At 42.4% G+C, this 57,671-nt stretch carries 50 protein-coding genes (2 of these 50 cut by a window edge); 26 read left to right on the top strand and 24 right to left on the bottom strand.

The genetic code is table 11. The annotated features are described in order from the left end of the window. Positions 1-641: the 5' portion of a uracil-DNA glycosylase gene (ung, locus tag ABWP91_RS11660; protein ID WP_353243434.1), read on the bottom strand. It extends 40 nt beyond the left edge of the window; only the first 641 of its 681 coding nucleotides appear in the window; its start codon is at positions 639-641; its stop codon lies off the left edge, out of view. 383 nt (positions 642-1,024) lie between these two features. Between ung and grcA the strand changes: the two genes are divergently transcribed. Then, positions 1,025-1,408, top strand: coding sequence for an autonomous glycyl radical cofactor GrcA (gene grcA / locus ABWP91_RS11655; protein ID WP_042844740.1), 384 nt, complete (start codon positions 1,025-1,027; stop codon positions 1,406-1,408). Between the two features lie 158 nt (positions 1,409-1,566). Next, positions 1,567-3,012, top strand: coding sequence for a Tle-like phospholipase domain-containing protein (locus ABWP91_RS11650; RefSeq protein ID WP_353243433.1), 1,446 nt, complete (start codon positions 1,567-1,569; stop codon positions 3,010-3,012). A gap of 31 nt (positions 3,013-3,043) precedes the next feature. Here the strand turns inward: ABWP91_RS11650 and srmB are convergent, their stop codons facing one another. From srmB to ABWP91_RS11630, 4 genes are all read right to left on the bottom strand, one after another. Next, positions 3,044-4,384, bottom strand: a complete 1,341-nt coding sequence (gene srmB / locus ABWP91_RS11645; RefSeq protein WP_353243432.1) for an ATP-dependent RNA helicase SrmB — start codon at positions 4,382-4,384, stop codon at positions 3,044-3,046. A gap of 179 nt (positions 4,385-4,563) precedes the next feature. Continuing rightward, complete coding sequence (gene gltS, locus ABWP91_RS11640) at positions 4,564-5,769, bottom strand: sodium/glutamate symporter (protein ID WP_353243431.1); 1,206 nt, start codon at positions 5,767-5,769, stop codon at positions 4,564-4,566. Between the two features lie 302 nt (positions 5,770-6,071). Further along, a complete protein-coding gene (hutG, locus tag ABWP91_RS11635; RefSeq protein ID WP_353243430.1) occupies positions 6,072-6,989 on the bottom strand; it encodes a formimidoylglutamase in 918 nt (305 codons plus the stop codon). 2 nt (positions 6,990-6,991) lie between these two features. Continuing rightward, positions 6,992-7,723, bottom strand: coding sequence for an IclR family transcriptional regulator (locus ABWP91_RS11630; protein WP_353243429.1), 732 nt, complete (start codon positions 7,721-7,723; stop codon positions 6,992-6,994). 155 nt (positions 7,724-7,878) lie between these two features. Here ABWP91_RS11630 and trmN point away from each other — a divergent pair, with 155 nt between their 5' ends. After that, positions 7,879-8,613, top strand: a complete 735-nt coding sequence (gene trmN / locus ABWP91_RS11625; RefSeq protein WP_353243428.1) for a tRNA(1)(Val) (adenine(37)-N(6))-methyltransferase TrmN — start codon at positions 7,879-7,881, stop codon at positions 8,611-8,613. Positions 8,614-8,649: 36 nt separating this feature from the next. Here trmN and nadB read toward each other — a convergent pair whose 3' ends face one another. After that, complete coding sequence (gene nadB / locus ABWP91_RS11620) at positions 8,650-10,245, bottom strand: L-aspartate oxidase (protein ID WP_353243427.1); 1,596 nt, start codon at positions 10,243-10,245, stop codon at positions 8,650-8,652. A gap of 393 nt (positions 10,246-10,638) precedes the next feature. Between nadB and rpoE the strand changes: the two genes are divergently transcribed. The 11 genes from rpoE to acpS all read left to right on the top strand — a co-directional run bounded on the left by rpoE (position 10,639) and on the right by acpS (position 20,538). Continuing rightward, a complete protein-coding gene (rpoE, locus tag ABWP91_RS11615) occupies positions 10,639-11,217 on the top strand; it encodes an RNA polymerase sigma factor RpoE (RefSeq protein ID WP_219246909.1) in 579 nt (192 codons plus the stop codon). A gap of 59 nt (positions 11,218-11,276) precedes the next feature. Continuing rightward, a complete protein-coding gene (rseA, locus tag ABWP91_RS11610; RefSeq protein WP_353243426.1) occupies positions 11,277-11,900 on the top strand; it encodes an anti-sigma-E factor RseA in 624 nt (207 codons plus the stop codon). Beyond that, on the top strand, positions 11,900-12,850 hold the full coding sequence (rseB, locus tag ABWP91_RS11605; RefSeq protein ID WP_353243425.1) for a sigma-E factor regulatory protein RseB: 951 nt from the start codon (positions 11,900-11,902) through the stop codon (positions 12,848-12,850). Before rseA ends, rseB begins: the two co-directional genes overlap by 1 nt. A gap of 3 nt (positions 12,851-12,853) precedes the next feature. Continuing rightward, positions 12,854-13,318 carry a SoxR-reducing system protein RseC gene (gene rseC, locus ABWP91_RS11600; protein ID WP_353243424.1) on the top strand — a complete coding sequence of 155 codons (465 nt, stop codon included), beginning with the start codon at positions 12,854-12,856 and terminating at the stop codon, positions 13,316-13,318. Positions 13,319-13,698: 380 nt separating this feature from the next. Next, positions 13,699-15,495 (top strand): translation elongation factor 4, encoded by a 1,797-nt coding sequence (lepA, locus tag ABWP91_RS11595; protein ID WP_353243444.1) that lies wholly within the window; start codon positions 13,699-13,701, stop codon positions 15,493-15,495. Between the two features lie 17 nt (positions 15,496-15,512). Next, positions 15,513-16,478, top strand: coding sequence for a signal peptidase I (gene lepB / locus ABWP91_RS11590; protein ID WP_353243423.1), 966 nt, complete (start codon positions 15,513-15,515; stop codon positions 16,476-16,478). 303 nt (positions 16,479-16,781) lie between these two features. Further along, complete coding sequence (gene rnc, locus ABWP91_RS11585) at positions 16,782-17,462, top strand: ribonuclease III (RefSeq protein WP_206082511.1); 681 nt, start codon at positions 16,782-16,784, stop codon at positions 17,460-17,462. Continuing rightward, on the top strand, positions 17,459-18,367 hold the full coding sequence (gene era, locus ABWP91_RS11580; protein WP_273803573.1) for a GTPase Era: 909 nt from the start codon (positions 17,459-17,461) through the stop codon (positions 18,365-18,367). The genes rnc and era overlap by 4 nt, the downstream gene beginning before the upstream one ends. An 11-nt stretch (positions 18,368-18,378) precedes the next feature. Beyond that, on the top strand, positions 18,379-19,107 hold the full coding sequence (gene recO / locus ABWP91_RS11575) for a DNA repair protein RecO (protein WP_353243422.1): 729 nt from the start codon (positions 18,379-18,381) through the stop codon (positions 19,105-19,107). Positions 19,108-19,417: 310 nt separating this feature from the next. Further along, positions 19,418-20,149 carry a pyridoxine 5'-phosphate synthase gene (gene pdxJ, locus ABWP91_RS11570; protein ID WP_353243421.1) on the top strand — a complete coding sequence of 244 codons (732 nt, stop codon included), beginning with the start codon at positions 19,418-19,420 and terminating at the stop codon, positions 20,147-20,149. Further along, entirely contained in the window at positions 20,149-20,538 is a 390-nt protein-coding gene (gene acpS, locus ABWP91_RS11565) for a holo-ACP synthase (RefSeq protein WP_353243420.1), read from the top strand. Before pdxJ ends, acpS begins: the two co-directional genes overlap by 1 nt. Before the next feature lie 90 nt (positions 20,539-20,628). Here acpS and ABWP91_RS11560 read toward each other — a convergent pair whose 3' ends face one another. After that, entirely contained in the window at positions 20,629-20,889 is a 261-nt protein-coding gene (locus ABWP91_RS11560; protein ID WP_353243419.1) for a YfhL family 4Fe-4S dicluster ferredoxin, read from the bottom strand. A gap of 532 nt (positions 20,890-21,421) precedes the next feature. Between ABWP91_RS11560 and leuE the strand changes: the two genes are divergently transcribed. Both leuE and tadA read left to right on the top strand, forming a co-directional pair. Further along, positions 21,422-22,066 (top strand): leucine efflux protein LeuE, encoded by a 645-nt coding sequence (gene leuE, locus ABWP91_RS11555; RefSeq protein ID WP_353243418.1) that lies wholly within the window; start codon positions 21,422-21,424, stop codon positions 22,064-22,066. An 86-nt stretch (positions 22,067-22,152) separates the two neighbouring features. Then, a complete protein-coding gene (gene tadA, locus ABWP91_RS11550; protein WP_353243417.1) occupies positions 22,153-22,644 on the top strand; it encodes a tRNA adenosine(34) deaminase TadA in 492 nt (163 codons plus the stop codon). 29 nt (positions 22,645-22,673) lie between these two features. Here tadA and mltF read toward each other — a convergent pair whose 3' ends face one another. Next, the gene (mltF, locus tag ABWP91_RS11545) at positions 22,674-24,341 is read right to left on the bottom strand and encodes a membrane-bound lytic murein transglycosylase MltF (protein ID WP_353243416.1); all 1,668 of its coding nucleotides are present in this window, start codon (positions 24,339-24,341) and stop codon (positions 22,674-22,676) included. Positions 24,342-24,614: 273 nt separating this feature from the next. Here mltF and purL point away from each other — a divergent pair, with 273 nt between their 5' ends. Continuing rightward, on the top strand, positions 24,615-28,502 hold the full coding sequence (gene purL / locus ABWP91_RS11540) for a phosphoribosylformylglycinamidine synthase (RefSeq protein ID WP_353243415.1): 3,888 nt from the start codon (positions 24,615-24,617) through the stop codon (positions 28,500-28,502). Positions 28,503-28,583: 81 nt separating this feature from the next. On the opposite strand, the gene ABWP91_RS11535 is transcribed toward purL, so the two are convergent. The 5 genes from ABWP91_RS11535 to ABWP91_RS11515 form a co-directional block, all read right to left on the bottom strand. Beyond that, a complete protein-coding gene (locus ABWP91_RS11535) occupies positions 28,584-29,000 on the bottom strand; it encodes a hypothetical protein (RefSeq protein WP_353243414.1) in 417 nt (138 codons plus the stop codon). A 151-nt stretch (positions 29,001-29,151) separates the two neighbouring features. Continuing rightward, a complete protein-coding gene (locus ABWP91_RS11530; protein ID WP_353243413.1) occupies positions 29,152-29,799 on the bottom strand; it encodes a 3-keto-L-gulonate-6-phosphate decarboxylase UlaD in 648 nt (215 codons plus the stop codon). A 4-nt stretch (positions 29,800-29,803) separates the two neighbouring features. Beyond that, positions 29,804-30,625, bottom strand: coding sequence for a Cof-type HAD-IIB family hydrolase (locus ABWP91_RS11525; protein ID WP_353243412.1), 822 nt, complete (start codon positions 30,623-30,625; stop codon positions 29,804-29,806). Positions 30,626-30,640: 15 nt separating this feature from the next. Continuing rightward, positions 30,641-31,117: a PTS sugar transporter subunit IIA gene (locus ABWP91_RS11520; RefSeq protein WP_353243411.1), complete on the bottom strand. Its 477-nt coding sequence runs from the start codon at positions 31,115-31,117 to the stop codon at positions 30,641-30,643. A 68-nt stretch (positions 31,118-31,185) separates the two neighbouring features. Continuing rightward, the gene (locus ABWP91_RS11515; protein ID WP_353243410.1) at positions 31,186-32,937 is read right to left on the bottom strand and encodes a PTS ascorbate-specific subunit IIBC; all 1,752 of its coding nucleotides are present in this window, start codon (positions 32,935-32,937) and stop codon (positions 31,186-31,188) included. Positions 32,938-33,339: 402 nt separating this feature from the next. On the opposite strand from ABWP91_RS11515, the gene ulaR reads away from it, so the two are divergent. After that, the gene (ulaR, locus tag ABWP91_RS11510; protein ID WP_353243409.1) at positions 33,340-34,095 is read left to right on the top strand and encodes an HTH-type transcriptional regulator UlaR; all 756 of its coding nucleotides are present in this window, start codon (positions 33,340-33,342) and stop codon (positions 34,093-34,095) included. Positions 34,096-34,209: 114 nt separating this feature from the next. Then, entirely contained in the window at positions 34,210-35,277 is a 1,068-nt protein-coding gene (gene ulaG, locus ABWP91_RS11505) for an L-ascorbate 6-phosphate lactonase (RefSeq protein WP_353243408.1), read from the top strand. A gap of 113 nt (positions 35,278-35,390) precedes the next feature. On the opposite strand, the gene fbpC is transcribed toward ulaG, so the two are convergent. From fbpC to ABWP91_RS11470, 7 genes are all read right to left on the bottom strand, one after another. Next, positions 35,391-36,431: a ferric ABC transporter ATP-binding protein gene (gene fbpC, locus ABWP91_RS11500; protein ID WP_353243407.1), complete on the bottom strand. Its 1,041-nt coding sequence runs from the start codon at positions 36,429-36,431 to the stop codon at positions 35,391-35,393. A gap of 16 nt (positions 36,432-36,447) precedes the next feature. Next, positions 36,448-38,526, bottom strand: coding sequence for an ABC transporter permease (locus ABWP91_RS11495; protein ID WP_353243406.1), 2,079 nt, complete (start codon positions 38,524-38,526; stop codon positions 36,448-36,450). Between the two features lie 180 nt (positions 38,527-38,706). Next, complete coding sequence (locus ABWP91_RS11490; RefSeq protein WP_206082490.1) at positions 38,707-39,738, bottom strand: ABC transporter substrate-binding protein; 1,032 nt, start codon at positions 39,736-39,738, stop codon at positions 38,707-38,709. A 20-nt stretch (positions 39,739-39,758) separates the two neighbouring features. Continuing rightward, a complete protein-coding gene (uhpC, locus tag ABWP91_RS11485) occupies positions 39,759-41,078 on the bottom strand; it encodes an MFS transporter family glucose-6-phosphate receptor UhpC (protein ID WP_353243405.1) in 1,320 nt (439 codons plus the stop codon). Positions 41,079-41,184: 106 nt separating this feature from the next. Continuing rightward, the gene (locus ABWP91_RS11480; protein ID WP_353243404.1) at positions 41,185-42,711 is read right to left on the bottom strand and encodes an MASE1 domain-containing sensor histidine kinase; all 1,527 of its coding nucleotides are present in this window, start codon (positions 42,709-42,711) and stop codon (positions 41,185-41,187) included. A 4-nt stretch (positions 42,712-42,715) separates the two neighbouring features. Next, positions 42,716-43,345, bottom strand: a complete 630-nt coding sequence (locus ABWP91_RS11475; protein WP_353243403.1) for a response regulator — start codon at positions 43,343-43,345, stop codon at positions 42,716-42,718. A gap of 214 nt (positions 43,346-43,559) precedes the next feature. Continuing rightward, a complete protein-coding gene (locus ABWP91_RS11470) occupies positions 43,560-44,594 on the bottom strand; it encodes a methyltransferase (protein ID WP_353243402.1) in 1,035 nt (344 codons plus the stop codon). 980 nt (positions 44,595-45,574) lie between these two features. Between ABWP91_RS11470 and ABWP91_RS11465 the strand changes: the two genes are divergently transcribed. From ABWP91_RS11465 to glnB, 5 genes are all read left to right on the top strand, one after another. Beyond that, positions 45,575-47,014, top strand: coding sequence for a sensor histidine kinase (locus tag ABWP91_RS11465; RefSeq protein ID WP_353243401.1), 1,440 nt, complete (start codon positions 45,575-45,577; stop codon positions 47,012-47,014). Next, positions 47,014-47,832, top strand: a complete 819-nt coding sequence (gene qseG, locus ABWP91_RS11460) for a two-component system QseEF-associated lipoprotein QseG (RefSeq protein ID WP_353243400.1) — start codon at positions 47,014-47,016, stop codon at positions 47,830-47,832. Before ABWP91_RS11465 ends, qseG begins: the two co-directional genes overlap by 1 nt. Next, entirely contained in the window at positions 47,832-49,172 is a 1,341-nt protein-coding gene (gene glrR, locus ABWP91_RS11455; RefSeq protein ID WP_353243399.1) for a two-component system response regulator GlrR, read from the top strand. The genes qseG and glrR overlap by 1 nt, the downstream gene beginning before the upstream one ends. Positions 49,173-49,246: 74 nt before the next feature. Then, positions 49,247-50,869: an NAD+ synthase gene (locus tag ABWP91_RS11450; protein WP_353243398.1), complete on the top strand. Its 1,623-nt coding sequence runs from the start codon at positions 49,247-49,249 to the stop codon at positions 50,867-50,869. A 12-nt stretch (positions 50,870-50,881) separates the two neighbouring features. Then, complete coding sequence (gene glnB / locus ABWP91_RS11445; RefSeq protein ID WP_004912721.1) at positions 50,882-51,220, top strand: nitrogen regulatory protein P-II; 339 nt, start codon at positions 50,882-50,884, stop codon at positions 51,218-51,220. A gap of 186 nt (positions 51,221-51,406) precedes the next feature. Here the strand turns inward: glnB and hmpA are convergent, their stop codons facing one another. Beyond that, on the bottom strand, positions 51,407-52,606 hold the full coding sequence (hmpA, locus tag ABWP91_RS11440; protein WP_353243397.1) for an NO-inducible flavohemoprotein: 1,200 nt from the start codon (positions 52,604-52,606) through the stop codon (positions 51,407-51,409). A 464-nt stretch (positions 52,607-53,070) separates the two neighbouring features. Between hmpA and glyA the strand changes: the two genes are divergently transcribed. Then, positions 53,071-54,324 (top strand): serine hydroxymethyltransferase, encoded by a 1,254-nt coding sequence (glyA, locus tag ABWP91_RS11435; RefSeq protein ID WP_353243396.1) that lies wholly within the window; start codon positions 53,071-53,073, stop codon positions 54,322-54,324. 80 nt (positions 54,325-54,404) lie between these two features. After that, positions 54,405-55,556, top strand: a complete 1,152-nt coding sequence (locus ABWP91_RS11430) for a 3-phenylpropionate MFS transporter (protein ID WP_353243395.1) — start codon at positions 54,405-54,407, stop codon at positions 55,554-55,556. 42 nt (positions 55,557-55,598) lie between these two features. Here the strand turns inward: ABWP91_RS11430 and ABWP91_RS11425 are convergent, their stop codons facing one another. The 3 genes in view from ABWP91_RS11425 to ABWP91_RS11415 are tightly spaced (at most 12 nt apart) and all read right to left on the bottom strand, a layout consistent with a single transcriptional unit that may run on beyond the window. Then, complete coding sequence (locus tag ABWP91_RS11425; RefSeq protein WP_353243394.1) at positions 55,599-56,294, bottom strand: fimbrial biogenesis chaperone; 696 nt, start codon at positions 56,292-56,294, stop codon at positions 55,599-55,601. 12 nt (positions 56,295-56,306) lie between these two features. Continuing rightward, entirely contained in the window at positions 56,307-57,386 is a 1,080-nt protein-coding gene (locus ABWP91_RS11420) for a fimbrial protein (RefSeq protein WP_353243393.1), read from the bottom strand. A gap of 11 nt (positions 57,387-57,397) precedes the next feature. Then, positions 57,398-57,671: the final stretch of a fimbria/pilus outer membrane usher protein gene (locus ABWP91_RS11415; RefSeq protein ID WP_353243392.1), read on the bottom strand. 2,237 nt of this gene lie beyond the right edge of the window; only the last 274 of its 2,511 coding nucleotides appear in the window; its start codon lies beyond the right edge, outside the window — the gene reads right to left on this strand; it ends in the stop codon at positions 57,398-57,400.

The raw sequence follows: 57,671 nt of genomic DNA, 5'->3' as shown, positions 1-57,671 counted from the left end.
CCTTGCTGAGCTAAAATTTCATTAGTTTGTGAAAAATGACCACAACCTAAAAAGCCACGATGTGCAGAAAGTGGAGAAGGGTGAGGCGCTTTTAAAACATGATGTCGTTTAGTATCAATGATTTTGCCTTTTTTCTGAGCATGGGAGCCCCAAAGTAAAAAAATCACGCCTTCCGTGTTTTCATTAATCGCTTCAATCACTTTATCTGTAAATGTTTCCCATCCTAAATGGGCATGAGAATGTGCATTACCTTGCTCAACAGTGAGCACTGTATTGAGTAGTAATACACCTTGCTGTGCCCAGCTGAGGAGGTAGCCATGTGGTGGCCGTGTAAACCCCGGAATGTCTTTTTCAAGTTCTTTATACATGTTTACAAGGGATGGTGGTGGCTTAATACCAGGTAAAACTGAAAAAGACAGCCCATGTGCTTGGCCTGGACCATGGTAAGGGTCTTGGCCTAAAATGACCACTTTAATATCAGCAAGTTCGGTATAACGAAATGCATTAAAAACATCATCTTGTGGAGGGTAGATTACTTTGCCTGCTTGGCGTTGCTGCGCGACATAGGCTAACGTTTCTTTAAAATACGGTTTTAATTTTTCAGGGCCAATGACGTCGTGCCATGTAATGGTATTTGACATGAAATGTTCCATAACAATGAATGTTGGCTGGCGCAATTTATAACTGAACCAAATGATGCTAATAAGCTTACTGGTTCGTTGGACAGAGATAAAGCCCTGATCTTTATAATTTACTTCAAATTAATTTTAAAACTTATAAAAATAATTAAAATATCAGCGTGATGAATATTGATTTAAATCATAAAGTTGAATGGATTTGATTAATTGCTATACGGAATAATTGATAAATATCAAAGAAAATGACCTATTGAGCTGGTATAAAATACCTATAGACATTGGTTAGACCAAATATCCAATTACAAATTTACATAAGATTGATGGTTAATGCAGCTTTGATTGATACAAAAAATCAAGCGCAATCAAGTTCGAACGTGGAGGTCGACATGATTACAGGTATTCAAATTACTAAAACTGATAATGCAGCATTACTGAATTCTTTCTGGTTACTGGATAACGAGAAAAATGAAGCTCGCTGTGTTTGTGCTAAAGCTGATTATAATGAAGGCCAAATCGTTGCTAAAGACGAATTAGGGGCTTTTGAGTACCGCGAAGTGCCACTGGAAATGAAACCTACTGTGCGTGTAGAAGGTGGCCAGCACTTAAACGTTAACGTATTGAGCCGTGAAACGTTAGAAGATGCAGTGAAAAACCCAGAAAAATATCCACAATTAACTATCCGTGTTTCTGGTTATGCCGTTCGTTTTAACTCGTTAACCCCTGAACAACAACGTGATGTTATTACCCGTACTTTCACTGAAAGCCTGTAATAAAGTTTAAACACTATTACATCTAGTACAGTATAATAAATTCTAAAGCCATTGATATCAATGGCTTTTTATTTGTCTCTAATAAAGTAGATTATTTCTCTTCAACGCTATTTAGCTTCCAATACTCTTCCAACATACGCATTTGTTAGGGAGAATTTATGCCTTTTTCAATACAACCAACACTAAATTCAGTGGATGACCTTTCGCTTGCTAGGGAAGGCTTAGATATTTATTTGCAAAATCACAGTTTAGATATTTCATTATGTGAAAGAGAACGCTGGTCAAAAAATACGTTAAAAGAACATTTTTTTGGCCATGATGCACAAAAAAAAGACTTTATTTTAGCCATGTTATCACATGGGGCTTACCACACTGATTGGCAACAGATATTGGGTGTAGAGAGACTAAATAATGTACAACTTAATGCATTAGGTATCGATGCCGAGTTACTTGGTGATGGAGCTTCGGGATTTCAAGCGAATATCTGTCGATTTAATAATTTATATATCCTGTGTTTTGCAGGCACAAACGATATTGTGGATTTTTATGCCAGTATCCGTCAGGGCTTGGGACAGTATGAACCTCAGTACTATCAAGCCGTTGGCTTAACGAATATTTTATTTAATGCAGTAAAAGGAAATCTGATTTGTACAGGTCATTCATTAGGCGGTGGACTTGCGTCAATCGCCGCATTGGCGAGTCATAGCCCTGCCGTTGTGTTTAGCCCCGCAGGGCTGGCAAAAAATACTGTAAACAAGATTGGACTTGATTACGATGTTGCGGAACGAACGGCGAATGAAGGGCTGATACGGTTTTACACTGTGCAATATGACTGGCTTGATTCATTACAAAATACTTTACCTATCCCTTCAGCGCTGGGAACGCGTATTAAAATGGCTTATAGCGAACAGAGTTCTTGGAAAAATTGGTTACCACACCGGTTATTAACAAGAAGTTTTATTGCTCATACGATGGTGAAAATTATTAAGGTGATGTGTAAACATAAACCGTGGAATAATTGGAATGCGATTACAGGGGAATACGATAAAGCGGTAGAGCTTCCGCTCAAAGTATTCCCAATCATCGAAGAGCAACAAAAAATTAATTGGCAAGAAAGTTGTAAAAGTGCCATCAAAAAAGGCAATATTGTTGAGTTTTCAAACCTTTTAGAATGTCACAATAAAACATGTGACCTCGATTTTTTAGCGAACCAATCAGCGCGAGCTATGAATGGGCAGTTTATGCAAATTCTGATCGATTCACCGTATGGGCAAACGATTAAAAATACACAATTAACCCAGCAAAAAAGTATTCTACATTTAGCGGCTCAAAGTGGCCGAGTGATGCAGTCTAAAATATTGTTAGACAATGGGTTAATGGTTGATATAAAAGATAATTTAGGGAATACACCACTCCATGATGCTTTAAATAGCCATGCTTTAGATGTGGCTGAATTATTGTTGGTAAGTGGTGCTGATTGGCGGACAAAAAACAACCAGGGTTTTGACTGCAAAGATATCATTAATAATCATATTATTAAGTATGATGCATTAACGCAGGAAGGGAAAAAAATGCGAGAAAAAATTATTCATATGATGAACTAAATAAAAAACGGGCCGAAACCCGTTTGATTGATTATTGTGTTTTATCGCTAGTCGCTGATGCTGCTGGACTAACTGGAGTACGACGTTTCCCAATATTTTTCTTATCGCGATGGCGTACTTTTTCTTTTTTCTTAACTTGTTCTTCTTTCTTTTTCTCTTTGCGTTTCGCAAGCACTTTCTTTGATGGTTTTGGCTTGTTTAGCATGGCTTCAGATGGCGCTTTTGTTGTTGGGCGCAAAGCATCGATAACACGCACTTTGATTGGGTCTTCAATGTAGCGTGTAATTTTACCCAACAATGGGAAGTCATGGGCTTCAACTAAAGAGATTGCAGTACCTTTGCGACCTGCGCGGCCAGTACGGCCTATGCGATGCAGGTAAACATCAGCGGTTCTTGGTAAGTCGAAGTTAAAAACATGACTGACATTATCGATGTCTAAACCGCGTGATGCGACGTCAGTCGCAACAAGGACTTTCACTTGGCCATCAACAAGGCGGCGAACCGCTTCGTTACGTTTCGCTTGAGGCATTTCACCTTCTAGATAACAAGGTTCGATTCCCGCTTCACGTAGCCATTGAACAAGCTCGCGTAAGCGTTCACGTTTGCGTACAAACACAATCGCTTTTGTTACGTCTTCTTGTTTTAGTAAGTGGCAAAGCAGTGCCGTTTTGTGTTCGACAGTATCTGCACGGTAATGAAATTGCTGAATTTTCTTGCGTTCACGACGAGAAGGGTCAGCATCAATTTCAATTGGGTTTTCCAGCAAACGTTCAGCAAAGTCACGGATGGCTTCGCCTTCAAGGGTGGCTGAAAATAGCATGGTTTGTTTGCGCCAGCGTGTTTCGCCTGCAATGGTTTCGATATCGTTCGCAAAACCCATGTCTAACATACGGTCAGCTTCATCAAGGATCAAAATTTCAACAGCACGGCAGTCAAAGTTTTCTTCTTTAATGTACTGTAATAAGCGGCCTGTTGTGGCGACTACGATATCTTGGTTTTCGCTGAAAATTTCAGCGTGATTCATATAAGCAACACCGCCGGTGATTGTCGCAATGTCTAGGTGATTATGTGCACATAATTCTTTTGCTTGGTCAGCAACCTGCATAGCTAATTCACGGGTAGGCGTAACGATCAGAACGCGTGGTGGCCCTGATTTTTTTCTTGGGAAATCAAGTAAATGTTGAATTGCTGGCAGTAAGAACGCCGCAGTTTTACCTGTTCCTGTTGGGGCTGAACCTAAAACATCACGACCATCCATTGCCGCTGGAATAGCAGCGGCTTGGATAGCCGTGGGGCGTTGATAGCCTTTGTCTGACAGCGCGTCAATTAGGCTTTCATCGAGATCAAGTTCAGAAAATGTGGATGCAGTCATGATATACCTCTATTTGGGGCGCTGATTATAAACAGGTTAGCAAAATTGTTCACCTGAAAAAATCCGCTTTTCACAAGTGTAACTGTTTTCAGACCAGACAGGGAGTGATAACTCGAGGAAAAATCAGTGAAATGACAAAAGAAATAAGGAGAGCCGAAACTCTCCTTTTTATATATTTATTAGCTAAGCATATTAATCAACCAAGTATGGTATGGGATACCGACTAAATCGATGAGTACCGCGCCACTTAATGGCACAATCATAAAGGCTTTCATGGAAACATGCTTATAGCGCTCACACACGGATGACATATTCGCCATTGCATTTGGTGTCGCACCTAAACCATGACCCATTAGGCCTGCACACATGACTGCCGCATCGTAGTTTTTCCCTAACAATCTAAAGATCACAAAGACGACGAGTAGAATTAAAACGATAACTTGTGCCAACAAAATGGTGAAGAGTGGAAGTGCCACCGCTTTTAATTCCCAAATCTTCAGTGACATCATGGCCATGGTTAAGAAAAGGCCCAGCGAGACCTCTGAAATCAGGTCGATAGATTTTTGGTTGATACGGAATAATTCGACCTGGTCATTGATATTACGAATGACAATCGCAATGATCATCGCACCAACATAGCTAGGTAATGAAAAACCAGTGGCTTTGGTAAACTGTGCAGAAGCAAATTGGCCAATCACCATGATCCCTAAGATCAAGGCGAGCATTTTCAAGAAAGCATGTGCATCAATAGATTCAATTTTCCCTGCGATAGTTTCAGGGACTTGAATTTTTTCGACTTTCTCATCTGCTTGAATGCGGACATTGAATTTTTTAATCAAATAGGTGGCGATAGGGCCGCCTAATAAGCTGCCTGTAATTAAACCAAAGGTGGCTGCTGCAATGGCCGCAACTGTTGCCGATTGTACACCAAGCCCTTCAGCCATTCCGCCAAAGGCAGCTGCTCCACCATGGCCACCTGTAAGTGACACACCCCCCGCCATAATCCCAATGACGGGTTCGATACCTAATAAATGTGCTAACCCTGCGCCAAAGGTATCTTGAAATATCACCACAAACCAGCAAATAAACAGGTACATAAATAATAAACGCCCACCCGTTTTGAGAATACGGAAGCTGCCATCAATACCTATTGTGGTGAAGAATGCGACCATCAGGAAGGTTTGTAAGCTGGTGTCGAAATTTATTTCAGCGAGGTTGAATGATTTCAATCCCCAAATGATTAAACTCACTAAAAATCCACCAATTACAGGAGATGGGATACAAAACCGTTGTAACCACTCAATGCGTTTTTTTAAGTGAATGCCCATGAGGAGGCAGATTACGGTGAGGAATAAGGTGGATAGTGCGTCTAGGTGTAGAATCATAAGTTTCCCTTTGTGTTATACCTTTATCTTTCTAGCTACAGCGTTGTTGGCTTCTCTGGCTCACCCTAGTCACATACTCCAGTATGCTCCTAGGGATAATCCAGCTTGCCGCCTAGCTGTAACTTGAAATCTAAAGGCATAAAAAGACTTTGAAATCAAAGTTCAGCATTTCTGTGTAAACTAGTGATGACATATAAATTTCATGTCATCTACAACTCATCAATGTATTATTTTTATGGCATTGTTACTGAGTTGCTATAAAGGTAATTTTTATTTATCAGTCGAATTGTTGTGTTGTTTTATTAGAATAAATATTGGTAAATCAAATAAGCCGCGAGCTTGGCGGTGTGGTTGTCAATATCAAATTCAGGGTTGCACTCGGCGATATCGAAGAGTGCGATTTTTTTGCTGTTTTTAATCACAGCAAAAAGTTCATCAAACGCTTCAGTAGAGATGCCTTTAGGTGCAGGGGCACTGACACCGGGGGCAATCGAGGCAGAGAACACATCTAAATCCACCGTGACATATAAATAATCAACACCATCAATAAATGCTTGGAGTTGTTTTATGGCCTGTGGAAGCTGCGAAAAACTCAGTTGTTTATCACGAAGGTATTGGCAACCTAATCGGTCTGCGGTATCAAATAGTACCTTGGTGTTGCCATGATCAGCGATGCCCAAACACAGGTAGTGGAACGGGCGTTGATGTTTTTCACATAATTGTGCAGATTGCAAAAAAGGCGTACCAGAGGTTGCTTCAGGTGCTTCACGTAAATCAAAATGGGCATCAAAATTGATAATACCAATGGTTTTGCCCGGTTGATTTTGTTCGACATAATCAAATAGCCCTTGAAAGCTGGCAAAGGCGACTTCATGACCACCGCCTAAGACAATTGGGTGCTCATTTGCGGTTAAACTTTCAATAATTTTATCGGATAAATGACGTTGTGCGGATTCAAGGTCGCCATCATCACAACTTACGGTTCCCATATCTTTAATCGCCAGTGGCTGGTGGATAGGTAACCCAGCGAGTTGGCGGCGAATGGCATCAGGGCCTGCTTTTGCCCCTTGACGGCCTTTATTGCGTCTAACACCTTCATCAGAGGCAAAGCCTATCAACGTAAATTGTGTGGGTGAGATTTTGTTAATCACTTGATGAATACGCAAATGTTCTTGTGTTTCACCATCCGTGCGCCCTTGCCATTGGAAAGGTTGTGTCATAGTTACTCCAAATTAATCAATTTAGTGATGTTATCCGCCGCTTGACGTGTATGTATAATTAACTCGTCAACACGGTGAGTTGAACGAAATTCAGGGGCCATAACAGAAACAACTGCCAGAACATCATTTCCTTTAAAAATTGGGGCGGAAACACCAAATACACCCTCATCAATCTCACTGGTTGACGTGCCGTAGCCTTGTTTGCGGATTTGCTGCAAGTCTTGTTGTAACCTCTGTCTATCTATGTCAGAAGTAAGTTGTTTTGCATGTATTTCAAATACTTGTTCTTGGTATTGTGTTTGGTGAAAAGCCAACAATGTTTTGGCACTGGCGCCTTTGATAAGGGTATTACCACGCCCGATGATAAATGAGCAGCGCAAGGCTTGTTCACTTTCAATCATGTCTACACAAATTGTTTCTCGCAGATTTGAGGTAATAATTGCTGCGGTTTCGCGTGTTTTTTTTGCTAATGATTGAAGCTCTGATTTAGTGGCTTCCATCAATAAACTGTGGTGATAGTATTTTTCGTGATTTTTGATACTCTGCGAGCCGACACAATAAGTACCATACTGCTTTGCATGAGAGACAAATTCCCAATCTATGAGAATTGTTAGCAAGCGATAAACCGTTGATAATGGAATATCCAGTGCGGTTGAGATAACTTGTGGAGTCACTGGGGATGCACAACTTGTGATGTAGGACAAGACATCTAAGGTTCTATTAATGCTGTTCATCGCATCTCCTTTTTTTCGAACTTAGCAGTAAAATTTTCACGTCTCAAATATAATTCTCATATTATAAGAATTATATTGTAGCAAATAGGTTAAATGATGACTTTTATTTGCTCAATATGAGAAAATAGCAGGGCTTAGATAAACAGAGTGTGTGGATGAGCGAGCAGAAAAAAAGCTACCGCAAGGGCGGGTTTACATTTAAACAATTTTTTGTGGCCCATGACCAATGTGCTATGAAAGTGGGCACCGATGGCGTTTTGTTAGGGGCGTGGGGGCCTGTTGATGATGTTCAATCTGCATTGGATATTGGCAGTGGAAGTGGGTTAGTTGCGTTAATGTTAGCGCAGCGCCACCAAAATGCACATATTGATGCGGTTGAATTGGATGTACAGGCCGCACATCAAGCTGAAGCCAATTTTGCCGAATCACCGTGGGCGAAGCGGTTAAAAATTATTAATCAGGATATTATCCACTATAGTCAGCATTCACTTACTCAATATGATTTGATCGTAAGTAACCCGCCTTATTTTGAACCTGCGGTGGCGTGCCGAGATGAACAACGTGACCAAGCACGCTACACAGGTGCATTAACTCATGACGTATTATTGAAATGTGCGCAGTGTTGTTTAAAGAAAAATGGATTATTCTGCTTAGTGTTACCGTATGAAGTCGGTGAAAAAGTGCAAGCCATGGCCGAAGAAAGTGGGTGGTTTACAGCGTTTAGAGTCAATGTGAGTGATAAACCAGCAACATCATTTCACCGTATGTTATTAGGCTTGCGATTGGTGAATTCACACGCTCAAGTGAGCAATTTAGCGCTAAAAGAGCAACACGGTGAATATACTGAGGATTTTCGTGCATTGATCCAGCCATTTTACCTTAAATATTAAAACCAACGGAACGGTGATCCCGTTGGTTTTGTGGTTTTATTCAGGCTTTAAGACTGTTGGCCCTGAATTTTCTAACATATCGGGGTAGTCTAATGTGTAATGCAGTCCGCGGCTTTCTTTACGTTCCAACGCACATCGCACCATTAATTCTGCGACTTGCACCAGATTTCGTAGCTCCAGTAAATTATTAGAAATACGAAAGTTAGCATAATAGTCGTGAATTTCTTGCTGCAATAAATGAATGCGACGAAGTGCACGTTCGAGACGTTTAGTTGTTCTCACAATCCCCATGTAGTCCCACATAAATAAGCGTAACTCATGCCAGTTATGTTGGATGACAACTTGTTCATCGGAGTTATGTACTCGGCTTTCATCCCACTCAGGTAAGTGCGGTACTTCACCAATATTTTGCAGTGTTGATTTGATATTTTCTGCGGCTGACCAGCCATACACAAGGCACTCCAACAATGAATTAGACGCCATACGGTTCGCACCGTGTAGGCCAGTATAACTGACCTCGCCAATAGCATATAAGTTAGCGATATCGGTCATGCCTGTTTGGTCAACAATCACGCCTCCGCAGGTATAATGCGCTGCAGGTACGATAGGAATAGGCTCTTTGGTGATATCTAATCCTAGCGTCATAAGTTTGGCATAAATGGTTGGGAAATGATGCTGCACAAAATCGGTTGGCTTATGGCTGATATCAAGGTACATGCAGTCTGCACCAAGGCGTTTCATTTCATGGTCAATCGCTCGGGCAACAATATCACGAGGTGCGAGTTCTTCGCGTTCGTCATAATCAGGCATAAAACGGCTACCATCAGGGCGTTTTAGATAGGCACCTTCACCGCGTAATGCTTCGGTAAGTAAAAAGTTTCGTGCCTGTGGATGGAATAGGCAGGTAGGGTGAAATTGGTTGAATTCTAAGTTAGCAACGCGGCAACCTGCCCGCCATGCCATGGCGATACCATCCCCTGACGAAATGTCTGGGTTAGTGGTGTATTGATAGACTTTTGCTGCGCCACCTGTGGCTAAAATAACGGTTTTGGCGCGGATCGTTTCAACTTGCTCTTGCCTTCGATTCCAAACATAAGCACCTAAAATACGTGAAGGTGCGTTGTCTTCGGATAGAATTAAGTCAACGGCGTTATAGCGTTCTTTTATATGGATATTTGGATGAGCAAAAGCAAGGTCAACAAGGGTGGTTTCGACTTCTTTTCCTGTCGCATCGGCATGGTGAAGTATGCGACGATGGCTGTGGCCGCCTTCTCGCGTTAAGTGGTACTGAGTTTCACCCTTTTCTGTGATTTCTGTATCGAATAGGACTCCTTGCTCGATAAGCCACTGTACGCAATCTTTTGCGTTTGAAGCGATAAATTCAACGGCTTCTTTATGGCAAATACCCGCACCCGCAATGAGCGTGTCTTCAACATGGGATTCGATACTGTCGGTATCATCAAATACGGCGGCAATACCGCCTTGGGCGTAATAAGAAGCACCTTCGCTCAAGCGGCTTTTACTCAAAATAGTCACTTGGTGAAAAGGGGCTAGGCGTAAGGCGGCGGATAGTCCTGCGACACCACTGCCAATGATTAAAATATCAGTGTAATGCTGTGTGGATCCGTTCATGTGTGTTTGCTGTATATAATAGTATGTAGTGTGTTTTTTTATGTTAGCCTATCAGATTGTCGATTACTATTGCTGGGTAGATGTTTACAGTCACTATCTTGACTTAGGTCTATTTACTTATTCATGTTGTATTAATGTGATAGCTATAGCATTCATTTGCAAAATCCGTATGCTGTATTCTTAGCCTTAAGTAATTTGTACACAATTGTTTTAATGAGGATCTTTGGGATCTTCGAAAATGAAAAAACAGCACTTTTGTAAGTTTTTGACTATTTTTTTAGATTAAATTGAACTTCAATGATTTCTATAACTCAAAGTAGTGCTTGCTTTAGGATGGGAGAACATGAACAAGTCAACATATTATCAGCCTGAATTCGGGAGATGCTTTCCGAAATGAGCGAGCAATTAACAGACCAATTATTGGTTGAAAAGGTACAAAAAGGCGATCAACAAGCTTTCAACTTACTGGTAATTAAATACCAGCACAAAGTTGCCAGTTTAGTATCCCGTTATGTGCCGCAAGCGGATGTGCCTGATGTGGCACAAGAATCATTTATAAAAGCGTATCGTGCTATCGGCTCGTTTCGTGGTGACAGCGCATTTTATACTTGGCTTTATCGTATTGCGGTGAATACGGCTAAAAATTATTTAGTCGCACAAGACAGGCGCCCTCCCGCGTCAGATCTTGAAGCGAGTGATGCTGAAAACTTTGAGAGCGCCGGTGCTTTAAAAGAAATTTCGAACCCAGAGAACTTAATGTTGTCTGAAGAATTAAAGAAAGTTGTTTTTAAAACCATCGAATCGTTACCTGAAGATTTACGCATGGCAATCACGCTCCGTGAACTTGATGGTTTAAGCTATGAAGAAATCGCGGAAATTATGGATTGCCCGGTAGGTACTGTACGTTCGCGTATTTTTAGGGCAAGGGAAGCGATTGATAATAAAGTACAACCTCTGATTCAACAGCACTAATGCTATTAAATCAGCAGATTAATTATAATTGTGATGCAATTAACTGAAGGTAATTGGGCATGCAAAGAGAGAAACTTTCCGCAATGATGGATGGCGAAGCTCTAGATTTAGAGCTTGTGAATGCCATTTCATGTGATTCAACGTTAAAGCAACGTTGGGAGAGCTATCATCTTATTCGTGATACTCTGCGTAATGATACTGGTGATGTCATGCATTTTGATATTGCAAGTAAAGTTGCGGCAGCATTAGAGAATGAAGCTGTGCGTATTAATCCTCAGGTAGTTGTCGAATCGCAGCCTGAACCTGCGACTTGGGGTGCTTTCCCGTTCTGGGGCAAAATCCGTCCTTGGGCAAGCCAAATAACTCAAATTGGTGTTGCGGCCTGTGTATCATTAGCTGTTATTGTGGGCGTACAACAGTACAACCAAAGTAATGCTGTTGATTCCACCGTCGACGAGCCAATGTTCAATACCATTCCTGTTGGAAGTGGTGCACCTGTAAGTCTGAATATTTCAGATAACCAACTATTTGGTAACGAACAGCAACTTCAACAGGTTGAACAGCAAAATCAACGTATTAATGCAATGCTGCAACAATACGAAATTGAAAGACGCTCGATGCTGAACCAACAATATCAACAGTCTGAACAACCTGCATCTACAGCAGGAGTTAAGCTGAAATAATGAAAAAATGGTTATCCGTCATCTGCCTGACGGGCAGCCTGATTATTTCTAATCAAGCTTCGGCATCTGAACTCGGTGCCGATGTTCTTTTTAAAGAAATGGGGAATGCTGCCCAAAACCTCTCTTATGAAATGTCATTTATGACTTTCAGCCCGCAAACAATTACACCTGTAAGATATCGCCACGCAATTATTAACGGTGTCTCTGTTTCACAAATGATACAGATGGATTCATCGCGCCGAGAAATTGTTCAAAAAGGTGACAGTGTTAGCTACTTTGAACCCGGATTCGATGCATTTAGTTTGAATGGTAAAAATATCGTTGATAACTTACCTTCTGTTTTATTTGCGAATTATGAACAGATAAAACCGTATTACAATTTTATTGATGCAGGCCGCACGCATATCGGTGATCGGCCTGCTTTAGTGATCCGCATAATATCGAAAGACAATTCCCGATTTAATTATGTACTATTAATAGATGAAGAAACGAAACTGCCATTACGTATTGATTTGCTGGATAACAACAGTCAAACATTAGAGCAATTTCGTGTCATCTCAACAGTACTAGACAGTAAAACAGTAAATGATTCATTACTTGCTCTGAGTAAGGTAAATATGCCGCCGTTGTTGGTATACCCTAAAAATGCAGCGCCATCCTTCAAATGGCAAGTGGGTATGCTTCCACCGGGTTTTGAAGAAACATCGCGTTCGATACGTAAATTAAGTGAGGACGACGTTGTGGAAAGCGCAATGTTCAGCGATGGGTTATTTACCTTCTCAGTGAATGTGACGAAATCGGCAAAAGGTCCATTGTTAGACCAACCCATGCAAAATGGGCGCCGTTCAATTTATACAATGACACAAAAGCAAAATGTCATCACTGTAATTGGCGAATTACCTTTGCCAACGGCACAAGTTATTGCAGGTAGTGTTCAGTTTCGGGAGTAGGTTATGGTAAAAGAGTGGGCAACTGTCATTCGTTGGCAAAACGGAAGAGCATTACTGCGTTATGGTTCTTCATCAGGATGCGGAAGTTGCGGTGCTCGTAAAACGTGCGGTTCTTATGCGCTGAGCAAAATAGGGCCAAACACGGAACATGAATTGGAAATTGCGATTGAACAGCCTTTAGTCGAAGGGCAAAAAATCGAAGTTGGCATTCCTGAGGGGAGTTTAATTCGTTCGGCAATGCTGGTGTATTTAACGCCGATTTTAGGGTTGTTTGTTTTTGCAGGGTTAGCTCAATCGTTTGATTTTAGCCAATTTCTAGTAGCTGTTTCTGGTGCGTTAGGCGGAGTGGTTGGTTTTTATACTGCACGGAAGTTAGCCTCTCATTGGCGTGATGATGACGCATTTCAACCTGTCGTCTTGCAAATAGGCTTACCACCTTCCGAGCTTTCGGTACAGGTTAACTGTTAAATATCAATATATTCAATTCATTATTTGATACCATGCTAAAAAAGAGGAAAACGTGATGTTTTCCTTTTGTGGTTTATTGAGTTTAATAACCAATTAATTGATTTTTCAGCCTCTTTTGAGATAAAAATCAAAATAGACTCGTTATTGTTCGTAATAAATGAGTATTTTGAGGGTTAAATTAGCGCTAAATTAGTGTTCTAACTCATTAACCTTTGGCAAGTTTACAGTTGTTTTACATTGAATCTTTGTGTTAGCGGGGTCTTATATGTAAAATGCTGCTAATTAACAATCTTGTGATAATCATAGCATTTTAGTTTTGTCGCGATATTTGCACAAAGCTGATTTTGTAAGGCAATTTAAAAGAAGATATTACCTTGAAAATCAATAATATAAGAAACTTTTCTATCATTGCTCATATCGACCATGGCAAGTCCACGTTATCTGACCGTATTATTCAGATTTGTGGTGGTTTAACGGATCGTGAAATGGCAGCGCAAGTTCTGGACTCAATGGATCTGGAACGTGAGCGTGGAATTACCATCAAAGCGCAGAGCGTCACGCTCGATTATAAAGCCTCTGACGGTGAAACCTATCAACTAAACTTTATCGACACACCTGGCCACGTTGACTTCTCTTATGAAGTTTCTCGTTCTCTTGCGGCGTGTGAAGGGGCGCTTTTAGTTGTCGATGCAGGGCAAGGTGTTGAAGCACAAACATTAGCTAACTGCTATACCGCGATTGAAATGGATTTAGAAGTCGTTCCTGTTTTAAACAAGATTGACTTACCAGCGGCAGACCCAGAGCGTGTTGCTGATGAAATTGAAGACATTGTTGGCCTTGATGCCCACGATGCAGTTCGCTGTTCTGCAAAAACGGGTATTGGTGTTCAAGATGTGATTGAACGCCTAGTTAAGGAGATCCCGCCGCCTGCTGGAGATGTGGATGCACCTCTACAAGCGTTGATTATTGACTCGTGGTTTGATAACTACTTAGGTGTTGTTTCATTGATTCGTATTAAAAACGGTTCACTGAAAAAAGGCGATAAAGTTAAAGTCATGAGTACAGGGCAGGTTTATAACGCAGACCGCCTTGGTATTTTTACACCAAAACAAGTCGACCGTGATGTACTAAGCTGTGGTGAAGTGGGCTGGTTGGTCTGCGCAATTAAAGACATCACAGGGGCGCCAGTAGGGGATACCTTAACAGGTGCTCGTAATCCTGCGGAAAAAGCACTTCCAGGCTTTAAAAAAGTCAAACCACAGGTTTATGCGGGCCTATTCCCTGTAAGCTCTGATGATTACGAAAATTTCCGTGATGCGCTAGGTAAACTTAGCTTAAACGATGCCTCTTTATTCTATGAGCCAGAAACATCGACGGCTTTAGGATTTGGTTTCCGTTGTGGTTTCCTGGGCTTATTACACATGGAAATCATCCAGGAGCGTCTAGAACGTGAATACGATCTTGACCTAATTACTACGGCACCAACGGTAGTGTATGAAGTTCAGCAGACCAATGGTGAGATTGTTTATGTAGATAGCCCATCAAAGCTACCTGCATTAAACAATATTGAAGAATTGCGCGAGCCAATTGCAGAGTGTCACATGTTAATGCCTAAAGAATACTTAGGTAACGTGATTACGCTTTGTATTGAGAAACGTGGCGTTCAAACTAATATGGTCTATCATGGTAATCAAGTTTCATTGACTTATGAAATTCCAATGTCTGAAGTGGTATTGGATTTCTTTGACCGTTTGAAATCGACATCCCGTGGTTATGCCTCATTGGATTACGCATTTAAACGCTTCCAACCATCTGATATGGTTAGGGTTGATGTGCTTATCAATAACGAACGTGTCGATGCATTAGCGTTAATTACGCACCGTGCAAACTCTCAATACCGTGGCCGTGAGTTAGTTGAAAAAATGAAAGAACTAATCCCTCGCCAGCAGTTTGATATTGCGATTCAGGCCGCGATTGGTAACCATATTATTGCTCGTTCTACAGTTAAACAGCTGCGTAAAAACGTACTTGCCAAATGTTATGGCGGTGACGTTAGCCGTAAGAAGAAACTGTTACAGAAGCAAAAGGATGGTAAGAAACGTATGAAACAAGTGGGTAACGTTGAGCTACCACAAGAAGCGTTCCTTGCTATATTGCATGTTGGTAAAGACAACTAAGTTTACAAGGAGTCTCAATGGCTAACACCTTTGCCTTGATCCTAACACTGGCAACCTTAATCACTGGGATTATTTGGTGTTTAGATAAGTTTAAATTTGCGCCAGCGCGCAAAGCAAAACTTAAGCAGTTACAGGATGCAACAAATGGTGCGGTGAGCGAAGCGGATGTCGCAAATGCGGTCCGCCGCCCTTCATGGCTAGAAACAGGGACATCTATTTTCCCTGTGTTAGCTATTGTACTGATTGTACGCTCATTTATTTATGAGCCATTTCAAATACCTTCTGGGTCAATGATGCCAACGCTATTAGTTGGCGACTTTATGTTGGTTGAGAAATTTGCTTATGGTTTAAAAGACCCTATTACACAGACGACACTAATCGAAACGGGTAAACCCAAACGTGGAGATATTGCGGTATTTAAATATCCCCGTGACCCAAATGTTGATTTTGTTAAACGTGTAATTGGCCTTCCGGGCGATAAAATTGTTTATAATCCGGATGCTAAGGAACTGACGATTTACCCAAATTGTGCCGATAACAAATGTACAGAGAATTTGCCAATTACTTATGGGCCATTGGACCCGAGTGAATGGACAATGTTTTTCGATGTTGCATCGGTTGTTGATAGCCAAAAAGGGAACTATGAAGTTCCATTAGATCAAGAACTGCCGCGTAATGCATTGCGCCAATATGAGCGTAGCGAAAAATTAGGTACGGTTGAACATCAAATTCTAATTATTCGTCAAGCAATCACTGAAGCAAAATATATACAACCAGGTATGCCATTAAATGAATGGATTGTGCCTGAAAAACAATATTTTATGATGGGTGATAATCGGGATAATAGCTCTGATAGTCGTATGTGGGGCTTTGTGCCTGAGCAAAATTTAGTTGGCCGAGCGGTGTTTATTTGGTTAAGTCTCGATAAGCAAGAAAACGAATGGCCAACAGGCATTCGCTTTAGTCGAATTGGTCCACTATAATTTCATAGATTGGATATGCCAGCAGTGACGGTGCGGGTTTTCATTTGAAAATCCGCATTAACCGAAGCATTATTATTTTACCCAGTGTACAATATAATTTAGTTAATATTATTGGCTCCCCAATTATAACTCCTTTATTTTATAACTCATTGTAACTAATAAGATTTTAATCATTAGTTTTACTGAGCTGCAAAAAATGTGGGTAGATAAGGAGTCAGTGCAAACGCAACAGTTTTGTAAAATAGATTATTTTACAGGTCTGTTGCGTGTGCTTTTTTATCAAATAAAAATGGTTGGGCGCACATGAACCCCTCTTTAGTAGAAAGATTACAACGTAAGCTTGGTTATCAATTCAAACAACATGATTTGTTGATTCAAGCGCTAACACATAGAAGCGCAAGTAGCAAACATAATGAACGCCTAGAGTTTTTAGGGGATTCAATTTTAAGTTTTGTGATTGCAAATGACCTGTATCACCGTTTTCCAAAAGTGGATGAAGGTGATATGAGCCGGATGCGTGCAACACTCGTTCGTGGAAATACATTGGCAGAAATTGCCCGTGAGTTTGAACTCGGTGAATGTTTACGTTTAGGTCCAGGTGAATTAAAAAGTGGTGGATTTCGCCGAGAATCAATCCTTGCCGATACAGTAGAAGCGCTGATTGGCGGTATTTTCTTAGACAGCGATATTCAGACGATTGAAAGAATTATTTTAGATTGGTATCAAAGCCGATTAATTGAAATTAGTCCGGGTGATAAACAAAAAGACCCGAAAACACGGTTACAAGAATATCTGCAAGGGCGTCACTTGCCATTACCGAACTATTTAGTGGTTCAAGTAAAAGGTGAGGCTCATGATCAGGAGTTTACGATCCACTGCCAAGTGAGTGGCATCGAACAACCCATCCATGGTGTTGGTTCAAGTCGTCGTAAAGCAGAGCAAGCCGCAGCAGAGCAAGCATTGAAAATTTTGGAGCTTGAATGAGTGAATTACAATCCCACTGTGGTTTCGTTGCCATAGTTGGACGGCCGAATGTTGGTAAATCGACATTATTAAATCAATTACTGGGGCAAAAAGTCTCGATTACGTCGAGAAAGCCACAGACGACTCGCCATCGTATTATGGGGATCCACACAGAAGATAATTACCAAATTATCTATGTTGATACCCCAGGATTACATATTGAAGAAAAACGTGCGATTAACCGTTTAATGAACCGTGCGGCATCAAGCTCGATCGGTGATGTTGAACTGGTTATTTTTGTCGTTGAAGGTACCAACTGGACCGCTGACGATGAAATGGTGCTGACTAAGCTATCAAGCTTACGTTGTCCTGTCATTTTAGCTATCAATAAGATTGATAACGTGACGGATAAAACGGTTTTATTACCACATATTGGCGCTATCAGTCAAAAAATGAATTTTTTAGATGTTGTACCAATCAGTGCAGAAAAAGGTACTGGTGTGGATACAATAGCTAAAATTGTGAAGCAACATATTCCAGAAGCAACGCATCACTTCCCAGAAGACTATATTACAGATCGTTCTCAGCGTTTTATGGCATCAGAAATGATCCGTGAGAAGTTAATGCGCTTCTTGGGTGATGAATTACCTTACTCTGTTACCGTTGAAATTGAACAGTTTAAAGTTACTGAAACGGGTATTTACCATATTAATGGCCTAATTCTTGTTGAACGCGAAGGCCAGAAAAAAATGGTCATTGGTAACAAAGGTAGCAAACTGAAAACCATCGGTACCGAAGCGCGTATCGATATGGAACGCATGTTTGATAACAAAGTTCACCTCGAGCTTTGGGTCAAAGTTAAATCAGGCTGGGCGGATGACGAAAGGGCATTACGCAGTCTGGGTTATGTTGACGATCTAAAATAGTAGGTGACGAAGTGAGTGGCTGGCAACGTGCGTTTGTACTCCATTCAAGGCCTTACAGTGAAACAAGTTTGTTACTTGATTTCTTCACTGAAGGTGAGGGGAAAATTCGCTTACTGGCTAAAGGTGCCCGCCGAAATCGCTCCCCTTTAAGAGGCTGTTTACAGCCTTTCACACCTTTGCTAATCCGTTGGAGCGGCAAAGGTGAAATCAAAACCCTAATCAATGCAGACCCTGTTTCGTTGGCACTTCCTTTGAGTGGAACTGTCCTTTATAGCGGTCTGTATCTTAATGAATTAACCGCACGTGTCCTTGAGTTTGGTACACCTTATTCCGCGCTATTTTTTGATTATCTTTCATGCTTACAAGTCCTAGCTGCGAGTGAACGAACCCCTGAGTTTGCCTTACGTCAGTTTGAGCTAGCGTTGCTATCTTACCTCGGCTATGGCGTGGACTTCTTACATTGTGCAGGTAGCGGGGAAGCTGTTTCTGACACAATGACGTACCGTTACCGAGAGGAAAAAGGCTTTATAGGTAGTTTAGTTGTTGACCAACTTAGTTTTACAGGCAAACAATTAAAAGCACTAGCAAGTCGTGATTTCCCTGATGCTGATAGCTTAAAGGCTGCTAAGCGTTTTACACGTATCGCATTAAAACCTTATTTAGGCGGCAAACCATTAAAAAGCAGAGAGTTGTTTCGGCAATTTACTGCTTCACCTGCTACTTCAAACAAATCAAACTAATCACTCATTATTGATTTTATTTATGTATTAGCTGTTGTATTTGGTTTCACTTTTCTTTTTACACCTTTCCTATTTATTTCGCTTGTCTCTGTGTTTGTTGTACCTAATTTTATGGCGTTAAACCATTAAGTTTTGCGAATCATCATAAAGTTTACGAAGCGCTTCGCAAAATTTTTGTCCATTACATGCAATAACCCAGCTGTTTTGGAATTTGCCCCGAATGATATGAGATTTATTCCCCGAACTTTGAAAATTACAGTAGGATAGTGGAATCGAAATATCGGTTACCGTTTATTGAAGGGAGTATAAAATGGCAGAGCTTTTATTAGGCGTTAATATTGACCACATTGCGACAGTCAGAAATGCACGAGGAACACAGTATCCAGACCCTGTACAGGCCGCATTTGTTGCTGAACAAGCAGGCGCAGATGGTATTACCGTACATTTACGTGAAGACCGCCGCCATATTACTGATAGGGATGTTGCGCTACTCAACGAAACAATACAAACGCGTATGAACCTTGAAATGGCCGTGACGGATGAAATGGTTGATATTGCTTGTCGTATTAAACCTGCATTTTGCTGCCTTGTCCCTGAAAAACGTGAGGAAGTCACGACAGAAGGGGGCTTGGATGTTGCAGGCCAAAAACAAAAAGTGGCAGATGCTGTGAAGCGCTTAACGGAAGCGGGTATTTTAGTATCTTTATTTATTGATGCTGACCATGCTCAAATTGATGCTGCTCAGGAATGTGGAGCGCCATTTATTGAAATCCATACAGGGGCATATGCGGATGCTAAAACGGAACAGGAACAAGAGTTAGAGTTTCGCCGTATTCGCGATGGCGTCACTTACGCGGCAGGTAAAGGAATCAAGGTCAATGCAGGGCATGGTTTGACTTACCATAATGTTCAGCGTATTGCCCAATTACCTGAAATTTATGAGTTAAATATTGGTCATGCAATTATTGGTCGCGCTCTGTTTAGTGGGTTGGCACAGGCGGTTGCTGATATGAAAAAAATCATGTTAGAAGCGCGCAAATAATGGCAATAGTTGGGTTAGGAACGGATATCGTCGAAATAACGCGCATTGAGGCGGTTATTGAACGCACAGGCGATAACTTAGCAAAGCGAATTTTGACTGAAAAAGAGTTTTTGCAATATCAACAGCAAGCAAAACCAGCTCGTTTTTTGGCAAAACGCTTCGCAGTTAAAGAAGCCGCCGCTAAAGCCTTGGGGACGGGTATCCGTAATGGCCTGGCATTTAACCAGTTTGAAGTGACAAATGACGAACTAGGTAAGCCATTACTGCATTTAAAGGGGGAGGCGTTGAAGCTTGCTGAAAGCTTAAATGCAACCTGTTTTCATGTCTCCATCACAGATGAACGGCATTATGCATCTGCGACAGTAATCATTGAGCGCCTTGGTGATTGAGCCTTATTCCGCCTAACAGGTAAAATATAACGCTGTCAGTGCTATGTCTGGCAGCGTTAAGAATAAAAATGAAGCATGGGGTCGATTGGCCTAAATTTTATCAGCATGGTGAATTGTGACAAACTTATCCCATAACTGTTCTTCATTTTCAATATGCTGCGGATCAGTAATGATGGTATTTGTAATAGGGCAAACTGATTGACAAGTCGGTTTATCATAGTGCCCAACGCACTCTGTACATAGTTTTGCGTCGATTTCATAAATTTCAGCGCCCATAAAAATTGCATCATTAGGGCATTCGGGTTCGCACATATCACAATTGATACATTTTTTGGTAATTAACAGTGCCATTTATAATAACTTGCATTCAATTAAGTTAATAATCAGTAACTTATATCTTGCACCTATCCGTTACTTCCAGTTGAGATTTTACTTAAGCTATATTTCGTATTGAAAAGTAGAAGGTTGTAATGCAGAACTACTACATCCTATATATAAAATATGTATTAGCCAGTGTGTTTAGGTTCCGTGGTAATAAGACTATTTTAAACGCCCTGAGCTGCGGAGTCGAATAAATTACACCAATACAATATTTTATCCATGATTAATATCATGATAACAAAAGATGATAAATATGGTGATGTTATAAGGTATTGAACCCATATTGTTTTTGAAGCTATTAGATTATCAAAAAAGATTTTTATAATTATCTCTTTTGAACGGAATTTCATTTTATAAATTTTGTAGTTAAAGGAATTTAATAAGCATTCTTTGGATTTATGATTAACCTATTGTTTTATATGTAAAAAAATGAAAAGCGATATTGTTCACAAATAACAAGATCTATGGTAGTAATAATAAAAAAATATAAAGGAACGTAAACATGTTTGAAAATCTTGGGGTTCTTAACTTCTGGACTTACCTTGCTGGGTTAGTCTTCATTATTATCGTTCCAGGGCCTAACTCGATTTATGTGCTCAAAACGAGTACCTCTAGCGGTGCTCGGTATGGCTATCGGGCTGCGTTAGGGGTATTTACAGGTGATGCCATATTGATTTTTTTATCTTTTATTGGCGTCGCATCTGTGATTAAAGCGTCACCAACCCTTTTTATGATTGTTCGCTATCTTGGTGCGGCTTACCTTTTATATCTTGGTTGTAAAATTTTATATAGCACATTAAAGCGCAAGTCACAGGGGGAGGGTGAAGAGGTTGCAGTGATAATCAAGTCAGAAAATCATTTTGTTCGCGCTTTAGCGTTAAGCCTTACAAACCCAAAAGCAATTTTATTTTATATCTCATTTTTTATTCAGTTTGTTGATTTTAACTATGTAAATGCATGGGTACCCTACCTTGTTTTGGCGACAATCTTAGAGTTAGTCAGCTTTTTATATTTAAGCATACTGATCTTTAGTGGTTATTTGATTGCTAAATTTTTACGTGAGAAAAAAATTCTCGCTAAATTGGGTAATTGCACCGTTGGAGCCTTCTTTATGGGCTTTGCAGCAAAGCTTGCATTGAGTAATTAGATTAACCACCTGACTAAGATTTAAAATTGCAGTCACTCTGACATTTGGTAATAATTAGCCTTCGAGTTAATTGCCCAGAGGTAAGAGTGACACAAATAGAAATTGATGAATATTGGATGCAGCAAGCTCTTGAACTTGCATTAAAAGCGCAAGAAGTGGGTGAAATCCCTGTAGGGGCATTGTTAGTTAAAGATAATCAGCTGATCGCCTCTGGTTGGAATCGTTCGATTATCGACCATAACCCGACTGCTCATGCTGAAATTATGGCTCTGCAACAAGCAGGGCAAGCATTGAGTAATTACCGACTGCTTGATACCACGTTATATGTGACTTTAGAGCCTTGTATAATGTGTGCAGGAGCGATGATCCATAGCCGTATTGGTCGGGTTGTTTATGGCGCAAAAGACTTCAAAACGGGTGCTTGCGGTTCTTATATCAATATCATGGAACAAGCGGGTCTAAACCATTATGTGGAAGTTACAGGTGGAATTTTAGAAGAGGCATGCTCTTCAATGCTGAGTGCTTTTTTTAAAATGCGCAGAGCACAGAAAAAAGAACAAAAGCGCCAACAGAATTAGCGCGTTATGAGTTTATTTAAGCGTGGTGTTTAAAGAGCTGGATTAGGCACTTTAAGCGGGGGGATTAATATCGGTTTTTGGTCGGATTCAGTTTCTTGTGGCTCTGGATGCAAAGAAATGAGGTATTGACCGAGTGACGTTTTAGCCTCTTCACTGCTATTTTGAGGTAGCTTCGATGAGTTCAATCCCCCTAGATGACTAATATTGCCTTTTTCAGGGATGGGTGATTGATTTTCAATAGCTTTTGACTCATCCGTTTTTAAATTCTCAGGTAAAATCAAATAGGTTAAAGATTGCTGGGCAATATCGAGTGCATGTTGCTTACGCTCTTGCGCTTGAAGGTATCCCACCAAACTTTGATGATATCGGCGAATATTTTCTACGTAGCGATAAGCTTCATGGCCACGGGCATAACCATAAGTGAGCTGCGAATAATATTTCTTCTGGGTTAACAGTGGAAGTCGTGCTTTAACATCAAGCCATCTATCTGGGTCACCGCCTAGCATCTGAGTGAGTTTTCGTACATCCAACATATGCCCATAGCCCATGTTATAAGCAGAAAGTGCAAACCAAATGCGGTCATCTTCCGCGATGGTCTCTGGCAACCTCTCCATGATATAAGCAATATACGCGGCGCCACCTTTAATGCTTTCTTCCGCATCTAACCTGTCAGCGATACCCATCGTAGCGGCCGTCGGTTTCGTTAACATCATTAAGCCCCGTACACCGGTTGGCGAAGTCGCAAGAGGGTCCCAATGGGACTCTTGCCATGCAATTGCGGCGAGAAGTTTCCAATCAATGACTTCAGCGTATTTTTCAAATAGCGGCTGATATTCAGGTAGCTTATTATCTATTGCCTTAATAAATGCCATCGTATCGAAATAATCGAACGATTCCACATGGCTAAAATATTTTTCATTTAAGCGCGCCAATAGCTCAGTTTCATTGCCTTGATTGAAAAAGTCGAGTAGGGCAGCATCTAAGCTATTTTCTTCACCACGACGCATATACCACGTGACAGCATGGTCATCGAGTAAATCAAAGGCGACAGCGATTTGTGGATGAATACGCTGTTGCAATGCAACGGCGATGGAGTCTTCAAGGGTATAGTCGATTTCACCATCAGCAAGCATTTCAAGGATCTGATTGGTGTTGTATTTGGACGTCTCTTCCCATTTTAAGTTTGGATATTCTTTGGCGAGCTCTTTTAAGGTACTAGCGTGGGCTGTCCCAGAGGTTACAAGCAGCTTACCACTGATATCATTAAACGATTTAGGCCGTGTTGAGCCTTTACGATAGACCAATTGCTGAGTCACCGTCAGATAGCTTGGGCCTGTTTTTGTCTTAGTTAATCGGTCTTTATTATACAAAAGCCCAGCAACAGCGATGTCAGCATCACCATTTTCGAGGTCGTCAAAAATCTGCTCGAATGTCGGGCGGATAGTGATTTTAAGTTTGACTCCTAGGTACGAAGCAAAGCCTTGAGCAAGTTCGTAATCAAAACCACGAAGCTGTTTTTGCTCATCTATATAGATAAGTGGCGAGCTGACGGCACTAATACGTAATTCACCTTGTGACAGTATTTTATTAATTTGTGAATCTTGCGTATTGGGCCAGCGGATATTAAAGCCGATGACCATTGAAGCCAGTAGCGCGATAACCACGATGATTAAGTAGTTAACTTTTAAGTTATTCAAATAATAATTTCTCGTGCAATCACTGGTGTTGTGTGGTGTCTAAAAAAGAGTATGGCTAAGTAATGGTTATAATTCCAGTGGTTGGGTATTTTGCTCAACAATTATGATCGGTGCAACCTATATTATCGTATTTAGCACAGAATAATATTTAACTAATCGCTTTATTTTTAATCACGCAAACGGTTTCGTATTGATGAACATTGCTCTATAATGGGCACCGGTTTCCCTGCTTTCATGTTCAGGGCTGGCGTTTAAAAGAGAGAAATTAAGACTATGGAAATTTTGCGTGGTTCACCTGCTCTATCAGCATTTCGTATTACCCGCCTTTTGGCGTTGTTTGCAGAAAAACAACTGCCTGTAACAGATATCTATGCTGAATATATGCACTTTGCTGATTTATCAGCGCCGTTAAGTGACAGTGAGCAAGGCAAACTGAGCAGTTTGTTAAAATATGGTCCTTCTCTGACAGAGCATGACCCTTTCGGTAAGCTGATTTTAGTCACTCCACGTCCGGGTACAATTTCTCCTTGGTCATCTAAAGCAACGGATATTGCTCACAACTGTGGCCTTAGCCAAGTTAAACGCATTGAACGCGGTATTGCCTACTACGTTCAGGGAGATGCATTAACGCAAGCGCAGTGGCATGAAGTGATTGCACTGTTACATGACCGTATGATGGAAACAATTTTTTCTTCTTTTGAACAAGCAGATGCTTTGTTTGCACACCAACAGCCTGCCCCAATGAAAACCATTGATATCATCAATGGCGGGCGTGAAGCACTGGCAACCGCAAATACAGAAATGGGTTTAGCACTGGCGGATGACGAAATTGACTATCTGCAAGCGGCCTTCACAGGCTTAAAACGTAACCCAACAGACGTTGAATTATATATGTTTGCGCAAGCGAACTCTGAACATTGCCGCCATAAGATTTTTAACGCAGATTGGGTCATTGATGGTGAAGAACAGCCAAAATCGCTGTTTAAGATGATCAAAAACACCTTCGAAAAAACGCCAGAACACGTGTTATCGGCTTATAAAGACAACGCGGCCGTGATGGAAGGCTCTTTGGTGGGGCGCTTCTTCCCTGAGCCTGAAGGGCGTACGTATCGCTATCACCAAGAAGACACTCACATTTTAATGAAAGTGGAAACCCATAACCACCCAACGGCTATTTCGCCATGGCCGGGGGCGGCGACAGGTTCTGGTGGGGAAATTCGTGATGAAGGCGCGACAGGGCGCGGCGCAAAACCAAAAGCAGGTTTAGTGGGCTTTTCTGTTTCTAACTTACGTATTCCTGGCTTTGAACAGCCTTGGGAAGAGGACTTTGGCAAGCCTGAACGTATTGTGAACGCACTGGATATTATGATGGAAGGCCCTCTGGGTGGTGCTGCGTTCAATAACGAATTTGGTCGCCCTGCATTATTGGGTTACTTCCGCACTTATGAAGAAAAAGTGAATAGTCATAACGGCGAAGAATTGCGTGGTTACCATAAGCCAATTATGTTGGCGGGCGGTATTGGTAATATTCGTGCGGATCACGTTCAAAAAGGTGAGATCACCGTGGGTGCCAAATTGATCGTGCTAGGTGGCCCATCAATGAACATCGGTTTAGGTGGTGGTGCGGCATCATCGATGGCATCAGGTCAATCAGATGCCGACCTCGATTTTGCGTCAGTTCAGCGGGATAACGCTGAAATGGAACGCCGTTGCCAAGAGGTGATCGACAGATGTTGGCAGCTGGGTGACGATAACCCAATTTTATTTATTCACGATGTGGGAGCTGGCGGTTTATCCAATGCTATGCCAGAACTGGTGAGCGATGGTGGTCGCGGTGGCCGTTTCGAATTGCGTAAAATTTTGAACGACGAACCGGGCATGAGCCCATTAGAAGTGTGGTGTAACGAATCTCAGGAGCGCTATGTGATGGCAGTTGCACCTGAGAAGCTGGCGGAATTTACGGCGATTTGTGAGCGTGAACGTGCGCCATTTGCAGTGATTGGTGAAGCGACAGAAGAACGCCATCTTACCTTAAATGATGCGCATTTTGATAATCAACCGATTGATATGCCACTGGATGTATTGCTGGGTAAAACACCAAAAATGCTGCGTGATGTGAAAACCCTTAAAGCAGAACCTGACGCATTAGACAGAACGGCCATCAATTTAAATGAAGCGGTTAAACGTGTTTTACATTTACCCGCAGTCGCAGAGAAAACTTTCTTGATCACCATTGGTGACCGTACGGTAACTGGGATGGTCGCCCGCGACCAAATGGTCGGCCCTTGGCAAATCCCCGTAGCTGATTGTGCCGTGACGACAGCAAGCTTAGACAGCTACTACGGTGAGTCCATGTCAATTGGTGAAAGAACGCCAGTGGCATTAGTGGATTTTGCTGCTTCTGCGCGTATGGCAGTAGGGGAAGCGCTGACTAACCTTGCCTGTTCTTATGTGCAAGACCTTAAACGTGTGAAATTATCAGCAAACTGGATGGCGGCAGCGGGGCACCCGGGCGAAGATGCTGGGTTATATGAAGCAGTAAAAGCCGTGGGTGAAGAACTTTGCCCGGCATTAGGTTTAACGATCCCAGTGGGTAAAGACTCTATGTCGATGAAAACCCGCTGGCAGCAAAATGGCGAAGAGCGTGAAATGACCTCGCCATTGTCATTGGTGATCACCGCATTTGGTCGCGTTGAAGATGTCCGTTTAACCGTAACGCCTGAATTAAAAACGGTGGAAGATAACGCGTTGTTATTAATTGACCTAGGTGAAGGACAAAATGCGTTAGGCGGTTCAGCCCTTGCGCAGGTTTATCGCCAACTTGGCAATAAAGCACCGGATGTCCATAGCCCTGAGCGTTTACTAGGTTTCTTCAATACCATTCAAAAACTGTTATCTGAGCAAAAATTACTGGCTTACCATGACCGATCAGACGGCGGTTTATTCGTCACTTTAGCGGAGATGGCATTTGCAGGTCATTGCGGAATCAATGTCGACATCAGCTCATTTGATGAAGACACTTTAGCTGCATTATTCAACGAAGAACTAGGTGCAGTTATTCAAATCAATGGCGCTGATAAAGAGTACGTTGAAGCGTGCTTTGCAGAGGCAGGGTTATCTAATTGTGTGCATTATTTAGGCTCAGCAATTCATGATGATATCGTGATCATCAATAGCCGTGATACTGTCGTTTACCGCGAGTCACGCAGTTTACTGCGTCAATGGTGGGCAGAAACCACATGGCAGATGCAGCGCTTGCGTGATAACGCAGTATGTGCAGACGAAGAGCATACACTAAAGCAAGATAACCAAGACCCGGGCTTAAATGCCAAGTTAACTTATGATATCGAAGACGATATCGCCGCTCCGTTTATTTTATCCGGTGTACGCCCGAAAGTTGCAGTGCTGCGTGAGCAAGGGGTTAACTCCCACGTTGAGATGGCAGCAGCCTTTGACCGCGCAGGTTTTGATGCCGTTGATGTGCATATGAGCGATTTGCTGACGGGTAACGTATCTCTTGAGCAATTCCAAACGCTGGTGGCGTGTGGTGGTTTCTCCTACGGTGACGTATTGGGCGCAGGGGAAGGTTGGGCGAAATCTATCTTGTTCAATAACCAAGTGCGTGACGAGTTTGCTGCATTCTTTAACCGCCCAGATACCTTATCATTGGGTGTGTGTAACGGTTGCCAGATGATGTCCAACTTACATGAGCTGATCCCAGGTGCAGAGTTTTGGCCACGTTTTGTTCGTAACCGTTCCGAGCGCTTTGAAGCCCGCTTTAGCTTAGTTGAAATCGCCACTAGCCCATCATTATTACTGCAAGATATGGAAGGCTCTCGTATGGCAATTGCGGTGTCTCATGGTGAAGGGCAAGTGGAAACTCGCGCCGCGGCACATCTTCAGCAATTAGAAGATAACGGCTTGGTGGCTATGCGTTTTGTGAACAACTATGGGCAAGTGACGGAACAATACCCTGCTAACCCGAACGGTTCAGTTAATGGTATTACGTCAGTGACATCAAAAGATGGCCGTGCAACCATTATGATGCCGCACCCTGAGCGTGTTTTCCGTACAGTGAGCAACTCTTGGCACCCAGAAACATGGGGGGAAGATAGCCCCTGGATGCGTATTTTCCGTAACGCACGCAAGCAATTAGGCTAATAATCAGTAAGCTAATTGAATAAATATCAGGCCAGCTGATTTGCTCACTGGCCTGTTTTTTTATCGCTTAAAAATAGAAGATTAGTTCAAGATAAACTCTTGGTTTAAGCCATTGTAAGTTTTCACACTGACTTTTAGCCCATCATCCATTTCAGTGAGTTTAACGGCTTCAATTTCATTGCAATCAGCACCGATGGCAGTAGCTTCCTCTAACTCTAAGCGTTTATTTTTCTTATCAATAAAATACCATTTACCCGCGGGGCAAGAAATACCTGCATCTTCACGCAACAGCGCCCAACGGTTAGTTTCATGAACTTGTGAGCCAATACCAAAGTACGCATCACCCACACTAATCCAGCTAACAGCAGCGCCTTTGCCACATTGCTCACAGGATACTTCGCCACCATCATGAATTTTAACTTGGTCTGTACGCGCTGAAGCGGAAATTTGCCAAGTTAAGGCAGAAACGGCAAGTGCTGCAATCAATAATTTTTTCATCTGATTATGTCTTATTAAAAGGAGGTATAGATTTAATTTTATCATTGAGGATAAAAGATAAAGGCAAAAAATAGCTGGGTAAAGCGCGGGATATTGGTGGTTAAATGAATGGCGCCCTATCTGCAAAGCGGATAGGGCGTAAATCAGGGGGTTATTTCCAGAAACGATCAATTTGTTCGCGCAATGCTTCTGCGGTTTGCTTACCTTTTTCACCCACTAAGGCGCGTCCTGCAATAAAGGCCTTGGCTTTAATTCCGTTAAATAAGTGGATATCTTCAGGCACGATACCGCCTGTAATGGATAATGCGAGCCCTAAATCAGATAATTTTCGCATTTTTTCGATATCTTCATTGGTCCAGCCAATACCGGCAAGCTCGGCATCACGGGAACGATGGTAGATAGCTTGAGTAATGCCTAAATCTACCCAATTTTTGGCATCTTCAAATGTCCAATTGCCGTAAATTTCAATTTGAATTTCACGCTGAAATTCGTCAGCCACTTTTTTACAGGCCGCAATAGTAGCGATATGCGCCGCCGCTGACACCGTGATCCAATCCGCCCCTGCTTCAAATGCCATTTTCGATAAAATAGCGCCACCGTCAGTGGTTTTCATATCGCAAACCAGAATGTGATTTGGATATTTTGGGCGTAACGTCGACACGGCATTCATGCCATCGGCAAACGCTAAAATTGTGCCCACTTCAATGATATCAACAAAAGTGTGCACATTTTCAGCAACATCCAGTGCCGCAGGTAAGTTAGTTTGGTCTAACGCGATTTGGATCAACGGTTTAGTCATGGTTTTATCCTTGAATTTTTTCTCGTATCAAACGGGCAAGTCCGTCGTGATTGTTATCAGTGGCGCAGATAGCATTGGCTTGTGCTTTGACTGCCTCATCAGCATGTGGCATAGCAACACCGAGCCCTGCGTATTGGATCATGGAAATATCATTATGGTTGTCGCCAACGGCAATCACTTGCTCAGGCTTGAGACCGAGCTGGTTAACGTATTGTGCTAAGCGCATGCCTTTGTTGTTACCTTTACAGGCGATATCAATGCGATTAACCCACGAACGTTCAGCCGTGAATTTGTCATTCACCCACGAGGCGTCCATTAATTGCTCGATGGCATTCGGGTCGCCTTCAACGACAAATTTCCAAACGTAATCGGTATCACGAACCTGTTCTTCAAATGAATCAATACGGTAGATTTTTGGGGGATGTGCAAGGCTTGGGTCTGCCGCCCACAGTTCCATATCTTTCATATAGTCAATAGGTTGTGATTTTGAGTAGGTCATTTCATTGGTGGTATACAGCACCAGTTTGAACTGGTTTTTTTGTGCCAATTCAATAAAGGCCAAGGCATCTTCTTTGGCAATTGAGGTTTGTGTGAGCACCTTTTCATTTTGGTAATCATAGATATAGGTGCCATTGCAGCAAATAATGGGTGTGGTTAACCCCAACTCATCGTAATAAGGGCGCGCAGCGGTATGGTGACGACCTGTCACAATCATTACGTGACAATGTTTTGCCGCGTTTTGGATGGCAGACTTCACTTCTGGGTGGATAGTGTGTTGAGCCGTCAGAACCGTCCCATCTAAATCTAATGCGAGCACTTTATACATATCAATTAATCCTTTTTAAGCGTTTTTCGCGAGTGCCTCATCAATCACGCGATACACATCGTCGGCTGTGTGGCATTGGCGCAGTTTGTTAAGATCGACACCCGTTTCGCTGTCCTCATCATCAAGAACTTGGGTGACCTCCATCAATCCTTCCATATGTTCGTCCGAAGAGCTACCCGCAAGTGTAATTAAAACGTCGACGGGCTCATCTTCTCCGTCAAAAATAATGGGTTTTTCTAAGGTCACCAACGCAAAAGCGGTGCGAATAACGCCATCTTCAGGGCGTGCATGGGGTAAGGCCAAGTTCGGGGCGATGCAGATATACGGGCCCAGCTTTTCGATACTGCTGACGATGGCCTCATGGTAATCGGGTTTGATGGCACCAGAGGCAATTAGCATGTCCGTACCAATTTTAATCGCGTCGCGCCAATTTGTTGCGTTGGCGTGGAGTTGGATAGAATTGTTGTCGATTAATGATTGTTTGAATCCCATTATGACTTCCTCTTGGATGGTATTTGCCTCGATAGAAGCAGGGGGTATCTATCGAGGCATCAACATGATTAGTGACGAATAAAATTGGTATGAATGATATTGAGCAACTCATCACCGAATGAATTAGGGTTGAGCATATTTTGTACGCCAAGAACGAACTTACCTTCACCAGGGTCCATTTCTGAACTTAAGTGTTTTGACGAGACGATAATGTCTGTTGCTGTTAATTTCGATTTATAGTCGGACACTGCACAGGAATCCATAATGTGTGGGATGCCTTTTTTCTCAAGGTACTGGCCAATTTTCATTTTCATCATCATGGAGGAACCTTGGCCATTACCACATACCGCTAAGATGCGCACCGGTTTGGCGCCACTGTGCTCAATATGGGCTGATTCAACTTCGTCTACTGTTTCAATTGCCGATTCAAGGGCTCCTTCAGCATCCTCTTCTGCTCGCAGTTTTTTCGCTGCGAAGTACATGTAGACAAGGGAAAGTGCGACAATGACAAAGAAGAACATTTTTGAGAATGATAGGCCTTGCATAATCACTGGGAATGCGAGCGCCCAGTCAGCCATTCCCATCCAGCCACTAAAATCGGTACCTTGGCGGTTGATTAAGTCGATAGCCCATGCCGAACCTAAAATTTCGATGACCCCCATCACGAAACACACTTTCATCACGGCTTTCCAACCGCCAAAGTGGTTTGCAAAGATGCCGATGGTGGCATTGGAAAAGAACATCGGAATAAAACCGGGGATGATCATAATTGGCGAATTGAAAGCTAACATGCCCAATACTGCGGCAAACTGGCCGATTGCGCCCCACATAAAGCCGAATACCATCGCATTTGGAGAGAAAGCATAGATAGCGGCACAGTCGATGGCGAGCACGGCATTAGGAATAACGCGCTCAGAAATACCTTTAAATGCCTCAGAAAGCTCTGCGACGAACATCCGTACACCGGTCACGATGATTTGAATGGCAACGGCAAATTTCAGGCCTGTTTCAATAATGTAGATAGTCCAGTGCGTGGTGCCTGCCATGGTTTGCAGGTTAGTCAGACCAAAAGAAATCAAAATAACACCAAAGAAGAGCGTCATCACAATGGCGGTTGCGGAGATGCTATCGTGGAAAATATGCAACCATTTTGGTAGTTTTAAGTTATCAACACTGTCTTTTTTATCGCCCAATTTTGGGGCAACCTTGGTGGCTATCCAAGAAGCAAACTGCTGCTGGTGGCCGATAGAAAACCCAGCCCCACCAGTCACTTCTTGTGTTGGTTTAAACATGATATTGGAGGAGATCCCCCAGTACAGTGCCATCAAGACCGCGGAATACAAAATGGTTTCCCACATACTTGAACCGAGTACAAAATAGAAAACAGCAATCAAGCCAGCTTGCTGGAACATGATATGCCCCGTCAACATGATGGTACGAATACCCGTGACGCGGCGAAATAGCACTAATAGAATGTTAATCGCAAGGGCGAGTAACACGGTATAACCGACCCACGAATAGTTATCCCCCATAGTTTCCATGGTGGCCATCATTGAAGTGTATGGGTCGATCACTGAACCTGTAAGGCCGTGGTATTCAGACATTTTTTCGATGACGGGTTTAAAACTGGATACCAAGGTGCTAGCTCCAACACCCACTAACATAAAGCCGACAATTGTTTTGATTGTCCCCTTGAGGATTGTCGTACCATCACGCTTTAATAGCCAGTAACCAATAAATGTGACTAAGCCGAGTAGTAGAGGCGCTTTAGTCATTACTTGGCTGTAAAAAATATAGAAAGCGTCGTATAAAAAATCCATATTTTTACCTCTAATCAAATTGTATTTGTAATTTATATGGGTCAGAGATTAATCATATTGATCGTATCTGGTGTTATTGCGATATAATCATTTAAAACAGATAAACGGTCGCGCAAAAATCAATTATGATCAAATGTAATCACGAATTGCTCTTTTATGATTGTTTGCATTTGTCTGTTTTTTTACCAGTAAAAAAATAAATAAATGGCGACCTGATCACGTAAAATTTTAAATGTTCAATAAAATCAAAGTTGTAATTTTATTTATGTCAAATATTCAATTTTTGCGTTAGCAAAGGTTGACAATATTAGGTGAGATAAATAGAATCAAAACTAATCACCAATAATCATTTTCAATCATAAGTTGTCATTGGCGTGATTATTTCTTAATAAGGCGATAGTTATGAATGAAGTGCAAAGACACAATGAAATTTTGTCGTTATTAGAAACGCAGCGGGTGATTAACGTTTCTCATATTACTGAGCAGTTTAATGTGTCTCCTGCCACCGCTCGTCGTGATATTTCAAAGCTTGATGAGCAAGGTAAGTTACGGAAAGTCCGTAATGGTGCAGAACGAATTGAAAAGAAAAAGCGTAAGTGGACACCGCTTAATATTAATAGCACTGACCACTACGAAGAAAAATCAGAAATCGCCATCAAAGCCGCGGAGCTTTGTCTCCCAGGGGAAAGCGCAGTGATTAACTGTGGTTCAACAGCCTTTATGTTAGGGCAACAGCTTTGCGGTAAAAATGTACAGATTGTGACCAATTACTTCCCGCTAGCCAGTTATTTGATTGATGAAGACCATGATGACGTCATTTTAATTGGTGGGCAGTATAACAAGGCACAAAACATCTTTTTAAACCCAGCCCTCAATACGCTGATGGGCTACGCAGGTAACTGGATGTTCACGTCAGGGAAGGGGCTAACGGAAGCCGGTTTATATAAAGCCGATATGCTAACCGCCGTGGCTGAGCAGCAGATGCTAGACCAAATCGATAAATTAGTGGTGGTTGTCGACAGTTCCAAGGTAGGCCATCGAACAGGGATGTTATTTTGTCCAGCAAATAAGATTGATGTACTTATCACGGGAAGAAATGCAAACCCTGAGGTGATTAAAGGGATTGAAGCGCAAGGAACTCGCGTGATCCTCGTCTAGTTTAGCCGACTACCTGATTTATTGAATTTAAACAAATTTGCCTTCATGCCTTAATTTTTTCATTAAGGCATCGGGCTCCCGACATCTAAAATTCTGGAAAAAGGTATTATCACTATGAGCAAAGTCAATGAAATTACACGTGAATCTTGGATTTTAAGTACGTTTCCTGAGTGGGGAACGTGGCTAAATGAAGAAATTGAAAAAACCGTTGTTGAGCCCAACACATTTTCAATGTGGTGGTTAGGTTGCACAGGTATTTGGTTGAAAAGTGCGGGTAATACCAATATTTCTATCGATTTTTGGTGTGGCACAGGGAAGAAAACGCAAAAAAATCCACTGATGAATAAGCAACATCAAATGATGCGTATGGGGGGAGTCGAAGCGCTACAACCTAATTTACGTACGGCAATCTTCCCCCTTGACCCATTTGCAATCAAAGACGTGGATGCGATTTTAGCCTCTCACGACCATGCTGACCATATTGATGTGAACGTGGCGGCAGCCGTGCTACAAAACTGCGGCGACCACGTTAAGTTTATTGGCCCACAAGCGTGTGTGGATTTATGGACAAAATGGGGCGTACCTGCTGAGCGCTGTGTAGTGGCAAAAGTGGGCGATGTGCTTGAAGTCGGGGACATGAAAATCCGGGTGTTAGACTCCTTCGACCGCACAGCGTTAGTGACGTTGCCGCAGGGTGTTTCTTCATACGATAAAGCCATTTTGGATGGCATGGACACCCGCGCAGTGAATTACTTAATTGAAACGACAGGCGGTTCTCTTTATCACTCAGGTGACTCCCACTATTCAAACTATTATGCAGCCCATGGTAACCGTTACAATATCGACGTCGCATTACTGTCTTACGGCGAAAACCCACGCGGTGTGACGGATAAAATGACCTCTTCGGACATTTTGCGTGCCGCAGAATCATTAAATTGCGAACGCGTTATTCCATTCCACCACGATATTTGGGCTAACTTCCAAAATGACCCTCGTGAAATTGAAGTGTTGTGGAATATGAAAAAAGAGCGTTTGCAATACACCTTTGCCCCGTTCTTCTGGCAAGTGGGCGGCAAATATACTTACCCAACCGATAAAGACCGTATGCATTATCAGCACTTCCGTGGCTTTAACGACATCTTTAAAAATGAGCCCGAGCTGCCATACAAAGCGTTCTTATAATTACCATTGATAATTTATTCTTAGCAGAAGCGATAATGCTTCTGCTTTTTTGTTTTGAAGCATAAAAAAACCGCCAACGAGTGTGGCGGTTTGGTGTTTAAGGTAACGGCTGATTATTCAAGCACAAACATACCGTAAGGGTGAATTTGCAGGTACAAATTTTCCCCTACACTTGGTTGTAACTGGGTAGCATTAATTTGTAGCAACATAGATTGACCATGCCAATCAACTGTTACTTCATATTGAGGCCCCATATAGGCAACGTGAGTAATGGTACAACGTTGGCTATCATCACCTTGTGTGTTCAAGGTAATAGCTTCTGGTCGAACACCCACAGTGACCTGCGTTTGCGTTGAGGTAATTTGCGCAGGACGTGGCAAGCGATAATTAAAGATATCAACAGAATCAGCGGTCAGTATTGCAGGGAAAATGTTGGCATCCCCCATAAAGCTGGCCATAAATTTTGACGCTGGCTGGCGATAGAGTTCCTGTGGTGAACCCAATTGCATGATTTTCCCTTTGTTCATCACCAGAACCATGTCAGATACCGCGAAAGCTTCACTTTGGTCATGGGTAACGTATAAAGAGGTGATGTTGAATTGTTGCTGTAGCTCACGAATTTTCTCACGCATGCTGCGGCGTAAGTTGGCATCCAAGTTACTTAACGGCTCATCAAATAACAATACTTTGGGCTTGAGGATCAAGGCACGGGCTAAGGCGACGCGCTGTTGCTGCCCCCCAGAAATTTGGTCAACAAAGCGCTCTGCAAAGCCAGCTAAATCCACCAGCTCTAAAGCCTCATCAACCCGTTTTTTGATCTCAGATTTCGGTAAGCCTAACATCTTCAAGCCGTAACCCACGTTATCCCCTAAAGACATGTGTGGGAACAAAGCGTAGGACTGGAATACCATACAAATATCACGTTGTTGTATTGAACGGTCGGTTACATCTTCATCATCAATAAACATGCGGCCTTCGGTCGGCTTTTCGAGCCCTGCAACTAAACGTAAAACGGTGGTTTTCCCGCAACCTGATGGGCCTAATAAGGTCACCATGCTGCCTTGGGGAATGGAAAGACTTAAATCATCAATGACCGTGTTGGTGCCAAAGCGTTTAGTCACATTTTTTAGTTCAACAAAATTACGTTGTGTCATGTCAGTTACTCCCTGATCACTGTGCATTTTTGGCTTTGGAACGTGAAACACGGGCTTCGCCAATCAAATAGTCAAATAAGAAGATAATTGCGAGCATGACCACAATCAAAATGGAGCCATAAGCAATCGCAACGCCGTACTCACCATCCTCAACACGGTTAAGAATGTAAGCGGTGGCAACGCGTGTATCAGGGGTAACCAAGAACACAATCGCACTGACCGTGGTGATGGCACGGACAAAGCTGTATATCAGCGCGGACAAAATGGCAGGGCGCAAGAGTGGTAGCAAGATAAAGAAAATGGTACGCATGGAACCTGCTCGCAAGCTCAATGAGGCTTCATCTAGTGATTTATCAATTTGCCCCAATCCTGCAATACCTGCGCGGATCCCCACAGGGACGTTACGCATGGTCATCGAAATAATCACGATGGCGGCTGTACCGGTTAAATAGAACGGGGTGTCGTTAAAGGCTAAAATGTATGACACACCAGCAACGGTACCCGGTACGGCGAAACATAACATGGTGGTGAATTCGATGGTCTTCTTACCACGGAAATCTTGTCGCACCACGATATAGGCAATTAACAAGCCGAGAATAGCCGTAATTGGTGCGGCAATCCCTGCATACAGAAGGGTATCGAGCAATGAAGGCCATGCGCCGTCACTCATACCTTGGCCGAATAACTTAATAAAGTTATCCAGAGTTAAGGTGTAGTCCACACCCCAGTTTACCGTGAAGCTTCCGTAGAAAATGCTACCGTATAACAGCACGTTAAAGGCAACCCAAATCGCTAAGAAGAGAGTCACAGTGGTAATTAAAGATGATGGCAGCGGCTGGACATCACCACGGTAAGATTTGCCAGAAACCGTGACATACGAACGCTTACCAATCCACATATACTGCACGCAGAATACCAGCAGTGAGAATACTAACAGCGATGCACCCAAGGTACTGGCAGCTTGGTAATCTAACTGTGAACCCGTGATGTAGAAGTAGATTTGCGTGGCTAAGACGTCAAAGTTACCGCCTAATACTAACGGGTTACTAAAGTCCGCAAGTGACTGAACGATAACAATTAAAAATGCGTTTGCTAATGCCGGCTTCAACAAAGGCATAAACACATTAAAGAACGTTTGGTAACGATTAGCACGCAGAGTATAAGAGGCTTCTTCCAAAGATGGGTGAATGGTTTTAATCGCACCATCCAAAATCATAAATGACATAGGTGTAAAGGCCAGAACCTGTGCCAGCCAAATTCCCGTAAAACCATACAACCAGTTAGTATTTTCTAACCCCATGTACGTTGCGAGGAACTCAGTAATATAACCTGAGCGACCCATCATCAAGGTGACACCAAGGCCCACAACAAAAGGTGGTGTCACAATCGGTAAGATAGAAAACACGCGACCAATAATGGCAGAGCGTTTTGCGATACGCGTGGTGTAGATAGCTAAAATTAACCCAAAGAAGGTACAACCCGCGCCTACGGCTAAAGAGAGAAAGACCGAGTTAATGATAACTTGAACAATATGGGATTGCGTTAAAATTGCCACAAAGGCAAATGGCGCGAAATCCCCATTACCATCGGTAAACATGGGAATGAAAATCGCCACACTTGGGAAGACGATAAACAGTGTGATCAGTGCAACAACGGTGATCAGCGAGCCAATGACAAATTGGTCGCCACCCAGCCATTCAAGGCGGGTTAACGCGTGCGTCATCACCATACCTAAGGCAATAAACAGCACAATGGCTGAATAACCAAGCCCCTTACCATCAAGGTAAGCGGTGATTATCACTACAACGGCAGTGAGTGCCGCAACGGCAATATCGAAATAATGGCGAGTTTTATGATAACGATCCGCTGGTGTTAACGGGCGAATAAACAGCACAGATGGCAAGAGATACCAAAGCCAGCTAATATTCAGGCTGCTCCACCCATAAGCGGCGAGGATTTCATCTTGTGTCGAGTCAAGTAAGCCATAATCTAGGCTCCAAGACGGTAACAAGGCGAAACCAACCCAAGCCAATAGCAGCCAAAAAAAGGTGCTATCTCGCTTTTTAGGTGGTGTCAGAGCTAGGGTTTGAGACATAGATCCCCCTAAGCTCGTCATATTTTGCGCTGTCACGGTGTTGGCTGCGCTCTGTTATCCTTTTGGGATCACTTCGCTGGCCTCTTCGTCACAACCCAAGCTATTTAGAGCTTAATTAAATTAATTTTTATTTTAGTTAAGTAAGTGCTCAGTGCGGCGCATTCACGCCGCACAGGGTAGTTATTTACTCATTTTGACTTCAGTAACCCACTTGTTGATTAAATTTTTACGGACATCGGCGTCGCCGTATTTATCCATATCGTAATTAATCAGGTTCAGGTCATTCAGTTTTAACGAAATTGGGGATGATTCTGCCGTGGTATTGGTGAGGATTTGGTAAGATTTACCTTCTTTCCAGCTCAGCTCTTGGGCTTCTTTAGACAGCACGAAATCCACGAACAGTTTAGCGTTGTCCATATTACGGGCATTTTTCAGGATACTGATCCCACCGATTTCATAGCCAGTACCTTCACATGGTGCGATTAATTCTAATGGTGCACCATTTTCCACTTCTAATGAATAATCATGTAAGAAGCCGATACCAATGGCAGACTCGCCACGCGCGGCGTTACGTGCCGGGGCAATACCTGATTTGGTGTATTGAGAGATGTTTGAGTTTAATTTTTTTAGGTAATCAAAGGCTTGTTCATTACCCCACAATTGGTCAAATGTGGCTAATGCGGTATACGCAGTTCCTGAGCTTTGTGGGTCAGCGATTTGAATTTCGCCTTTGTACTCAGGTTTGGTTAAATCTTTCCAGCAAGTTGGAATAGGTAAGCCTTTCTCTTTTAAGCGGTCTTTATTCACACCAAAACCTAAAATCCCGATGTAAACTGCAGAGGAATAGTTACCTTTGCGTTTCGCTGGGTCTTGGAATTGCGGCATGATTTCAGCGAGTTTTGGTGATTTGTATGGCTCAAGTAAATCCATTTCCCCTGCCTGTGAATGTGGGTCTAATGTACCGCCATACCACACGTCTGCTTGTGGGTTACGTTTTTCAGCTTCGATTTTAGCTAAAGTACTGCCCGAACCGTTACGCACAAACGTGGTTTTCACATCATATTTTTTAGCGAACGCTTGGGTTTCTGTTTCGCACATTGCATTGGTTGCGCTACAGTAAACCACAAGGCGACCCGCCGCACTTGCAGTGGTCGAAATTGCGGCGAGGGATAAGCCTGCTGCGATGAGAGTAGAGAGAGTTTTCAGTTTCATTTTCAATCCTTTATCAGATTTTAATTATCAGAGGGTGAAACAGATCCTGCCATGTGCTCTCGCTTGCTAACATTCGCAATTAAAAGCGGCATAAGCAGTAGCCCCATCAAGGCAGCGGCACTGGCGAGTAAGGTAAACATCCCAGACCAACCGTAATGTGCGATGACTTGAGAGAGCGGCCACCCTGCAATTGCCGCCCCTAAATAGGCATACAACCCAAGGTAACCCGTTACCGCTCCCGCTGCTTTTTTATGACAATATTCTGTTGCAGCGAGACCGATTAACATTTGTGGTCCAAAAACAAAAAAACCGATAGCAAAAAAACACACCGCTAATAAGGCGTAATGATGAATTGGGGTAAGCCACAAAGCACTGACTGAGATACACAACCCCAATGAAAACAGCAAAATCATTGGCGCCCGCTGCCCGCGAAACAAAATATCAGAGCCCCATCCTGAGCACAGTGCGCCAAGTAGCCCACCTAATTCAAATAACGACAATGTTGCGTTGGCACTGAGTAAATTGGTGCCGTGTGTTTCTGTTAACCAGAGGTTTCCCCAATCGTTTATCGCCATACGAATGAGATAAACCAAAATATAGGAGAAACCTAATAACCAAATCATTCGGTTGAAAACAATGGCGTCTTTTAAAATCACCCACATTGGCGTGGGGGGAGACAAACGCTCTTGGCGTAGCTCCAACACATCTTGGCGCCATTGCCCAACACTGGGGAGCTGTTCTTCTTGTGGCGTGCCCCGTAACTGCCTGCACAACCAAAGCCCAACGACCACACCAATCACCCCTGGCACTATCAATGCCATCTGCCAACTGTATTGCGTTGCTAACAACGCGGTGAGCAAAGGCAGCAGCATGCCACCGAGATTGATGGATATATTCCATAAACCCCACCAGAAACCACGTTCATTGCGTGAATACCAGTGAGTCAGAATTCGTGCACAAGGTGGCCATCCCCAACCTTGGAAAAACCCGTTTAACGTCCAAACTAGCAAGAGAGCAGGGAACGATAAACAATAGGCGAAAATGATATTCAGTAGCCCCGTCATCACAAGGCCTGCCCCCATAAACCAGCGGTAGCCTGTGATATCGTGAAAAATACCAGACAAAAACTTCGAAATGCCATAAGTCAGGTAAAACGCAGTAGCAATCCAGCCAATATCACTTTTATCAAGCAGCAATTCACTTTGCATAACGGGCATCACAAAATTGAAGCTCTTTCGTGTTAGATAAAAGGTGGCATAGCCAACAATCATGAATAACATCAGTCGGCGACGCCAAAAACGATAAGTGCTATCCAGATCCAACGTATTTTTACCTGTCATGATGGTGTTTCTCGTGTTTGGCAAAATGTAATCAAGTTTTTAACAAAAGGGATGAGAGAAGGTATTAGAGGGCTAGGAATAATTCCTAGTTTTGTGATGTTTTATCTCAAAATGTGGGCAAGTTAACAATTATTTGCGTGCCGTTTTGTGTGGTGAGTGTCCAATCTCCTCCGAGAGCTCTAACGCGCTCTTCAATACCACGCAAACCGAAGCCACTGGTACGTTTGCTAAAAGGAATGCCCACGCCGTTATCATCAACAATAAGCTGTATCGAGTCACCTAGCTGCTCAAGAGAGATGTGGATCTGTGTGGCTTTCGCGTGCTTACTGATATTGTTCAGTAATTCTTGAACAAGACGGTATAACGTGAATAAAACGGTTTCATTAACAGGTGTTTCTTGCAGGGCATAACGAAAGTGGCATTGAATATTATTTTCTGGAAACGAAAACTCCGCGATAAGGTGGGTAAGTGCATCTTCAAGGGACATTTCATCCAATACTGGTGGGCGTAATTGTCGCAACAGTTGGCGAGTCGATTGGTGAATTTGCTGAGCAAGTTCATTAATTTGGCTGGCCGCTTGGTGGCTTAATGAATCTGGCGCCGTTTTTTTCACTAACATAGATTGAATTTGAATGGCAGTAATATTCTGTCCAATTTCATCATGCAATTCGCGGGCGATGGCTTTTTTGATGTCTTCTTCCGTATGAACCAGCTGTCGCATCAGGTCGCGCCGCGCTTTTAACTCTTGCTCTAAGCGTTGTCGATAACGCTGTAGGTTACTGGCGAGCTGTTTTTGTCGGCTAATGGCAATCCCCAACCCAATGCCAATCAAAGCTTGAGTGCTGAGGAACATTTCCAGTTCTTCTAAGTCCGCAAATGCGCCATGAAATTGCCGTGCAAAAGTAATAATTAAACTACCTAATAATGCGGAGAGCACACCCCCTTGCCAGCCATAACGGTAAGCCATAAATACATTCGGAATAAAAACCAGTAACACAATCAAACGTTCGATTTCAGGGGCGAAAAAGACTTGGGCACTAAGACCGACAACACAAAATAAAAAACACCAAACAATCAAGGAGGTGCGTAACTGTTTATCTGGCGTTCCATAATCAAGTAACATCTGGTAGTGCTGCTCATGGAGATATTCATAAATAAGATAAACAAATGGAGAGAGTAGTATTCCACCCGTGAATGTTGTCAAAAAGAGTTGGCTAATGGAATAGGATGATAGCCAGCCAAACAGTAATGCGTGCAGGACGCTGTTTGCAGCAACACCCGCCAGCAATAACAATAAGCGTTGCCAATATAAGGTATAGCGCCACCAAATATCTTGAATAACAAAAGCCACACCAAGGCTTAACAGAGGGGATAGCAGCAAAATCGGTTGGAAGAGCAGTTGTTCTCCAGATAACCAAAAATTTAAAATACCTTCGCTAAGTAGCAAAGTCGGCCAATAACGCCGCCAGAGGATTATCATTAATGCAAGGCGCAATCCTTGGGGTAAAAATAACGTTGCCTGAAAGCTATTTTCACTTAAATAAAAGCCAATGATCCACAGCCCAATCCACAATAATGAATAGGTAAAGAGCAGAAAAATGGATTGAAGTGTCAGACGTAGACTTTTACTCATGCCATTAAGACCTTGAAATAAGGTTATGTTCTAGTGCGTAGTGCACAAGGTCGATGGTGTTTTCGCATTGCAATTTACCGAGCACATTAGCGCGATGGACATGCACTGTTTTATGACTAAGCTCCAGCTGTTCTGCAATCACTTTAACACTGAGGCCTGCTACCAATAAGTCAAAAATTTCCCGCTCCCGAGGCGTTAATTCTTGCATGCCTTGGTGCTGTCGCGGTGAATGGCGCAGGGCTCGCATAGCGTCTGCGCATAAATAGCAGCCCCCTTGGTGAACTGAACGTACTGCTTGCACTAATTCTTCTGGCCCACAACGTTTAGTCAAATAAGCGCTTGCGCCTGCGTCTAAGGCACTTTGTACAAAGGCGGGGGTATCGTAAATGCTGAGAATAATAGTCCTAAAGTCGGGCTTTTTCTGACGAAGGCGCGATAAAAGCTGCAAGCCATTTTCATCCGGCATTGAAATGTCCATAATGGCGACATCAATCTCTAAACTAAGGAGATTTGGTAGTGCTTCTTGAGCGCTAGCATATTGCCCGACAACGGAAATATCGGGCTCGAGGGTTAGTAATTGTGCGAAACCAGAGCGCACAACAACGTGGTCATCAACTAAGGCGATTTTTATCATGTTGTTATATTCTGTGATGAGTAGGGTATTGAGAAATCTTATATCAAGATGAGAGGGGATAAGCTACTAACATCATTTAGAATTCTGATAGTCATCAGAAAAGCATATTATGAAACCATAAATATGAACGGATAACTGCTTCTTATAGAAAGTAAAAAAGCAATAAAATAGAAGGATATATTTTATTGCTTGAAGTTATAGCGGCTATTTTTACTTAATTAATGGATAGCTCGATAATACTGACGTGTGAATCGGTGCTAATAATACGATTAAGCTTTAATTCTGCTTGGGCAAAAAGCGCTTCAAATTCAGCTTTAGTATGCCCACCGGCATCAGGAGAAAATTGAATGCAAAGTAAGTCGAGTTCCTTAGCAAAGAAGGGGGTATCGTCTTCGCCAATAATACAGTCAACTAAAAGTAATCGTGAGGTATCTTTCATTGCTTTGCGAATGGTTCTTAAGATCTCAACAACTTTCTCATCGGGCCAATCATGGCTGATGTATTTTAGTAAAAAAACGTCCGCTTCTGGGCATTTATCAAAAAATGAGCCTGGGCAAAGTGTCCAGCGAAGATCATCCCCTAATTCATGTAAAACATGATTTTTGACAACATGTTCTCTATCGAACAAAATGCCTTTTGTTGACGGGTTTTGTTTAAGAACTTCAAATAATAAGCTTCCAAACCCCCCTGCGATATCAGCAACTACTGCATTTTTAGGAAAATCATAGTGCCTCACAATATAATGGTTTTCTATTGCCGACATTGATGACATGCCATTATGGAAATTATCAGGCAAGTCAGCATTTTTTTCCCAATATTCAAAAAAAGTACTACCAAATAAATTTTCAAATACAGGTTGCTTTAATGCCGTATCATGTAATTGATAAAGGGGCATCCAAAAGGTTTGGTCTGTCAGCATTAACACTGCTTGGCGTAATGAAAATGGATGGTCTGCCAGAAGAAATTGAGCCTGTGAATTGAGTCTAAATCGTGAGTCACTGAGTGATTCAAATATTTGACGACTCGCAAGTAGGCGTAGTATTTGGTGTAGTGTTCTTTCACTGCCCCCCGTTTCTTGTGCTAATTGTCGTGCTGTTTTGGGAGAATTTGCTAGGTGCTCGGCAAGATTGAGTTGTACAGCGGCTCGTAATGCAGCTTGATAAGCAAAACCGATAGCTTGTTGTAATACGTGCTGGCTTGATCTGAGTTCGTCGGATTTCTTCTCTATTGGTGCCGCTGTGTTTAACATAGAAACTCCTAGGATAAGTTAAAAGAAAATCTAATTAATGCATTCAATGTTAAGTATTGTTTGATTAATTAAAATAACAAATCTTTTTTTCTTTAATGTGATTTTGGTTCTATTTGTTTGTTTTTAAGGTAATTTAGGTTGTTTATAGTTTTCTTTATTTTTATTTTTCAATTTAAAATATAAAGTTTTTTAATGTATTTTAACTGTAAAGTCATCTAGAGCGATTGTTTTTAGTTCAAGATTTACGGTGTGTCTAAAATCAGCGACAAAGCCCTATTTGTGGTGTCTCCAAAAGGAGACATTTATCTCAATGATAAATAAGGTTTTTATAAATTGAGTTTTTGAGTGTCTTAAATTAGCGACAGTTTCAAAGATCGGATAAACCGTTTCAGCGTATTCAGAAAGAGTCAAAAGAAGTAAAAATTTAAATTTCTATATTATTCAGTTGGATAAAAATTTAATTGAAAAGTTGGCATGGGTTGTGCATAATAATATTCAGTTGCTCATTCAATTTATTATGTCGGTCCAAAAATAGTTGGGTACATACCACATAAAGCAAGAATGACGCCAAAGTAAGGTGCCTACCGTCCAACAGCACAGATATTCGCCTTCGGGCCTTATCAAACACAGGGCGACACGTGGAGTGAGGCACCACCTATATAATTATCTTTAATATAAAGACATAATTATATAAAAGTAGTCAATCATCGCTGGCGGGGTAAAGGTCGATATCTTTACTCCGCCTTCCTATGCCTGTCATACTTCGAATCGCAGCGTTGTTGCCTCAATCGACTCATCTATTTACATGTAGAATATACCCCACTGAAAATACGCATTTTTATGCAATAAACTGGCACGTTGATTGCAGTCATAGAGTCACACTTAGTCTGATTTTTACGCTATGGAGCTCAGAACCCGAATTCATCTTTTCGTGCGGGAGAGAGTTCTGCTACCATTGAAAGACGTTTAATGGGTATGAGATGAATGTATTGAGCAAATGGCGTTTTTTCCCGCGTTCCTTGCGTCAACTGGTTGTGATGGCGTTTTGGCTCGTCTTGTTGCCTTTATTAGTTTTGGCATATCAGGCGTATCAAAGCTTAGAACAACTGAGTAACCAAGCCGCAAATATCAATAAAACTACTTTACTGGATGCAAGGCGCAGTGAGGTAATGAGTAGCCTCGCATTGGAAATGGAGCGTAGTTACCGGCAATATTGCGTATTACAAGACGCAACGTTGAAAAGCCAGTATCAAAAACAATTTGCCGATTATGAACAAATGTTTGAAAGGCAAAGAACCATTTTGCCTCAAACATCGGACACCTCAAAGCTCACCTCAACACTGGCACAGCTTAGAACAGTAACATGTGAAAATAATGAGCCTACCGCGAAAGTCACTCAGGCCTTAGAACAATTCTCAGCAGAAAACACGGCACTCGTACAAGAAACTCGCGATGTCATTTTTAGTCGTGGTGAACAATTGCAAAAAGCCATTGCAAACAAAGGGCAGTTATTTGGTTGGCAAAGTTTGATTCTATTCTTACTCAGCGCATTGCTCGTGACTTTATTTACCCGAATGATTATCGGACCCGTCAAAGTGATTGAGCGAATGATCAACCGCCTTGGTACTGGGCGAACGCTTGCCAGCAATATTGAACGCTTTAAAGGGCCAAGAGAATTGCGAACAATCGCGCAGCGTATTATATGGTTAAGTGAGCGCTTAGCTTGGCTTGAGTCTCAGCGCCATGAATTTTTACGTCACATTTCCCATGAGTTAAAAACACCTCTCGCCAGTATGCGAGAAGGAACGGAACTCCTTGCTGATGAAGTCGCTGGGCCATTAACTGACTCTCAAAGGGAAGTCGTTGAAATTCTCGACCATAGCAGTAAGCATCTTCAGCAACTTATTGAGCAGTTACTTGATTATAATCGTAAGTTGGTTGATGACCCGCCAGAAGCACAATTAGTTGACCTGCAGAAATTGATTGAAGATATTGTTAATGCACATAATTTGCCTGCTAGAGCAAAAAATATCAAAACGGAAGTTCGTTTAAAAGTCGAAAGCTGTTTAGCGGAACCCACCTTACTTGGGCGGGTTATAGATAATATCTACTCCAATGCGGTGCACTATGGCGGCGAATCAGGTAATATTTGGATCACGAGTCGTCAAACAGGCAATAAACTGCTAATTGAAGTTGCGAATACGGGTACGCCAATTCCTGAATCTGAGCAAAGCATGATCTTTGAACCTTTTTACCAAGGGTCTTTACAAAGAAAAGGCGCGGTGAAAGGGAGTGGGTTGGGGCTGAGTATTGCACAAGACTGTATAAAACAAATGGGCGGAGAACTCTCATTAGTCCCATATAAATCAGCAGATGTCTGTTTTAGAATTGAACTGCCTCTAACAGCAGAGAATGAATAATGGTCAATCGGTCTACAGATTTCTTGACGGTGCTTTATCGTAAGGCACTGCCAAATAAACTTAATCAAAAAAACCCATTTGTGATGAGACGAACAGGGTTCAGCTTTGGGGCGGTATTCTTTACCCTTATCCTAAGCGGGTGCGTGGCAAAAAATGGTCAATCACCACTGGAAACGCTGGCTCAAGTGGTTGTGCCAGAAGTGAGAGTGACTGATTATCGTTATGCACCATGCGATACGATTTGGGAAAATGACCAGCCCACAGCTCGTGAAAATGCGCTCTTTTGGTTGCGTATGATGGACTGTGCAGATCGCACAGAAACGTCACAAGCGCGTGAAAATGCAAGCAAAATAGAGGTCACAGATTGGTCAGATGCATTTCAACAAAATATATTGTTGAACTCAGCAGACCCAACGATTGCTGAACGGCGAAAAATGCTTGATAGCATTAATACCTACAGCCTCAGTTTTCCAACTGCGGTGCGCCCGTTATTACAGTTATGGCGAGAGCAACAAGTGCAAATTATTAACCTTTCTGATGCGGGTGCACGTTATAAACGCCTACAGCAAGAAATGGACACTAAACTCGACCGCTTAAAAGAAGACAACGCTAAGCTGGCTTTTGAACTGAATACAACATCACGTAAACTCGAAAACTTAACAGATATTGAGCGCCAACTTTCTTCACGGAAAAAAAGCACCAATGAAACGGAAAAAGAAGTCGAAAGTGTTGTTGAAGGCGATAAAGAAACCTCATCTGAAGCAGCAAAACCCGCAGAACCTCCTGTAGAACAACCTTCATCGGAGAACGCGAAATAATGACAACCCGTAAGTCGGCAAGTTTATTGCTCGTTGATGACGACCCTAGCTTACTTAAGCTACTTGGGATGCGGTTAAGCAGCGAAGGGTTTAAAGTGACCACCGCTGAAAGTGGCCCAGAAGCACTTAAAATCTTACAGAAAGACAAGTTAGATTTGGTGATAAGTGACTTACGTATGGATGAAATGGACGGGATGGCGCTGTTTGATGAAATTCAAAAAGCGCATCCTAATATGCCTGTTATCATCTTGACGGCACATGGTTCAATCCCTGATGCTGTTGCTGCGACACAGCGTGGCGTATTTAGCTTTTTAACTAAGCCTGTTGATAAAGATGCTTTATATAAAGCCATCGATGAAGCTCTCGCTTTATCTTCTTCGCCGATGAGTGATGAAGAGTGGAGCTCAGGAATAGTTACCCGCAGCCCTTTAATGATACGCCTTCTTGAGCAAGCCCATATGGTGGCTCAATCAGACGTTAGCGTACTGATTAACGGCCAGAGTGGGACGGGTAAAGAAGTGTTAGCGCAAGCCATTCATAAAGCAAGCCCTCGAGCTCGTAAACCCTTTATTGCTATCAACTGCGGCGCATTGCCAGAACAACTTTTAGAATCGGAATTGTTCGGTCATGCAAAAGGTGCCTTTACGGGCGCAGTGAGTAACCGTGAAGGGCTATTTTTTGCCGCAAGTGGTGGCACACTGTTTCTTGATGAAATTGGCGATATGCCAATGCCTTTACAGGTAAAACTATTGCGGGTGTTACAAGAGCGCAAGGTTCGCCCATTAGGGAGCAACCGCGACTTAGATATCGATGTGCGTATTTTATCTGCAACGCACCGTAATTTACCTAAAGCGATGGAAAAAAATGAGTTTCGTGAAGATCTCTATTATCGCTTGAATGTGGTTAATTTACGTATTCCTGCGCTAAATGAACGCGCAGAAGATATTCCATTATTAGCAAATCATTTATTGAGGGAATCTGCATCTCGGCATAAGCCTTTTGTACGCAGTTTTTCAAGTGATGCGATGAAATGCCTAATGACAGCAACTTGGCCGGGTAACGTACGCCAATTGGTTAACGTGATTGAGCAATGTGTGGCATTAACGACATCCCCTGTTATTAGTGAAGCCCTTGTCAGCCAAGCGTTACAAGGTGAAAATACTGCATTGCCAACCTTTGTCGAAGCACGTAATCAATTTGAATTGAATTATTTACGCAAGTTATTGCAGATGACGAAAGGCAATGTCACACAAGCTGCACGCATGGCAGGGCGAAATCGCACAGAGTTTTATAAATTACTTGGCCGCCACGATTTGGAAGCTAATGACTTTAAAGAATAATTAACTATTATTCACCTACATAGTCCACGTGGACAAGGTAAACCGTATTCACGCTTCGGGAGAAGAAACACGTTATGAGCCGTAAGCTTAATATTTCACTCGCACAACTCAACTGGTTAGTCGGGGACATCGAAGGTAACTGCGACCGTATGTTGCAAGTAGTGAGTGAACAAGCCTCACAAACCGATATTGTGATGTTTTCAGAACTGTCTCTAACGGGCTACCCGCCAGAGGATTTAATTTTCCGTGCAGATTTTGAAGACAGATGTGAAGCTCAGCTTGCACGTTTACAAAAGGCGAGTACAGAAACGGCGATTATTGTCGGTCACCCTTGTTATGAAGGGGATGAAATCTTCAATGCACTTTCTTTCTTCTACCAAGGGAAATTGCATGCTCGCTATTTTAAACAAGAACTACCAAACTACGGCGTTTTTGATGAACCACGCTATTTCAGTGCAGCTGAAAAAACCTGTGTGGTAGAGTTTAAAGGCTATCAATTAGGCTTATTGATTTGTGAAGATATTTGGTATGACGAGCCTGTTGATGCGGTGAAGGGCGCAGGGGCAGAGTTATTATTAACTATCAATGCATCACCATATGATATTCATAAAGAACATATCCGTAGCGACTTACTGATTGACCATTGCCAACGTACCCACATGCCTATCGTTTACCTTAACCAAGTGGGTGGGCAAGACGAATTAGTATTTGATGGCGGTTCGAAAATTATTGCAAATAAAGGCAAACAAACCTTTAAACTACCTGAATTCAAAGAACAGGTTGTCACAGTACAATTTGATGAGCTGGAGTTGGTGAGCGAAGGCAGCGTATTTATTGAAAATGACCCTATCGCACAGGTATACCAAGCCTTAGTGATGTCAACTCGTGATTATATCAATAAAAATGGTTTCAATGGTGCAATTCTTGGGTTATCTGGTGGGATAGACTCCGGTTTAACCGTTGCTATTGCAGTAGATGCTATTGGTAAAGAACGTGTACAAGCGGTAATGATGCCATTCCGTTATACTGCCGAAATAAGCATTCATGATGCCAAAGAACAGGCCGAGTTATTAGGCGTAGAATTTGATATTGTCTCTATCGAACCGATGTTTGATTCATTCATGGCGCAATTAAGCCCAATGTTTGAAGGGACAGCGGTTGATACCACTGAAGAAAACTTACAGGCACGCTGCCGTGCTGTTATCTTAATGGCGATGTCCAACAAACGTCGTCGTTTAGTCTTAACAACCAGTAATAAGAGCGAATCCGCAGTTGGCTATTCAACACTGTATGGTGATATGGCTGGCGGTTTTGATGTATTAAAAGACGTGCCAAAAACACTGGTTTTCGAACTGGCTAAATACCGCAATACGCTTTCATCGGCTATTCCACAGCGCGTGATTGATAGGCCACCGTCAGCAGAATTGGCTCCGGGGCAGTTAGACCAAGATAGCTTACCGCCTTACGATATATTAGATGCTATCTTAGAAGGTTATGTTGAAAAAGACTTATCCGTGAATGATCTTATCAAGTTAGGCTTTGATAAAGACGTTGTCCGCAAAGTGGTGCGTTTGGTCGACCTTAACGAATATAAACGCCGACAAGCACCTGTCGGGCCGCGTATTACCATGCGGAATTTTGGTAAAGACCGCCGTTATCCGATCACCTCAGGTTTTGGCCGCAAGAACTGGTCATAACAGGAACTATTTATGAAAAAAATCGATGCAATTATAAAGCCATTTAAACTTGATGATGTTCGTGAAGCGCTGGCGGAAGTCGGGATCACAGGTATGACGGTTACTGAAGTGAAAGGGTTTGGTCGCCAAAAAGGGCACACTGAACTGTACCGTGGTGCAGAGTATATGGTGGACTTTTTACCGAAAGTTAAAATTGAAATTGTTGTCCCTGACGATATCGTGGAAAACTGCGTTGAAACTATCATGCAAACAGCGCAGACCGGTAAAATCGGTGATGGTAAAATTTTCGTTTATGATGTTGCACGAGTGATCCGTATTCGTACGGGAGAGCAGGACGAAGAAGCGATTTAACCTATTGAATTAAAATGCGGTAACGGTAAAACACACAGGAATGGGATTAGAACAGTGTATTTTTTATGCGAGCCCGTTACCGCTAAGTTGTGACAAAACATCAAACACCGAGCCATTAGAACAGTTTCTGTTGGCTGATACGTTTCAGGAAATGCTCTTCTTACTCGAAGAGCATTTTTTTATCTCTTAATTGAGCGCTAGCACTTTATGAGGGCCAAAGCATTCATAATGAATTGCATCTGCATTAACGCCCATTGAAATTAATTGCTGGCCAATATACTGCATAAAGCCAACTGGGCCACAGAAGTAGAACTGCATATTCGGCAGGTCAATCCATTCACGTACTTTCTGTAAATCCATTAACCCTTCATATTGGTAATCAAAGCCGAGGCGGTCATTATCACGAGGCTGATTAAACCAAATTGCGCTATGACCAGCTTTTTGTGTTGCCATCAGTTGTTCAATCTCATGGTTAAACGCATGAACTGCGCCATTTTCTGCTGCATGTAACCAGTTGACGGTTGCTTCATGGCCTTGTTGTGTGAGGTGATTTAGCATGCTTAACATTGGCGTTAGGCCAACACCTGCTGAAATCAATGTAACAGGCGTTTGGCTATCAATATCAATAAAGAAATCGCCACATGGCGGTGCTAAATGAACACTATCACCCTCATTGATATGTTGATGTAAGAAATTAGACACAGCACCTTGGTCTTCGCGTTTTACTGCGATGCGGTAACTTTGACCATTAGGTGCTGTTGTTAGGGAGTATTGGCGGATCTCTTGGTTCTCAAATCCATCATGATTAATATAAATGGTGATGTATTGACCTGGGCGATAGCTTGCGACTGGCTTACCATCAACAGGGACGAACTCAAAGCTGGTGATAACATCACTTTGTGGTTGTTTTTGTTTTAGTTTAAATTCACGTAAACCTTCCCAACCGCCATTTTTGTCTGCATTTTCTTGGTAGATTGAGGCTTCACGGCCAATAAAAATATCGGCTAATACACCGTAGGCTTTACCCCATGCATCAAGCACTTCTTGACCTGGGTTGAGGAGTTCATCAATGGCTGCCAGTAAGTTTTCGCCGACGATTGGGTAATGTTCAGGTTTGATGTTTAGACTGACGTGTTTTTGGGCTATTTTCTCAACGGCGGAAATTAAAGCCTCTGGGGTCTCAATGTGAACCGCATAGGCGCAAATGGCGTTAAATAACGCTTCACGTTGTGCACCATTAGCTTGGTGGGTCATGTTGAAAATATCTTTTAACTCAGGATGTTGATTAAACATTCTGTCATAGAAATGTGCGGTAAGTTTAGGACCAGTAGCTGCGATAGCAGGAATGGTTGATTTAACAATGGCGATAGTTTGGCTGTCTAACATACAGGTGCTCCTGAATTATTTTCATGTTCTCGAGCAGGAAGAGTTCTGGTATTTTTTCTAAGCTATCAAAAAACATAACACTGAGTTTTCATCGAGATAGCTAAGTTTAACTCCAAAAATCTTTACTTTTTTTGAGAAACATAAAGTTTATTTATAAACATGTATTTTAAATACAACTTATAATATTTAAGGGTATCTGTAAAGACGCAAACAAATAAAATAGGGCAAAAATAGACACATAATGAGAAGGGACTCGCAATACCAGATATTCATACGTCAAAATTTGAAATTTGGGCTATTTTATAATGAGGCGAAGAGTGCTAAATGACGTGAAAAAAATTAATGCAATCGTTTGCGTATATTTTTTCTTTAGGGCTATCTCAAGAACGAAAAAGAGTTTACACTGTGTGCTATTGCGATGAATTGATTGTCAACCTATTGAATTGCTGAGGCAGGAGAAGCGAATGTTAAAGCGTGAAATGAATATTGCAGACTATGATCCAAAATTATGGGAAGCAATGGAGCAAGAAGTACAACGTCAAGAAGAACACATTGAATTAATTGCTTCTGAAAACTATACCAGTCCACGAGTCATGCAGGCTCAAGGTTCTCAGCTAACCAATAAATATGCAGAAGGGTATCCAGGCAAACGCTATTACGGCGGTTGTGAGTACGTTGATGTGGTTGAGCAATTAGCGATTGACCGCGCAAAAGAATTATTTGGTGCAGATTACGCAAATGTGCAGCCACACTCAGGTTCACAAGCGAATGCAGCAGTTTACATGGCACTGTTACAACCAGGTGATACTGTGCTGGGGATGAACCTTGCGCACGGTGGCCACTTAACTCACGGTTCCCCAGTTAACTTCTCGGGTAAATTGTACAACATCGTTCCTTACGGTATTGATGAAAGCGGTAAAATTGACTACGACGATATCAAAGCGCAAGCTGAAAAACATAAACCAAAAATGATTATCGGTGGTTTCTCTGCGTACTCTGGCGTAGTTGATTGGGCTAAAATGCGTGAAATTGCAGATGCCATTGGCGCTTACTTATTTGTTGATATGGCACACGTTGCAGGTCTGATTGCAGCAGGTGTTTATCCAAACCCAGTTCCACACGCTCACGTTGTGACAACCACAACCCACAAAACGTTAGCGGGTCCACGCGGTGGCTTGATCCTCGCGAAAGGCGGTGACGAAGAGCTGTACAAAAAAATCAACTCAGCGGTATTCCCTGGCTCCCAAGGCGGTCCTTTAATGCACGTGATTGCAGGTAAAGCAGTTGCATTGAAAGAAGCGATGGAACCCGAGTTCAAAGTTTACCAACAACAAGTTGCGAAAAATGCGAAAGCAATGGTCGAAGTTTTCCAACAACGTGGCTATAAAGTTGTTTCTGGTGGAACTGAGAACCACCTATTCTTAGTTGACTTAGTTGACAAAGATATCACGGGTAAAGATGCTGATGCGGCATTAGGCCGTGCAAATATCACTGTAAACAAAAACAGCGTACCAAACGATCCGAAGAGCCCATTTGTCACTTCCGGTGTGCGTATTGGTTCCCCTGCAATTACACGTCGTGGGTTTAAAGAAGCTGAAGCGCGCGAGCTAGCTGGCTGGATGTGTGATATTCTAGACAACCTCAATGACGAAGCGACCATTGAGAGCGTGAAACAAAAAGTATTAGCAATCTGTAAAAAATACCCAGTTTACGCATAATATAACGACTTTTAGTTACCTAAACCCGCTTCTACTGTTAAGTATGAGCGGGTTTTTTGCATTGAAAAAATGGAGGGATGATGGTCATTCCATCAACACGCTGGCTAGCAATTGATTATTTTACCTACTTTTTTGCATACAGTATTTTCTTGCCGTTTTGGTCTGTTTGGCTACAGGGTGAGGGAATTGATGCCGAAATGATCGGTGTTTTACTTGGGGTAGGTCTTGCGGCTCGTTTTCTTGGGGCGATGTTTATCACCCCGTTAGTTAAAGAACCTTCCAAGTTAATTAGCGCACTACGGTTATTAGCGGCAGCGTCCTTGATCTTCTCCATTGGTTTTGCCTTCGGCTCGCATTGGGCATGGCTACTTTTTGTGATGATTGGCTTTAACTTATTTTTCGCACCTATGGTTCCGCTCGGGGATTCACTCGCCGGAACATGGCAAAAGCAGTTTACGTTTGATTACGGTAAAATCCGTGTTTGGGGTTCGATAGCCTTTATTATCGGTTCTTCATTAATGGGCTATTTGGCAGGTGTATGGGGCCATAAATCAATCATGGTTGCTTTGATTATCAGTTGCTTAGCTTTATTGCTGGGTGCTATGTTGAGGCCAGCAATCATGCCATCAGGAGCTGCAAAAACAGATAATGGTGATAAAGTCACCGTTAAACAACTAATTGCTGATAAAAATGTGGTCAGGTTTCTGATTTGTGTGACTTTATTACAAGGTGCCCACGCAGCTTATTATGGTTTTGCTTCACTGTTCTGGAAAGAAGCAGGCTATTCAGATTTAGTAATTGGTAACTTATGGTCACTGGGCGTTGTTGCAGAGGTGATCGTTTTTATGCTGAGTCACCGTTTATTTAGGCGCTGGAGTGCGCGTAACTTACTGTTGTTATCCGCATTTTGTGGAATAATTCGTTGGGGAATGATGGGGGCATTTACCGCATTACCTATGCTGATTATCGTGCAAATTTTACACAGCGGAACGTTCACTGTTTGTCACCTTGCCGCAATGCGTTTTATCAGTGCGCGTAAAGAAAGTGAAATTATCCCATTGCAGGGCATCTATTCAGCACTGGCGACGGGGGGCGGTTTAGCTATATTAACGATTATCGTTGGTTATATTTATGAGCGTGTTCCTGCCCATCACGGTGTGGTCTTTTATTTGATGGCGCTACTGGCTGTACCTGCGTTATTTATACGCCCTAAAGTTGCTGCACAGTCATAACTTTTCTCCCGCTGGGCTATAAATGTGATGACATATCGCCATTTATAGCTTGGCTTGATACGCAATTTGTTGCCCAGTATCATCAATATAAACCACTGTAATATTCTCTCCATTAACCACTTTTTTCCCCGAGGGGATTATCTGCGTCGAAAATGGTGCGATCATTAAACTTTTAGCAATAGAATCATTGGCGTTATTTGCAGTGTAGATATTGGCAATACTAAGAAAATAAGGTGTTGGGTTATTTACGGTTAATAACCCCTTATCGGCATAAAACTTAGCGTTATCCAATAATGTGTCAGGAAGGGGTAACAACGATATAGGGCGGTAAAACACTTTGATCCGGGTTTGAATCGCCAGCTGCAGTGTATTCATACCCTGAGTATTTTTAGGTTTTGGCGCAATATCCAACACATTTAAATAATAAACAGATTCTCTATCCATGGGCAAATTATTGCCAAGAAAACGAATGCGCAGCTGAACACCCTCATTTGCGGCTATTTTGTTGATAGGTGGTGTGACAATGAAGGGGGCGCTTGTTGTTTCGGGTGTTGAATTAATATTCCCTTCATCTATCCAACTTTGGGTCAACGTCGGCTGTTCACTGTAATTAGTCATCTGGATGCTAACCATTTTCCTATCACTAGGAAAGATAACCCGAGTTCCCTGTAAAACAAGGCTTGCAGGTGTTTGTAAACTTATTAACAATAAGGCAATTCCCCCTAAGTATTTCATCATTCGCTTCCTTTTTTAGTTGTAAGACATCACAACGGTTGCCGTACCAGATACTGCCCCTTGAGTGACAACACTGGGGTTATAAGGGTAATAATAAGCTCCTAAATTGACGGAAAAGGACGGCGAAATGGGGTTACCTTTTAGGACAGTAAAAATACTTGTGGCGGTATTTTGTGTCGTTACACTGTCTGAAAGGAGCAAAGGAGTGGTGAGATTATCCGTTTTAACGAGCCGAAAACCAACACCTTTAGCACCTTGGGAGAGGGTATTGTTTATCGTGGCTTTATCATTTGTCAGTAAGCTACCACTGGATAGAAACATAGACACATCGCGAGAAGCGGTACTACCCGCGAGGAAATCTTTGCATGTGAAATTCAGCGTAAAGGGGGTGTAGCCTGCTCGAGTCGCATTTTTGACTGTATTGATACTGACAGGCGGAAGTGAAACGACTAGCCCTTGATTAGTAAAGTTACAGGTAGTTAGGATAGGGTTATAGGTTAACTGCATCGGTTGGTAAAACATATCCTCAGCATGTGTTGGCCAGTTTAGGGTTAAGAGAAACGTGACCAAGTCTGAAATAAGGCGTAGTAGCCAAGGGACAAGACCTAATGCAGTTACATCTGTTGCCATCATCACTGGGCTGATTAACACACTGTTGCCTGCAACTTCTTTATAATTATTCGATGGTGGGTTAGGGAGTAATTTAAATTGAATCGTAAAGTTTGTGTCTAAATTAGAGGCGGGGTAGGTACCCGGGGGAATATTATTCACACTTGATTGACTAATACCGCTGACTGAGATGGAAACCACTTGTTTCCCACCATTAAAGCCAATCGCGACTGTGGATTGGCGAAATGGGCTATCAATGCCTACCGTATTTGATTGAAGTATCCCTGGTGGTACGCAAGTATATTGGCCTGTGAATCCTGTTCGAGTTGATTTGGTGACCGTGGTTGATGTGCTTGTGAGCTCCGTGGATATATCAAAATTGAGTGGTGGCACATTTTTTTCTCCCAAATTACTGCAACTGGCAGCAACATCATAACTTGCGAGTAATAATGCGGGTAAGAGGAGTGCCAATAGCGTCTTTTTCATCATAGCGTCCTTTATCGACAAAAGTTACGGTTTCTGTCCATGGTATTAATGGGATCCTTAATCACGCACTCTGATTTTTCCTTAGGGTTGAGCTTGATATACAAGGCTGAAGGCCACTGATCGCTTTTGATGTAAATCACTCCAGATTGCCCTACATAACCAATGTTTTGCTTTTGTGCATTATTCACTTCAGTCCCAAATGGTAGGGACTCCCCATTAGCCAGTGACGCTCTAAATATGTAAGTTTGACGCGTGTCAGTTTCGAGTTTGATATAATTCACGGCA

Source organism: Providencia sp., from assembly GCF_040396775.1.
GTDB lineage: Bacteria > Pseudomonadota > Gammaproteobacteria > Enterobacterales > Enterobacteriaceae > Providencia.
This window is presented reverse-complemented; position numbering and strand designations above follow the sequence as displayed.

Coding starts and splice junctions, on each gene's coding strand:
- grcA (WP_042844740.1), top strand. CDS start 1,025: ATGATTACAGGTATTCAAATTACTAAAACTGATAATGCAGCATTACTG.
- ABWP91_RS11650 (WP_353243433.1), top strand. CDS start 1,567: ATGCCTTTTTCAATACAACCAACACTAAATTCAGTGGATGACCTTTCG.
- srmB (WP_353243432.1), bottom strand. CDS start 4,384: ATGACTGCATCCACATTTTCTGAACTTGATCTCGATGAAAGCCTAATT.
- gltS (WP_353243431.1), bottom strand. CDS start 5,769: ATGATTCTACACCTAGACGCACTATCCACCTTATTCCTCACCGTAATC.
- hutG (WP_353243430.1), bottom strand. CDS start 6,989: ATGACACAACCTTTCCAATGGCAAGGGCGCACGGATGGTGAAACACAA.
- ABWP91_RS11630 (WP_353243429.1), bottom strand. CDS start 7,723: ATGAACAGCATTAATAGAACCTTAGATGTCTTGTCCTACATCACAAGT.
- trmN (WP_353243428.1), top strand. CDS start 7,879: ATGAGCGAGCAGAAAAAAAGCTACCGCAAGGGCGGGTTTACATTTAAA.
- nadB (WP_353243427.1), bottom strand. CDS start 10,245: ATGAACGGATCCACACAGCATTACACTGATATTTTAATCATTGGCAGT.
- rpoE (WP_219246909.1), top strand. CDS start 10,639: ATGAGCGAGCAATTAACAGACCAATTATTGGTTGAAAAGGTACAAAAA.
- rseA (WP_353243426.1), top strand. CDS start 11,277: ATGCAAAGAGAGAAACTTTCCGCAATGATGGATGGCGAAGCTCTAGAT.
- rseB (WP_353243425.1), top strand. CDS start 11,900: ATGAAAAAATGGTTATCCGTCATCTGCCTGACGGGCAGCCTGATTATT.
- rseC (WP_353243424.1), top strand. CDS start 12,854: ATGGTAAAAGAGTGGGCAACTGTCATTCGTTGGCAAAACGGAAGAGCA.
- lepB (WP_353243423.1), top strand. CDS start 15,513: ATGGCTAACACCTTTGCCTTGATCCTAACACTGGCAACCTTAATCACT.
- rnc (WP_206082511.1), top strand. CDS start 16,782: ATGAACCCCTCTTTAGTAGAAAGATTACAACGTAAGCTTGGTTATCAA.
- era (WP_273803573.1), top strand. CDS start 17,459: ATGAGTGAATTACAATCCCACTGTGGTTTCGTTGCCATAGTTGGACGG.
- pdxJ (WP_353243421.1), top strand. CDS start 19,418: ATGGCAGAGCTTTTATTAGGCGTTAATATTGACCACATTGCGACAGTC.
- acpS (WP_353243420.1), top strand. CDS start 20,149: ATGGCAATAGTTGGGTTAGGAACGGATATCGTCGAAATAACGCGCATT.
- ABWP91_RS11560 (WP_353243419.1), bottom strand. CDS start 20,889: ATGGCACTGTTAATTACCAAAAAATGTATCAATTGTGATATGTGCGAA.
- leuE (WP_353243418.1), top strand. CDS start 21,422: ATGTTTGAAAATCTTGGGGTTCTTAACTTCTGGACTTACCTTGCTGGG.
- purL (WP_353243415.1), top strand. CDS start 24,615: ATGGAAATTTTGCGTGGTTCACCTGCTCTATCAGCATTTCGTATTACC.
- ABWP91_RS11535 (WP_353243414.1), bottom strand. CDS start 29,000: ATGAAAAAATTATTGATTGCAGCACTTGCCGTTTCTGCCTTAACTTGG.
- ABWP91_RS11530 (WP_353243413.1), bottom strand. CDS start 29,799: ATGACTAAACCGTTGATCCAAATCGCGTTAGACCAAACTAACTTACCT.
- ABWP91_RS11525 (WP_353243412.1), bottom strand. CDS start 30,625: ATGTATAAAGTGCTCGCATTAGATTTAGATGGGACGGTTCTGACGGCT.
- ABWP91_RS11520 (WP_353243411.1), bottom strand. CDS start 31,117: ATGGGATTCAAACAATCATTAATCGACAACAATTCTATCCAACTCCAC.
- ABWP91_RS11515 (WP_353243410.1), bottom strand. CDS start 32,937: ATGGATTTTTTATACGACGCTTTCTATATTTTTTACAGCCAAGTAATG.
- ulaR (WP_353243409.1), top strand. CDS start 33,340: ATGAATGAAGTGCAAAGACACAATGAAATTTTGTCGTTATTAGAAACG.
- ulaG (WP_353243408.1), top strand. CDS start 34,210: ATGAGCAAAGTCAATGAAATTACACGTGAATCTTGGATTTTAAGTACG.
- fbpC (WP_353243407.1), bottom strand. CDS start 36,431: ATGACACAACGTAATTTTGTTGAACTAAAAAATGTGACTAAACGCTTT.
- ABWP91_RS11495 (WP_353243406.1), bottom strand. CDS start 38,526: ATGTCTCAAACCCTAGCTCTGACACCACCTAAAAAGCGAGATAGCACC.
- ABWP91_RS11490 (WP_206082490.1), bottom strand. CDS start 39,738: ATGAAACTGAAAACTCTCTCTACTCTCATCGCAGCAGGCTTATCCCTC.
- uhpC (WP_353243405.1), bottom strand. CDS start 41,078: ATGACAGGTAAAAATACGTTGGATCTGGATAGCACTTATCGTTTTTGG.
- ABWP91_RS11480 (WP_353243404.1), bottom strand. CDS start 42,711: ATGAGTAAAAGTCTACGTCTGACACTTCAATCCATTTTTCTGCTCTTT.
- ABWP91_RS11475 (WP_353243403.1), bottom strand. CDS start 43,345: ATGATAAAAATCGCCTTAGTTGATGACCACGTTGTTGTGCGCTCTGGT.
- ABWP91_RS11470 (WP_353243402.1), bottom strand. CDS start 44,594: ATGTTAAACACAGCGGCACCAATAGAGAAGAAATCCGACGAACTCAGA.
- ABWP91_RS11465 (WP_353243401.1), top strand. CDS start 45,575: ATGAATGTATTGAGCAAATGGCGTTTTTTCCCGCGTTCCTTGCGTCAA.
- qseG (WP_353243400.1), top strand. CDS start 47,014: ATGGTCAATCGGTCTACAGATTTCTTGACGGTGCTTTATCGTAAGGCA.
- glrR (WP_353243399.1), top strand. CDS start 47,832: ATGACAACCCGTAAGTCGGCAAGTTTATTGCTCGTTGATGACGACCCT.
- ABWP91_RS11450 (WP_353243398.1), top strand. CDS start 49,247: ATGAGCCGTAAGCTTAATATTTCACTCGCACAACTCAACTGGTTAGTC.
- glnB (WP_004912721.1), top strand. CDS start 50,882: ATGAAAAAAATCGATGCAATTATAAAGCCATTTAAACTTGATGATGTT.
- hmpA (WP_353243397.1), bottom strand. CDS start 52,606: ATGTTAGACAGCCAAACTATCGCCATTGTTAAATCAACCATTCCTGCT.
- glyA (WP_353243396.1), top strand. CDS start 53,071: ATGTTAAAGCGTGAAATGAATATTGCAGACTATGATCCAAAATTATGG.
- ABWP91_RS11430 (WP_353243395.1), top strand. CDS start 54,405: ATGGTCATTCCATCAACACGCTGGCTAGCAATTGATTATTTTACCTAC.
- ABWP91_RS11425 (WP_353243394.1), bottom strand. CDS start 56,294: ATGATGAAATACTTAGGGGGAATTGCCTTATTGTTAATAAGTTTACAA.
- ABWP91_RS11420 (WP_353243393.1), bottom strand. CDS start 57,386: ATGAAAAAGACGCTATTGGCACTCCTCTTACCCGCATTATTACTCGCA.